Origin of the sequence: Flagellimonas halotolerans (genome assembly GCF_035818535.1) — a bacterium.
In the GTDB taxonomy this organism is placed as follows: Bacteria; Bacteroidota; Bacteroidia; order Flavobacteriales; family Flavobacteriaceae; genus Flagellimonas; species Flagellimonas halotolerans.
The window spans coordinates 173,015-230,685 of record NZ_JAYKYV010000004.1 but is presented as its reverse complement, the minus strand read 5'-3'; the positions used below and the strand labels follow the sequence as shown (position 1 = coordinate 230,685).

General features: G+C 42.5%; 51 protein-coding genes and 2 tRNA genes (2 of these 53 running past the window's edge). 24 read left to right on the top strand and 29 right to left on the bottom strand.

The window, feature by feature from the left end; genetic code table 11:
* On the top strand, positions 1-310 hold the 3' portion of the coding sequence (locus tag VM932_RS07060; protein WP_326278087.1) for a DUF1801 domain-containing protein. The gene continues 59 nt to the left of window position 1, outside the view; the window shows 310 of its 369 coding nt (coding positions 60-369); its start codon lies beyond the left edge, outside the window; it ends in the stop codon at positions 308-310.
* Here VM932_RS07060 and VM932_RS07055 read toward each other — a convergent pair.
* The 6 genes from VM932_RS07055 to kdsA all read right to left on the bottom strand — a co-directional run bounded on the left by VM932_RS07055 (position 307) and on the right by kdsA (position 6,692).
* Positions 307-1,878, bottom strand: a complete 1,572-nt coding sequence (locus tag VM932_RS07055; protein ID WP_326278086.1) for a PepSY-associated TM helix domain-containing protein — start codon at positions 1,876-1,878, stop codon at positions 307-309. The genes VM932_RS07060 and VM932_RS07055 overlap by 4 nt on opposite strands.
* A gap of 4 nt (positions 1,879-1,882) precedes the next feature.
* Complete coding sequence (locus tag VM932_RS07050) at positions 1,883-2,182, bottom strand: hypothetical protein (protein ID WP_326278085.1); 300 nt, start codon at positions 2,180-2,182, stop codon at positions 1,883-1,885.
* Between the two features lie 3 nt (positions 2,183-2,185).
* Entirely contained in the window at positions 2,186-2,518 is a 333-nt protein-coding gene (locus VM932_RS07045; protein WP_326278084.1) for a hypothetical protein, read from the bottom strand.
* 3 nt (positions 2,519-2,521) lie between these two features.
* Positions 2,522-3,238, bottom strand: a complete 717-nt coding sequence (locus VM932_RS07040) for a DUF4198 domain-containing protein (RefSeq protein WP_326278083.1) — start codon at positions 3,236-3,238, stop codon at positions 2,522-2,524.
* A 9-nt stretch (positions 3,239-3,247) separates the two neighbouring features.
* On the bottom strand, positions 3,248-5,710 hold the full coding sequence (locus VM932_RS07035; protein ID WP_326278082.1) for a TonB-dependent receptor: 2,463 nt from the start codon (positions 5,708-5,710) through the stop codon (positions 3,248-3,250).
* A 163-nt stretch (positions 5,711-5,873) separates the two neighbouring features.
* Positions 5,874-6,692: a 3-deoxy-8-phosphooctulonate synthase gene (gene kdsA / locus VM932_RS07030; RefSeq protein WP_326278081.1), complete on the bottom strand. Its 819-nt coding sequence runs from the start codon at positions 6,690-6,692 to the stop codon at positions 5,874-5,876.
* 73 nt (positions 6,693-6,765) lie between these two features.
* Here kdsA and VM932_RS07025 point away from each other — a divergent pair, with 73 nt between their 5' ends.
* From VM932_RS07025 to typA, 4 genes are all read left to right on the top strand, one after another.
* Entirely contained in the window at positions 6,766-7,023 is a 258-nt protein-coding gene (locus VM932_RS07025; protein WP_326278080.1) for a hypothetical protein, read from the top strand.
* A complete protein-coding gene (locus VM932_RS07020; RefSeq protein WP_326278079.1) occupies positions 6,987-7,352 on the top strand; it encodes a hypothetical protein in 366 nt (121 codons plus the stop codon). The genes VM932_RS07025 and VM932_RS07020 overlap by 37 nt, the downstream gene beginning before the upstream one ends.
* Before the next feature lie 65 nt (positions 7,353-7,417).
* Entirely contained in the window at positions 7,418-7,975 is a 558-nt protein-coding gene (locus VM932_RS07015) for a hypothetical protein (RefSeq protein WP_326278078.1), read from the top strand.
* Positions 7,976-8,072: 97 nt separating this feature from the next.
* A complete protein-coding gene (typA, locus tag VM932_RS07010) occupies positions 8,073-9,872 on the top strand; it encodes a translational GTPase TypA (RefSeq protein WP_326278077.1) in 1,800 nt (599 codons plus the stop codon).
* A 376-nt stretch (positions 9,873-10,248) separates the two neighbouring features.
* Here the strand turns inward: typA and ppgK are convergent, their stop codons facing one another.
* From ppgK to VM932_RS16740, 4 genes are all read right to left on the bottom strand, one after another.
* Positions 10,249-11,007 (bottom strand): polyphosphate--glucose phosphotransferase, encoded by a 759-nt coding sequence (gene ppgK / locus VM932_RS07005; protein ID WP_326278076.1) that lies wholly within the window; start codon positions 11,005-11,007, stop codon positions 10,249-10,251.
* A 97-nt stretch (positions 11,008-11,104) separates the two neighbouring features.
* Positions 11,105-11,788: a cell division ATP-binding protein FtsE gene (locus VM932_RS07000; protein WP_326278075.1), complete on the bottom strand. Its 684-nt coding sequence runs from the start codon at positions 11,786-11,788 to the stop codon at positions 11,105-11,107.
* A gap of 95 nt (positions 11,789-11,883) precedes the next feature.
* Positions 11,884-12,234 (bottom strand): hypothetical protein, encoded by a 351-nt coding sequence (locus tag VM932_RS06995; protein ID WP_326278074.1) that lies wholly within the window; start codon positions 12,232-12,234, stop codon positions 11,884-11,886.
* Between the two features lie 9 nt (positions 12,235-12,243).
* Positions 12,244-12,297: a hypothetical protein gene (locus VM932_RS16740; protein ID WP_428979723.1), complete on the bottom strand. Its 54-nt coding sequence runs from the start codon at positions 12,295-12,297 to the stop codon at positions 12,244-12,246.
* A gap of 479 nt (positions 12,298-12,776) precedes the next feature.
* Between VM932_RS16740 and VM932_RS06990 the strand changes: the two genes are divergently transcribed.
* From VM932_RS06990 to VM932_RS06980, 3 genes are all read left to right on the top strand, one after another.
* A complete protein-coding gene (locus VM932_RS06990; protein ID WP_326278073.1) occupies positions 12,777-15,800 on the top strand; it encodes a tetratricopeptide repeat protein in 3,024 nt (1,007 codons plus the stop codon).
* 12 nt (positions 15,801-15,812) lie between these two features.
* Positions 15,813-17,567 carry a TonB-dependent receptor gene (locus tag VM932_RS06985; RefSeq protein ID WP_326278072.1) on the top strand — a complete coding sequence of 585 codons (1,755 nt, stop codon included), beginning with the start codon at positions 15,813-15,815 and terminating at the stop codon, positions 17,565-17,567.
* Between the two features lie 81 nt (positions 17,568-17,648).
* Positions 17,649-19,268 (top strand): amidohydrolase, encoded by a 1,620-nt coding sequence (locus VM932_RS06980; RefSeq protein WP_326278071.1) that lies wholly within the window; start codon positions 17,649-17,651, stop codon positions 19,266-19,268.
* Between the two features lie 151 nt (positions 19,269-19,419).
* Here the strand turns inward: VM932_RS06980 and VM932_RS06975 are convergent, their stop codons facing one another.
* Complete coding sequence (locus tag VM932_RS06975; RefSeq protein ID WP_326278070.1) at positions 19,420-19,953, bottom strand: DUF2911 domain-containing protein; 534 nt, start codon at positions 19,951-19,953, stop codon at positions 19,420-19,422.
* A 239-nt stretch (positions 19,954-20,192) separates the two neighbouring features.
* On the opposite strand from VM932_RS06975, the gene asnB reads away from it, so the two are divergent.
* From asnB to VM932_RS06960, 3 genes are all read left to right on the top strand, one after another.
* Positions 20,193-21,863, top strand: coding sequence for an asparagine synthase B (gene asnB / locus VM932_RS06970; protein WP_326278069.1), 1,671 nt, complete (start codon positions 20,193-20,195; stop codon positions 21,861-21,863).
* 257 nt (positions 21,864-22,120) lie between these two features.
* Positions 22,121-24,061, top strand: a complete 1,941-nt coding sequence (gene gyrB / locus VM932_RS06965) for a DNA topoisomerase (ATP-hydrolyzing) subunit B (RefSeq protein WP_326278068.1) — start codon at positions 22,121-22,123, stop codon at positions 24,059-24,061.
* A gap of 73 nt (positions 24,062-24,134) precedes the next feature.
* Complete coding sequence (locus VM932_RS06960; protein ID WP_326278067.1) at positions 24,135-25,145, top strand: DUF6588 family protein; 1,011 nt, start codon at positions 24,135-24,137, stop codon at positions 25,143-25,145.
* A gap of 76 nt (positions 25,146-25,221) precedes the next feature.
* On the opposite strand, the gene VM932_RS06955 is transcribed toward VM932_RS06960, so the two are convergent.
* On the bottom strand, positions 25,222-25,593 hold the full coding sequence (locus VM932_RS06955) for a hypothetical protein (RefSeq protein ID WP_326278066.1): 372 nt from the start codon (positions 25,591-25,593) through the stop codon (positions 25,222-25,224).
* A gap of 246 nt (positions 25,594-25,839) precedes the next feature.
* Here VM932_RS06955 and mdh point away from each other — a divergent pair, with 246 nt between their 5' ends.
* Complete coding sequence (mdh, locus tag VM932_RS06950) at positions 25,840-26,766, top strand: malate dehydrogenase (RefSeq protein ID WP_326278065.1); 927 nt, start codon at positions 25,840-25,842, stop codon at positions 26,764-26,766.
* Between the two features lie 226 nt (positions 26,767-26,992).
* Positions 26,993-29,959 (top strand): protein translocase subunit SecDF, encoded by a 2,967-nt coding sequence (gene secDF / locus VM932_RS06945; RefSeq protein ID WP_326278064.1) that lies wholly within the window; start codon positions 26,993-26,995, stop codon positions 29,957-29,959.
* 87 nt (positions 29,960-30,046) lie between these two features.
* Here secDF and VM932_RS06940 read toward each other — a convergent pair whose 3' ends face one another.
* From VM932_RS06940 to folE, 8 genes are all read right to left on the bottom strand, one after another.
* On the bottom strand, positions 30,047-31,510 hold the full coding sequence (locus VM932_RS06940; protein WP_326278063.1) for a glycosyltransferase: 1,464 nt from the start codon (positions 31,508-31,510) through the stop codon (positions 30,047-30,049).
* A gap of 131 nt (positions 31,511-31,641) precedes the next feature.
* A complete protein-coding gene (locus VM932_RS06935) occupies positions 31,642-32,892 on the bottom strand; it encodes an ATP-binding cassette domain-containing protein (protein ID WP_326278062.1) in 1,251 nt (416 codons plus the stop codon).
* A gap of 31 nt (positions 32,893-32,923) precedes the next feature.
* On the bottom strand, positions 32,924-33,448 hold the full coding sequence (locus VM932_RS06930) for a GNAT family N-acetyltransferase (RefSeq protein ID WP_326278061.1): 525 nt from the start codon (positions 33,446-33,448) through the stop codon (positions 32,924-32,926).
* Positions 33,449-33,937, bottom strand: coding sequence for a DUF192 domain-containing protein (locus VM932_RS06925; RefSeq protein WP_326278060.1), 489 nt, complete (start codon positions 33,935-33,937; stop codon positions 33,449-33,451). It lies immediately after the preceding gene.
* Position 33,938: 1 nt separating this feature from the next.
* Positions 33,939-34,901, bottom strand: a complete 963-nt coding sequence (lgt, locus tag VM932_RS06920; RefSeq protein ID WP_326278059.1) for a prolipoprotein diacylglyceryl transferase — start codon at positions 34,899-34,901, stop codon at positions 33,939-33,941.
* A gap of 402 nt (positions 34,902-35,303) precedes the next feature.
* Positions 35,304-35,525 carry a membrane protein insertion efficiency factor YidD gene (yidD, locus tag VM932_RS06915; protein WP_293168977.1) on the bottom strand — a complete coding sequence of 74 codons (222 nt, stop codon included), beginning with the start codon at positions 35,523-35,525 and terminating at the stop codon, positions 35,304-35,306.
* 53 nt (positions 35,526-35,578) lie between these two features.
* Complete coding sequence (gene cysS, locus VM932_RS06910; protein ID WP_326278058.1) at positions 35,579-37,060, bottom strand: cysteine--tRNA ligase; 1,482 nt, start codon at positions 37,058-37,060, stop codon at positions 35,579-35,581.
* A gap of 15 nt (positions 37,061-37,075) precedes the next feature.
* A complete protein-coding gene (folE, locus tag VM932_RS06905; protein ID WP_326278057.1) occupies positions 37,076-37,756 on the bottom strand; it encodes a GTP cyclohydrolase I FolE in 681 nt (226 codons plus the stop codon).
* Between the two features lie 133 nt (positions 37,757-37,889).
* Between folE and VM932_RS06900 the strand changes: the two genes are divergently transcribed.
* Together VM932_RS06900 and VM932_RS06895 are read left to right on the top strand one after the other, a co-directional pair.
* Complete coding sequence (locus VM932_RS06900) at positions 37,890-39,692, top strand: T9SS type B sorting domain-containing protein (protein WP_326278056.1); 1,803 nt, start codon at positions 37,890-37,892, stop codon at positions 39,690-39,692.
* Between the two features lie 113 nt (positions 39,693-39,805).
* Positions 39,806-41,248 (top strand): T9SS type B sorting domain-containing protein, encoded by a 1,443-nt coding sequence (locus tag VM932_RS06895; RefSeq protein WP_326278055.1) that lies wholly within the window; start codon positions 39,806-39,808, stop codon positions 41,246-41,248.
* A 53-nt stretch (positions 41,249-41,301) separates the two neighbouring features.
* Here the strand turns inward: VM932_RS06895 and VM932_RS06890 are convergent, their stop codons facing one another.
* Positions 41,302-42,804 (bottom strand): OmpP1/FadL family transporter, encoded by a 1,503-nt coding sequence (locus VM932_RS06890; protein WP_326278054.1) that lies wholly within the window; start codon positions 42,802-42,804, stop codon positions 41,302-41,304.
* A 36-nt stretch (positions 42,805-42,840) separates the two neighbouring features.
* On the bottom strand, positions 42,841-44,142 hold the full coding sequence (locus VM932_RS06885; RefSeq protein WP_326278053.1) for a hypothetical protein: 1,302 nt from the start codon (positions 44,140-44,142) through the stop codon (positions 42,841-42,843).
* A gap of 94 nt (positions 44,143-44,236) precedes the next feature.
* Between VM932_RS06885 and proS the strand changes: the two genes are divergently transcribed.
* The 4 genes from proS (at position 44,237) to rpsT (ending at position 46,297) form a co-directional block, all read left to right on the top strand.
* Positions 44,237-45,712 (top strand): proline--tRNA ligase, encoded by a 1,476-nt coding sequence (gene proS, locus VM932_RS06880; RefSeq protein ID WP_326278052.1) that lies wholly within the window; start codon positions 44,237-44,239, stop codon positions 45,710-45,712.
* An 80-nt stretch (positions 45,713-45,792) separates the two neighbouring features.
* Positions 45,793-45,864, top strand: a tRNA-Glu gene (locus VM932_RS06875).
* A gap of 74 nt (positions 45,865-45,938) precedes the next feature.
* Positions 45,939-46,010 (top strand) — tRNA-Glu (locus VM932_RS06870).
* 35 nt (positions 46,011-46,045) lie between these two features.
* Complete coding sequence (gene rpsT / locus VM932_RS06865; protein ID WP_326278051.1) at positions 46,046-46,297, top strand: 30S ribosomal protein S20; 252 nt, start codon at positions 46,046-46,048, stop codon at positions 46,295-46,297.
* Between the two features lie 63 nt (positions 46,298-46,360).
* Here rpsT and VM932_RS06860 read toward each other — a convergent pair whose 3' ends face one another.
* The 4 genes from VM932_RS06860 to rho form a co-directional block, all read right to left on the bottom strand.
* Positions 46,361-47,047, bottom strand: a complete 687-nt coding sequence (locus VM932_RS06860; RefSeq protein ID WP_326278050.1) for a hypothetical protein — start codon at positions 47,045-47,047, stop codon at positions 46,361-46,363.
* A gap of 101 nt (positions 47,048-47,148) precedes the next feature.
* Positions 47,149-47,715, bottom strand: coding sequence for a hypothetical protein (locus tag VM932_RS06855; RefSeq protein ID WP_326278049.1), 567 nt, complete (start codon positions 47,713-47,715; stop codon positions 47,149-47,151).
* 134 nt (positions 47,716-47,849) lie between these two features.
* On the bottom strand, positions 47,850-48,491 hold the full coding sequence (locus VM932_RS06850; protein ID WP_326278048.1) for a hypothetical protein: 642 nt from the start codon (positions 48,489-48,491) through the stop codon (positions 47,850-47,852).
* A gap of 133 nt (positions 48,492-48,624) precedes the next feature.
* Positions 48,625-50,250, bottom strand: coding sequence for a transcription termination factor Rho (gene rho, locus VM932_RS06845; RefSeq protein WP_326278047.1), 1,626 nt, complete (start codon positions 50,248-50,250; stop codon positions 48,625-48,627).
* Between the two features lie 191 nt (positions 50,251-50,441).
* Here rho and VM932_RS06840 point away from each other — a divergent pair, with 191 nt between their 5' ends.
* The gene (locus tag VM932_RS06840) at positions 50,442-50,852 is read left to right on the top strand and encodes a DUF4293 domain-containing protein (protein WP_163625981.1); all 411 of its coding nucleotides are present in this window, start codon (positions 50,442-50,444) and stop codon (positions 50,850-50,852) included.
* 66 nt (positions 50,853-50,918) lie between these two features.
* On the opposite strand, the gene VM932_RS06835 is transcribed toward VM932_RS06840, so the two are convergent.
* On the bottom strand, positions 50,919-51,413 hold the full coding sequence (locus tag VM932_RS06835) for a metallophosphoesterase family protein (RefSeq protein ID WP_326278046.1): 495 nt from the start codon (positions 51,411-51,413) through the stop codon (positions 50,919-50,921).
* 88 nt (positions 51,414-51,501) lie between these two features.
* On the opposite strand from VM932_RS06835, the gene truA reads away from it, so the two are divergent.
* Positions 51,502-52,257: a tRNA pseudouridine(38-40) synthase TruA gene (gene truA / locus VM932_RS06830; protein WP_326278045.1), complete on the top strand. Its 756-nt coding sequence runs from the start codon at positions 51,502-51,504 to the stop codon at positions 52,255-52,257.
* Positions 52,241-54,013: an ABC transporter ATP-binding protein gene (locus tag VM932_RS06825; protein WP_326278044.1), complete on the top strand. Its 1,773-nt coding sequence runs from the start codon at positions 52,241-52,243 to the stop codon at positions 54,011-54,013. Before truA ends, VM932_RS06825 begins: the two co-directional genes overlap by 17 nt.
* 8 nt (positions 54,014-54,021) lie before the next feature.
* Here the strand turns inward: VM932_RS06825 and cdaA are convergent, their stop codons facing one another.
* Together cdaA and folP are read right to left on the bottom strand one after the other, a co-directional pair.
* Positions 54,022-54,810 carry a diadenylate cyclase CdaA gene (gene cdaA / locus VM932_RS06820; protein WP_326278043.1) on the bottom strand — a complete coding sequence of 263 codons (789 nt, stop codon included), beginning with the start codon at positions 54,808-54,810 and terminating at the stop codon, positions 54,022-54,024.
* A 44-nt stretch (positions 54,811-54,854) separates the two neighbouring features.
* The gene (gene folP / locus VM932_RS06815) at positions 54,855-55,688 is read right to left on the bottom strand and encodes a dihydropteroate synthase (RefSeq protein WP_326278042.1); all 834 of its coding nucleotides are present in this window, start codon (positions 55,686-55,688) and stop codon (positions 54,855-54,857) included.
* A gap of 95 nt (positions 55,689-55,783) precedes the next feature.
* On the opposite strand from folP, the gene VM932_RS06810 reads away from it, so the two are divergent.
* Positions 55,784-56,350 (top strand): DUF1599 domain-containing protein, encoded by a 567-nt coding sequence (locus VM932_RS06810; protein WP_326278041.1) that lies wholly within the window; start codon positions 55,784-55,786, stop codon positions 56,348-56,350.
* Between the two features lie 182 nt (positions 56,351-56,532).
* On the top strand, positions 56,533-57,671 hold the 5' portion of the coding sequence (locus tag VM932_RS06805) for a BT_3928 family protein (protein ID WP_326278040.1). 1 nt of this gene lie beyond the right edge of the window; only the first 1,139 of its 1,140 coding nucleotides appear in the window; the start codon lies at positions 56,533-56,535; the stop codon is cut by the window's right edge — 2 of its three bases fall inside, at positions 57,670-57,671.

The following is a 57,671-nucleotide window of genomic DNA, read 5'->3' as shown; positions in this document are numbered from 1 at the left end:
CCAATTACAAGTGTTGGTGGAAACCACAGTGCCCGAGCTAAGGCTGGACTTCAAATATAGGTTGCCATTCTATTACTTGAACGATAGACCCTTCTGTTACTTCAATGCCTCCCGCAAAAAAGGCCATGTGGATATGTGCCTTTGGAATTCGGCACACCTTACCGTCCATTTGGATAAATTGGTGACCGATGGCAGAAAAGTAATGAAGTCCCTACGGTATTTTAATATGGACGAAATTGACGGCAAGATTGTTGTTGAACTATTACGGGAAGCCAAATCCGTTAACCACAAAGGATTTTACAAGAGCTAGCTTTTGCTCGGAACCAGTCCGGACCTTTTGGTTGTCAGTTTGAAGAAGGCAATCCAAAGGGAAACAATACCTAAAAGCAACCATAGCAGATCCACCAAAAGAATTTGCTGATGTCCATTTTGATAGGCTGTCCATAACCAATTTCCCGTGGCAATTCCGTTAGCGATCGGAACCAATAAACCCAAAGTTCCTCCTGAAATCAATGTCCATTTGTTGGTGAAGGCGATATCCTTTTTAAGGATAAAGAACACCGTGGCCACCAACCAGATGGGGAAATACGTTTGGTAGAGGAAGCCCATGTTCACTTCTGGGGCAAACTTTACAATAATGAATTCCAAAGCGGTAACGGGAAGCAAGCTAAGGCAAATCGCCATATACCAATTGGCAACTTGCCTATTGAACTTACGACGCTTTTCCGGGATGTTCTTTTTGTCCCGTGCCACTAACCATATCATAATTCCTGAGAGTATAACAAAGCACGAGACCAACCCAAGGATAAAAGAAATTACACGTAACCCATAACCGGCGTAATCGCCAAAATGTAGGCGGAACATCATGTTTTTTACCCCATCCAAGTACGAATTGTTGGTGGTGGGTACCTTTTCTTGGGCAATAGAGCCATCTGCTACTTTATAAATACGATATCCCAAACCATTCAGTTTGGTTTTGTAACCAAGATATCCGCTGATGGCGGCATGCATATTTTTGTCTCCGTAGTTAAAAATGTGGGTTTCCGTCACTCTAAAATCGCCCCAATCTGCCTTCATTTCATCCACATATTGGTCTAAATTGATGGTGTTGGCCAATTTTTCGTTCTGAAATTCGTAAACTGGATGGTTGTATTCCAGGTCTTCGTACAATTTGTTCTGGTCTCCATCATATAGTCCCATCACAACCGGAAGAATCAAAATACCTTTGAGCAAAAAGAAAGCTCCGGTAACCGCATATACGAACTGGAACGGGAACCCTATCACTCCCAAGGCCGTATGGGCATCGGTCCACATGGTTTTGAGCTTGGCCCAAGGCCGGAAGGTGTAAAAGTTGGAAACGATCTTGTTCCAATGCACCAAGATTCCTGTTATAATGGCAAATAGAAAGAAGAATGCCACCAATCCCGCCAAATATCTCCCGTAGGGGTAGGGAATTTGGTCTAAAAAGTGCAGTCGGTAAAGGAATTCCCCCAAATGATAGTTGTCTGCATAGGTTTCCGTTTTGGTTTTGGCAACGGGATCCAAATAAAAGAATACAGGAGCCCGATCATCTTCCGAAGCCAGCGAATCTTTGGATGCACCTAGATTAACTGAAATACTTCTATCGTTGTAATAATGCCGCAGTTCCACATCACGACCATACAGGTTATATGCTTCGGAAAGATCGTTAAGGTGACCGTCGATGTCACTGGGCAGGGCATCTTCTTGGCTAACGGTGTGCCCACGTTGCCAATTGGCGATCTCGTCCCTAAAAAAGGAAAAAGAACCTGTAAAGAAAATTACATAAAGAGCAACGCTGATTACAATACCGCTTACAGTATGGGTATGGAACAGAATGTTGTAGATACGGTTTCCCATAGTTTTATATGATCGGGTTGGTTTGGTTTCCGAAATAGCATGCGACGCCGAGCACTATACTGGCCAAAAGATAAATGCCCCAAACTTTCCAGCCATTTTTGCCCATAAAGGCAACTACCATTAAAACCGCCCATAAAACAAAGGCCGAAAATGTACTGGTAATGATCACGGCTACATGGTCGAACCAACTGGCCAAGGCCATGTGAAACATAATCGCAACAATAAATCCACCGAATATGGCGGCGGATATTTTGGCAAATCGTTGCCATGGTGATGGGGTCAGGTATTTTTTATTGGCGGGCATAGTTTAAAACAATAGCGTTTCGAAAATAAGGGAGCAAGCAAATATCAAGGTTAAAAAGGTGTAGTTCAACAATCGCAATGGCGCTAGCAGTATCACCAAACTGGCAACCGTCATCAAAACAATAAAAAAGGTAAATGTTCCAGAGCCAATGCCCCAATAAAAACAGCTAAGCCCCAATGATAAGATCATTAGGGCCAAACTGGCATATTGAGATGCTCTTTTATGCGTACCAGTCCATTTCCCCAAACCTAGTGTATCTACGGCAGCCATTTTTTGGGATGTACGGTACAGCAGATAAAAAGCTAGAAAAGTGAGAAAGGTAATCCCGGTGGCCATAGGTTATCGTTTTATACAATAGGTGGCGCAGTGCCAAATAAATTCGTAGTCATCACCATTATATGTGCCTGGAATTTCTTCCTTGGTCGTGGTCTCCACAATGTATTTGGTGTTCCATGGCAGGGCAAAGGAAACCTCTCCATTGTCGTCGGTGTACAATGTTTTGGACCAAAGGTCGGAAACATAGACCTTAAGTTCGTTTTTGGCCAATGGCTTTCCTTTGTACACTACTTGAAGCTTGATTTCCTCCCCATCATTTTCCAATTGCTTCACTACAATTCCTTCAGGATTTACGGTTTTTGTGTCACCATCTGTTCCTACTAGAACCTTGGCCGTTGAATGATAGTGTGTCTTGAAAATGCCGAAGTCGTATTCGGTATAATCAATCACATCAATCTCATTGTTGTTCAAGGCGATGGTGTACACGCCGTTTTTTGATGGTGTAAAGCTGGCAAGGTAATGGTCTTCCTTGGCTTCCGTACTCAATTCAGTTTTTGTGCCATCCGGAGCAATGACCCATAATGTGAATTTTGAAACCAAGGGAAAAGCCTCTCCCTTCACTTTTTCAATAACACCATAGGTGTATTCGCCATAATGGACGCGGATTTCTTGTTTTTGACCAAGTTTTCCGTTGCCGTTGGTCTCAATCCACAGGTAATGTGCGGAGGCAGACAATACGGGCAAAGTGATGAGTAATAGGGTTACGATTAGTTTTTTCATCTTGTTTTATTAAAATTTATAAGTGAAGTTGGCAGAAACACTTCTCAAGTTTTGCGGACTGATGGTGGACCAACCTTTGTAATAGTCCTTGTTGGCTATGTTGTCCAACTTCAAAGTGATTCTGAAATCCCTTGCATCGTAAAAGGTTGATGCATTTAGAATGGTGTACCCATCAATGGCGAACGTACCATTGGTTCTATTGAAGATTTTGTTCTCACTGGCGTAGTTACCTCCAAATCCAAGGCCAAAGTTTTCCAATGTGCCTTGTGTAAATCGGTAGCTGGCCCAAACATTGGCCAAGTTCATGGGGCCTGCGCTTTCTGGTCTAAAACCTGTAAAACTGGCATTTCCTTCCACCAATTTGCTGTCGTTGTAGCTGTATCCGGCCACAATGTTCAATCCATCAATGGGAGAGGCAGTTATGCTGGCCTCAAAACCTTTACTGGTCTGTTCTCCATCTTGAGTATAGAAATAGTTGTCGGCATCGGTATCGATTCGTTGTGCCATATCACTCACGCTAATATCGTAGTAGCTGAAAGTTGCGGAAAGCCTATCGTTGAACAAGTTCAACTTGGTACCCATCTCAAACTGGTTGGCGTGCTCTGGGTTCAAAGCTCTCACGGATGTATTTCCATTTGATAATTCAGTAACAGGGGCCACGTTGCTGAACCCGTTCATATAATTCGCAAAAAGGGACACTTTGTTTAAAATAGGCTGATAAACCAATCCGAACTTTGGTGAAAAGGCGGTCTGATTGAACCCGTCATTGGAAAAACGGTCCACACGCAAACTGGCCATTGCGGACAATTCTGGCAATAGATTGATCACGTTGGAGGCATAGGCACTGAAAATTTCCTGTTCAGCCTCGCTAAATTGTGCTCCCGGATTGGCCAAAGTTGCTATCCCTGCGTCGGCACCTGCCTGTGTCAACACACCGGAATCGTACAAACCTGTTCCCATGGGAGTGCCAAAAGCATTGTGAAGAGCTGGAACCACCGCTTGGAATTCATCTACATTTCTTCCTACGTAGACAAAACCTTGGTTCCCATAGCCCGTACTGTTGTTGATGGTTCTGGTTTTAAGGTAATCCAATCCTACGACCAAACGGTTGCGCATGGTTCCGATAGTAAAATCTCCGATAAAGTTTTGTTGGATGTCGGTTCCCAACGTCTCGGAATTTTGGTTGCTTGTGTAGCGTGCCAAAATAATACCATCGGAAATAGGGTTTTCTGAAAGACCTTCTGCCGTTGTGGTTACTTCGTACAAGTAAGAGTAGTATCCGTCTGACTTTGCATTGGATCTTGAGATTACCGTCTGGGAGGTCCAGGAATCACTCAAAATATAGTTCATCTGGCCTTGCAGACTATACGTTGGTGTATCGATATACAAGTCGTTGCTGGTGTAGGAACGTTTAAAATCATAACCCAATTCATCCAAGTTGGTCACACGTAGTGGCGAACCACGATCTAGGAACAACATGGTTTGATTGGTGCTCCTACCATTGTAAAATTCAGTGTTTATGTTGAACGAAAGTCTGTCACTTGCCTGAAATGCCAATGATGGTGCAAAAAAGAAGGACTTTCTAAATCCGGCATCCTGGTAGCTGTTTTGGGTATGGTAAGCAGTATTAACGCGTAGTGCAATATTGTTTTGGTCGCCCAAAGTGGTGTTTACATCTGCACTCACTCGGTTCAATCCGTAGCTACCTGAAGTGTATGAGATATTTCCTCCAAAACCGTAGAATGGTTTTTTGGTGTTGATGTTGATCAAACCTCCGTAAGAAATAAGGCTGCTACCGTACAAAGTTCCGGAAGGACCTTTGATTACCTCGATGGATTCAATATTTGCTGGATCTGGGCTGCCGTTGGTCAAACCGGGCAAGCCGTTGATCATTGTGGGCTGCACCGCAAAACCACGCAATGAAAAATAACCAGCGCCGTCGCTTCCTCTTCCCGTAGATTCCCAAAGCTTATCGATCCCAGGTGCATTTTTAAGGGCGTCATCAAAATTGGTAACGACCTGATCTTGCAATAATTCAGTTGAGATGGAATTGTAAACCTGAGGGTTTTCGATGTCCTTGAGGGGCATTTTTGACACATAGACACTTGCTTTGCGCGAGAATTTGTTGGTTTGATTCCCCTCGACTACAACCTCATTGAGCTGTTCTTGCCTTTCCACCAAATTGATGGTCTGTATGTTGGTGGTTTGGTTAGCGTAAACGGTTACGGTTTTGTTCTGTGTGCCAAAACCTACCATCGAAAACGTTAAGGTGTAGGAGCCAGGGGCAAGGTTTGAAATTTCGTATTCCCCGGAATAGTCCGTATTTGTACCTAAACTGGTGTTGGACACCGCAATATTGACATTGCCAAGTGGGTTGTTTCTTTGATCGGTTACCTTTCCTTTTAAATTTCCAGTTTGTGCCTGAGAAGTGAAAAAAGCAGCGAAACTAAGAATGAGTAATATATGTTTCATTTTATTTGTAATTGGTCTAAATAAGTTTGAGCTGCAAATGTATGTTCCACTGCTAAATCAAGCAAAAAATATTTAGACTAATTATAAATAAAGTTTTTGTAAATGATTTAAATTGTTGATTTACAGAGTTGTGAAATCAAAATTTTAACAATTTAAAGCGTAGTTATAGTGAATTGATGGTCTTTCGGATGGCTGTTAAGTCCGTCAATAATTTTTCCAATAAACTTAAATCCAGCATATTGGCGCCATCACTTTTGGCGTTTGAGGGGTCAAAATGCGTCTCCATAAAAATACCGTCAACACCAGCGGCAATTCCTGCTCGTGCCATAGTTCCGATCAACGCAGGTCTACCGCCTGTAACTCCCGAAGATTGGTTGGGTTGTTGTAAGGAATGTGTAACGTCCAGTACCACCGGGGCATATTGTTTCATGGTGGGCACACCACGAAAATCCACGATCATGTCTTGATATCCGAACATGGTTCCGCGATCGGTGATCCAAACCTGTTCATTGCCGGAATCGGTTACTTTTTTTACGGCGTGTTGCATGCTTTCAGGGCTCATAAACTGACCCTTTTTCAAGTTGACCACTTTGCCTGTTTCGGCAGCAGCTACCACTAAATCCGTTTGTCTCACCAAAAAGGCAGGGATTTGGAGTACATCCACATATTCTGCGGCCATTGTGGCATCGGAAATTTCATGGATGTCTGTGATCGTAGGAACTTTGAACGTTTCGGAAACCTTTCTCAAGATCTTAAGTGCCTTTTCATCGCCAATTCCAGTAAAAGAATCAATCCGGCTTCGGTTCGCCTTTTTAAAACTCCCTTTAAAAACATACGGAATGTTCAGTTTGTCCGTAATACCGACCACTTTTTCGGCAATTTGCATGGCCATATCTTCTCCCTCAATGGCGCAGGGGCCTGCCAGCAAGAAAAAATTATCGCTGTCCGTGTGTTTTATCTGTGGAATTTTGGTGATGTCCATTTCTTAAAGTTTGCACAAATATACTATTAAACGATGGTATCCTTTTTAGATTTATCCACATAAACCATCAACCATGAAGTTTAAATTCGTTTTTATTGCCCTGTGTTTTATTTCTTCTTTTTCCCATGCCCAATGGCAGGAAAGGGGCAGTACTTTTGATTTGGAACATCTGGAGCGCCATCAATTTAAGGTCGATTTGCTGAGCCCGGGATTTACCTATGAATTGGGTCTTTTTAAAGACCAGGGTATTTCCACCAACTTGGGTTTGGCCACCGCCCACGTACGAAGAGGGTTATGTTTTTGGGCTGGCATCCAACAACCGCTCCTATAGGTATTACCATAATTTTTAATAGGAGGGAGCGGCTCAACAAAAACACCACTGGCAATTCGGGAAACTATATCGCCGCGGCTCAGGCCATTTTCTTTTCGCAACTACGAATTTCCAAGGATGTAGAAGGCCCGGACGATTTTAATCTCGGTTTTTACGGAATGGCCTACGGTGTTCAGCGTACCTGCCCAAAAGGCTTTAATTTTAATCTGGAACTTGGCGCAGGATATTACAAAGGAGATGGTGTGCCCGATGGCTATGGACCCCTAATCAACGTTACTTTTGGGTGGGTAGCTACCAAAAGAAAGAAAAAAGATCCATACTTTGATTAAATTAAGCCATGTAAACATACTATTTTGACAAAGTTGGGGTTATACTATTACCAAATTAACCTACAATGCGTCGCTTACTACTTTTGGCATTTCTGTCCGCAGGATGTTTTGTACGTGCCCAATACGGTACAAACTGCGAAATCCGTCAGTTTAAGCTCAATGCCATTAATCCGGGTATCGAGTACGAAATGGCTTTGGGCGTAAACAGCACCTTGGATATTCGAGTGGCCTACCAAGCGGCATTGGAGCCTGCCAGCTCACAACCGTTGGAAGATTTCGATTTTTTCCCCGCCATGACCGTTCAGAACAGATATTATCACAACCTAAATAGTAGAGAAAGGCGCAGAAGATCCATTTATGGAAATTCGGGAAATTACATAGCACCAACTGCGGCCATCTTTTCTCCAGGAGACCGTTTGGTGGAGGGGCAAATAGTGGATGGTATTCACGGCTACGGCGGATTGGTTTACGGGGTTCAGCGTAGTTATGATTCGGGTTTTAGTTTCTCTATAGATGGGGGTGCGGGCTATTATATGGGGCCGTTCAAAGGATCCGTTCAACCCGTGGTGAACCTGAGTATTGGTTGGATTATAAGCGAAAAACGCTGGTGTGTGGGTCTGTAGATTCGGAACTCCCACTAAATCAATAAGATAAAAATAACATTTAGGTGTGTTGCACAACAAAAAATAGCAGTATCTTTGCAGGCTTAAAATTTAGGTTATGTCCAAAATCAAAAACATTGCTATCATTGCGCACGTAGACCACGGTAAGACTACCTTGGTCGATAAAATTATGTACCATTGCCAGTTGTTCCGAGATAACGAGAACAAAGGCGACCTGATATTGGACAACAACGACCTGGAACGGGAACGCGGCATTACCATCGTTTCCAAGAACGTTTCCGTTGTTTACAAAGACACTAAGATCAATATTATAGATACCCCTGGTCACGCCGATTTCGGTGGTGAGGTGGAGCGTGTTTTGAACATGGCTGATGGGGTATTGTTGCTGGTGGATGCCTTCGAAGGCCCAATGCCACAGACCCGTTTTGTGCTTCAAAAAGCGATTGACCTTGGTCTGAAGCCTTGCGTGGTAATCAACAAAGTTGATAAGGAAAACTGTACCCCAGAGGAAGTGCACGAAAAAGTGTTCGACCTTATGTTTGAATTGGGTGCGGAAGAATGGCAATTGGATTTCCCTACCGTTTATGGTTCCGCCAAGAACAACTGGATGGGCGAGGATTGGAAAGAGCCCACCGAAAACATTGAGCCCTTACTGGATATGGTCATTGAACATGTTCCGGAATTTAAGCCACAAGAAGGTACAACCCAAATGTTGATCACTTCGTTGGACTTTTCTTCATTTACCGGAAGAATTGCCATTGGTAGATTGCAAAGAGGTAAACTTCGTGAGGGACAACAGGTTTCTTTGGTAAAAAGAGATGGTTCGATTGTGAAAACCAGAATCAAAGAACTTTATACGTTCGAAGGTCTTGGTCGCTTAAAAGTAGAGGAAGTAGCTGCAGGGGATATTTGTGCCATTGTGGGAATGGAGGGATTTGAGATCGGTGATACCGTTGCGGATCTTGAGAATCCTGAAAAACTAAAGACAATCGCTATTGATGAGCCTACCATGAGTATGCTTTTCACGATCAACGATAGTCCGTTTTTTGGTAAGGATGGAAAGTTTGTTACTTCCAGGCACATTAAAGAACGTCTGGAAAAGGAATTGGAGAAAAACTTGGCGCTTCGCGTTCAGGAAACTGACAGCGCCGACAAGTTTTTGGTGTACGGACGTGGTGTATTGCACCTTTCCGTTTTGATAGAGACTATGCGTCGCGAAGGCTACGAACTGCAAATTGGTCAGCCACAGGTAATCATCAAGGAGATTGATGGCGTAAAATGTGAGCCAGTGGAAAACTTGACCATCGATTTACCGGAAGAAGTATCTGGTAAAGCTGTGGAAATGGTGTCTATCCGTAAAGGGGAAATGACCAGTATGGAAGCCAGAGGTTCCCGAATGGTTTGTGAATTTATCATACCTTCCAGAGGAATCATCGGTCTTAGAAACCAATTGTTGACAGCTACAGCAGGTGAGGCCATTATGGCGCACCGATTTTTGGAGTATCAACCCTTAAAAGGTGATATTCCACAACGATTGAATGGTTCTTTGGTGTCTATGGAAAACGGAACGGCCATTCCTTATTCCATTGACAAACTTCAGGATAGAGGTAAATTCTTTGTAGATCCAGGAGAAGATATTTATGAAGGTCAGGTAATCGGTGAGAACTCTCGTCAAGATGATATGACAGTGAACGTTACAAAGACCAAAAAACTATCCAATGTCCGTTCTTCCGGGGCCGATGATAAGGCCAAGATTGTGCCAGCCATCAAATTTTCCTTGGAAGAAGCTTTGGAATACATCCAAAAGGATGAATACGTTGAGGTAACGCCAAACCACTTGAGGATTAGAAAAATATACCTAAAAGAGGTGGACAGAAAAAGAAACAAAGTAGTGTAATCAAGAACAACTTTAAAATTTAGTAAAGCGGGTGAGGAAACCAGTTCTTCATTCGCTTTTTTTTATTTAAAGATGAGGTCTCTGTCATTCCGTGCTTCGACACGGAATCCGTTTTTGTTGAACATAGAAATCAGATTCTTGAGATTATTCACTAGGTCCGGAATAACAAAAGGCTGAGTGATTTTTAGCCAACCCCGGTGCCGGACGGGCAGGTTGAAAAGAGTTTAAATGAGTTCATTGTCAGGAGCGAGGAATGTAATAATATGAATTAAAATTCCTTGACCAAATAGATTATTGGTGAAACTCGTGCAAAACATTGGTTCTGCACCGAAAAACAGTGGAAACCTTGACCCCTAAAATCCTGAATCCTAAAAAATTAATGCAAGTGTCCATGGTGCTGCTCACGTAAACAAGATACGGCAGCTCCAATAATTCCGGCGTGGTTCATAAGTTCGGCCTTTACCACATTGGTCTCAATTTTGATGTGATGACTGAATTCCTCCCATTTTTTGGAGGTCCCGCCCCCAACGATTATAAGATCTGGACAAACAATGAGTTCCACCAATTTTAAAAACTTATTGAAGCGTTTGCCCCATTTTTTAAAACTGAGATCTTCTTTTTCTTTGGCAGACGCAGCCGCCCATTTTTCAATCTTCTTAAATTTCTTGTAAGGAATCTGGCCCAATTCAAAATTGGGGATAAGTATGCCGTTGTAAAAAGCGCCGCTGCCCAGTCCGGTCCCAATGGTGATCATAACCACCAATCCATCTTTTCCTTTGCCTACCCCATAGTTCATAGAGGCATATCCGGCAGCATCGGCATCATTCAAAACAGTAAATTCATTACCGGTGTATTCGGTAAAAAGTTCATCAATATTCACGCCGACCCAACTTGGGTCCAAGTTTCCCGGAGATTTGCATATCCCTTTTTTGACGATGGAGGGAAAACCACAGCCCACAGGGCCTTTATAATTAAAGTGGTCCACAATTTCGGCCACCACTTTGGCCATGTCTTTTGGTTTTTTTGATTTTGGGGTCGGAATTCGAAAACGTTCGGTCAACATTTCACCGGTTTCAGCGTTTACCAAGGCACCTTTTATGCCCGATCCGCCTATATCTATACCAAGAATTTCCATATATAGGAAGCAATATTAGTTTGGACAAAGTAACAAAAACTTTTGGTGATCAGGTAATTGCATTGAAAATCAATGAGCTACATGTATATTTTGATGATCATATCGCTTTTTGGATGACTTCAAAAACTTTACTGCCATCACATTTCAGGGTTTTGTGCGGATATTTTAGGATAAGGGCATAATCGTGCGTGGCCATGATGATGGTGCGCCCGTTTTGGTTGATACCCTGTAATACTTTCATTACCTCTACACTGGTCTGTGGGTCTAAATTCCCGGTGGGCTCATCGGCCAAAATAAGTTCTGGGTCGTTCAAAAGGGCACGGGCAATGGCAATACGTTGTTGCTCCCCACCGGAAAGTTCGTGCGGAAACTTAAAACCTTTGGTTTTCATGCCTACTTTGTTCAGCACCTCCTCTATTTTTTCGTCCATTTTGGAAGCATCCGTCCATCCGGTCGCCTTCAGTACAAAGCGGAGATTGTTGTTCACGTTTCGGTCTGGCAGTAACTTGAAATCCTGAAAAACAATACCCAGTTTTCTACGTAAAAAGGGAATGTCTTTTTCTTTGAGTGTTTTTAGGTCAAAATCCACAACTTCCCCTGAACCTTGTTTCAACGGGAGATCCGCATAAAGCGTTTTCATAAAACTACTTTTCCCGCTACCGGTTTTTCCTATCACATAAACAAATTCCCCTTTTTTAACCTCAAGGTCAATATTGTTGAGAACCAAGTTCTCGTTTTGGAATACGGCTACGTCCTTTAATTTAACAATGGTCTCGGGCATAATTTCAATTCAAAAGCTACACAAAAGTATTTGAAATTAAGCGATCAACATCAAAATTTATGGTTAAAGCTTATTTTTTGTAAAAATAAAAGGCATCACTTCGTCCAAATCTTAGTGTTCAGGTTGAGGTCTTCCATAATGTCTATTTTCCGGAAAAGCACTCCTTGGTTCATGTTATAGAACTGTTTCCTTGACTTGTCCTTAACAAAAGGGTTGTGCCTTGCCGGCAATTCGCTGTTTGCGATATTCCGGGCATCAATCTGTTTGTTTGCATCAAAATGGAATGTGGGAACAATTTTTTCCAAAAGAGACTCCGGAATTTCTTTCTCAACAGCCAGGCACTTTATTTTTTGGGAGCTGGCCATGGCATATACGGCATGGAACGCACCAATGAACAAAAGCATCGGCATTTGCAGGGATGTGAGCCATATTTCATTTTGGTGCATACCCCCGAACTATTCGATCAGGAGTTGCTTTTCGTGTTTCATGTAGCCTTTTACGGCATTCACGAACTGCGGAATCAGGTCGTTCTTTTCCTGTGCACTACATCAATGCTGCTGTAGGCCTCTTCGGTCTTGTTCTTTTTGCTGACCAGATTGTTATATATAAATATAAAGAGCAACAAAAAGACCGGCACAATAATAATTAAGTAGTCACCATTAAATTTACATTGAACACTTGGAACAATCCCAGGATTGTCCTTTTTTCAAAGCTGAATGGATTAATGCTTTAATTCTAAATGTTGAGGTTTGAACTTGTTGTTTTAAAAACAGATTCCATCTCCTTGGACAAAAGGCGGATTGTATTTAAATGTGTGTTTTGAAACGATTGGCCAGTGGGGTTGTCTGGCAACTTGGTGGTAAAAGTAACAATAAATGGATTTTGTATAAGCAGATATCCGTAAATTTCGGCAAATGACATTTTAAATATACTTTGGCTTTAATTTTGACGTTATGAGTAAAGTCTATCGAGAACAGCGTAGAACACTATGAATCGAAAAAACCTCTTTATTTTTCCCATTTTAATGGGAAGCTTTTTTGTGCTCTCAGCACAGGAAACCAAGATCTATACACACGAAAACAAAGCCTATCAAGATGCTTTGGCGCTCTATAATAATGAGCAGTACCAAGCCGCGCAAAACATTTTTGAGTCCGTAAAGGCCAATACCAAAGATGGTGAGACCGAAGCCAATAGCGCATATTATGCCGCTAATGCCGCGATTCGACTGAACCAGCGTGGAGCCGATAAAATGATGGAAGATTTTGTGGAGCGTTATCCTACATCCACAAAGCGAAACTCTGCATTTCTTGACGTGGCCGATTACTATTTTGAGACAGGAAAATATCCTTACGCTTTAAAATGGTACAAAAAAGTGGACGAAAACTCCATGCCATATTCTGAGCGCGACCGTTTTAATTTTAACAACGGATACGCTTTGTACGCATCTAAACGTCCAAAGGAGGCCGAACGCTATTTGAACAAGGTCACCACCTCCCAAAAATATGGTTCGCAGGCCAAATATTACTTGGGGTATATTGCCTATGAGCAGGACGACTATAATTCTGCAAGCGCCCGGTTCGACCAAATTCAGGACCCCGAATTGCTCGATGAAAAGCTGTCCTACTATCAAGCCGACCTTAATTTTAAACTTGGCAAGTTTGAAGAGGCCATCGCCGTGGCCAAAAAACAATTGCCAAAATCCAACCGTCAAGAAGTTTCGGAACTCAACAAGATCATTGGTGAGAGTTACTTCAATTTGGAACAATATGCCGAGGCCATTCCCTATTTGGAAGCATACAAGGGCAAGCGTGGCAAATGGAACAATACCGATTACTATCTGTTGGGTTACAGCCATTACAAGTTGGGCGATTATCAAAAAGCCATCCAGCAATTCAATAAAATTGTAGGCGGAAGCAATGCGGTTTCCCAAAATGCATACTATCACTTGGCGGAGTGCTATTTGAAGTTGGATAAAAAGTCAGAAGCCTTGAACGCGTTTCGAAATGCTTCCCAAATGGAGTTCAGCCCAGAAATCCAAAAAGATGCTTGGTTGAACTATGCCCGTTTGAGCTACGAAATAGGTAATGCTTACGAACCCGTTCCACAGGTGTTGACAACCTATCTGGAAACTTATCCAAAGGATGGGCATCAATCGGAGATTCAAGAACTTTTGGTGGACTCCTACATTACCTCCCGAAATTTTGAAGGTGCTATGCAGCTTTTAGAAGAAAATCAAAATTACGCGAGCAAAGAAACCTATCAAAAAGTGGCCTACTATCGTGGAGTTGAACTTTTTATAGATGGTGATTATGAAGAAGCTTGGGAACGGTTGGATAAATCCTTGGAAAGTGCGGAGAACCCCAATTTTGAAGCTCGTGCCCTGTATTGGAGGGCGGAATCTGCCTACAGGTTAAACCGTTTCGAGGAGGCCTTGGTCGATTTTGTCAAGTTTCAAAATTCACCCGTGGCAAAATCGCTTCCGGAATATGATCAATTGGATTACAATTTGGGATATTCCTATTTCAAATTGAAAGATTACAATAATGCCATATCCTATTTTAAAAATGTGGTCAACTCCAATGCTATTGACGGCCAAAGAAAGAATGACGGATATCTGCGCTTGGGGGACAGCTATTTTGTGACCAGCAAATACCAATTGGCGCAGAAGGCTTACGATGCTTCATCAAAAATGAACGGCCCCGAACGGGATTATGCCGCATTCCAGAAAACACTATGTGATGGATTTTTGGGCAATAATTCAGCAAAAATCGATGGATTGAATGAATTTTTGACGATGTACCCAAGCTCATCATTGCGCGATGATGTCTTGTTTGAATTGGGGAATTCCTATATCAACAACAACCAAGAAAGTCTAGGACTTCAAACCTATGACCGTATTGTGGATGAATTTTCGGGCAGCAAGTTTGCGCCACGCGGATTGCTGCGGTCTGGATTGGTCTATTACAATTCCAGTCGAAACGAGCAAGCGTTGGACAAGCTAAAAGAGGTGGTTCAAAAATACCCCAACACCCAAGAAGCCAAACAAGCCGTTGCTACAGCCAAATTGGTTTATGTGGACGAAGGTCGGGTAAGCGAATATGCCGCTTGGGCGCGGAACTTGGATTTTGTTGAGGTAACGGATAGGGAACTTGACAATGCCAGTTTTGAATCTGCTGAAAGAAAACAAATCGAAGGTAAAACTCCTGCCGCCATTCGCGGCTACGAGGATTATTTGAAAGAGTTCCCCAACGGATTGCACGCCCAGAACGCCAATTTTGCTTTGGCACAACTTTATTTTGCAAACGGCGAAAAAGAAAAGGCGCTGCCAAAATACAAAGCCGTTGCCGATGGGGGCAATGGGGAGTATACCGAACAGGCCTTGACCCGTGTTTGTGAAATTTATGTGGAAAAACAAGATTACAACAGTGCTATTCCGTATTTGAAAAGATTGGAAAACACGGCAGATATTTCTGAAAACAAAACCTTTGCCCAATCCAATTTGATGAAAGGTTTTTATGGTCAAAAAGAGTATTCGCAGGCCATAGCCTATGCCGAGGAAGTGTTGAACGCCCCTAAAATCGATGACCGCATCAAGAGTGATGCGCAGATTATGATAGCTCGTTCTGCCATTGCCACCGATAATGAAAGTTTGGCAAAAACGGCTTACCAAGATGTGAAGAAGATAGCTTCTGGAGAACTCGCTGCCGAAGCTTGGTACTACGATGCCTATTTTAAAAATAAGGAACAGGCCTATGAGGCTTCCAATGAGTCCGTTCAAAAATTGGCCAAGGATTATGCGGCCTACAAAGAGTGGGCAGGAAAGGGGTTGGTGATCATGGCCAAGAATTTTTACAACTTGGGAGATGCCTTTCAGGCCACCTATATTCTGGAAAGCGTAATTACCAACTTTTCGGAATTTGATGAAATCGTTTCGGATGCACAAACTGAACTGGCCACGATCAAAGCCAAAGAAGCCGAAAGCAATTCATCCGTAGACCCCAACGAAAACTAAACGAGACACAGCATGCGAAAGAGAACCTATATATTTTCATTACTTTTTTTGAGCCTTTGCGGAGCCGTTATCGCCCAAGAAGAAGATAGCATTGGTACGGAAACGGTAACGGTGGTAAAGCCGTATTCCCCTACCGTTTCGGATGCCTTTAAGATTAAATCGTCTCCATCCTTGAACGATTCCATTGTGCTTCAAAAAAAGAAGATCAATTACAGCATATTTTCCGTTCCAGTGGCATCAACATTTACCCCTGCGAAGGGCAAGGCCTCGGGCGTGGAAAAAACACCATCGCCCACCTTGTACAATTCGTATGCATCGGTTGGTTTGGGCAATTACAACAATGCTTTGGTGGATTTTTATACCAGTAGGGATTTTAACAGGGGAGAGGATCTGTTGGACTTTGGTCTTTCCCACAACTCATCACGTGGCGATTTGGACTCTACACCCTTGGAAACCGATTTTTACGACACCAAATTGAATGCTTCCTATACCAAAAAGGACCGTTATATGGATTGGGGTGCGGCCATTGGGCTACAGCACCAGCTTTACAATTGGTATGGAATTCAGAGTGATTTGTTCAGTGAGGATGAGATCAATGCCATGGACGAGCAGCAAAATTATTTCAATGCGGAGGCCAAGGCACACTTCAACATGGAAGATTCCTATTTTAAGAGTGGAAATATATTGTTGAGACGATTTTGGGACGCTACCGAGTCCGCAGAGAACCGTGCGGTGATCAACCCCACTTTTGAACTGCCCATTACTGAGGAATTGATTACGATTTCCGCGAAGGTGGATTATGTAGGGGGCAGTTTTCAAAATGGTTCCATTACAGAAGGGGCAAACGATGGAGAAAAAAAATATAGCAATCTACAGGCAGGGGTAACTCCAAGTCTTTTGATTTTGCGTGATGACCTTACCATCAACTTGGGAGCCAACCTTGTCTACGGACTGGATATGGAAAACAGCGAGAACAACTTTTATATCTACCCGGCAGTGAACGCATCCTATCGTGTTATGGACGAAAATGTAATTGCCTACGGGGGAATCGAAGGAGAGTTGAAGCAAAACTCCTATCACGATTTTGTAGATGACAACCCTTATGTGTCTCCGACTTTGGATATTGTTCCGACCGACCAGCAGTATGAGGGATATTTGGGGTTAAAGGGCCAGTTAACCTCCAATTTGGGGTATAACATCAAAGGTTCCTATATGGCAGAAAACAGAAAACCTTTATACTTTCACAATACCGTAAATACATCCAGAATGGATGAAAAAAGCTATTACTATGGCAACTCCTTTCAGGTTTTTTATGATGATGTAAAAACCTTGGGCGTTTTCGGGGAAATCAATGTGGATGTTAACCGTAACTTTTCGTTGGGCGTAAATGGAGAATTCTATGATTACGATACCGAAACGGATAACCCCGCTTGGAACTTGCCTTCCATTAAAGCATCTGTTTTTATGGATTATCAAATAAACGATCAATGGTATATGGGGGCCAACTTGTTCTATGTGGGAGAAAGGGATGATTTATTGTCAACAATCAGTCCGATAAACATGGCAAATCCGCCTGTAGTGTACACGCCGGTCACTTTGGACGGCTTTTTTGATGCCAATGCCCATGTAGGGTATCGATTTAACGGACAATTGTCCATTTTTGTAAAAGCATCCAATATTGCGAACAACAATTACCAGCGTTGGGCCAATTTTAGGGTGCAAGGTTTCCAGGCATTGGCGGGTGTATCGTATAAGTTTGATTTTTAAACAGTATTCGGACAAATTTTATTCGGGTAAACACGATAGCATTATCCCTGTATTTTCTATTTTTGGTAGAAACCATCAAAAATGAAAAAGTTCTTTTTTCTTATCAGCGTCGCCTTAGTTTTTTCTTGTACTACTAAAGAGGAGGTCGACCTTATTGTCTATAACGCAAATATCTACACGGTGGACGATGCTTTTTCCAAAGCGTCCAGCATAGCCATAAAAGATGGAAAATTTGTGGCCGTTGGCGATACGGAAGAAATCTCCAAAAAATATAAAGCCCAAAAGCAATTGGATGCCGAGGGCAAGACGATTGTTCCAGGGCTCATTGATGCCCATTGTCACTTTTATGGGTTGGGACAGAATCAACAAGTAGTGGATTTGGTAGGTACCCAAAGTTTTGATGAAGTTGTGGACAGGGTGGTGGCCTTTCAAGAGGAGCGTCCATCAAGCTTCATTCTAGGTAGGGGATGGGATCAGAACGATTGGGAAGTCAAGAAATTTCCCACCAAGGATAAACTGGATGAAATTTTTCCTGATACCCCAGTGGCTTTGGAGCGTATCGATGGCCACGCCTATCTCGTGAACCAAAAGGCATTGGATATGGCGGGCATAACTGCTGATACCGAAACCGAGGGCGGTGAAATCGTAAAGGAAGACGGTGAACTTACCGGGGTTTTGGTTGATAACCCCATGGGTTCGATCAACAAGGTGATACCGCCAGCCAGTTTGGAGCAAAAAATACAAGCACTTAAAGATGCAGAGCAGATTTCCTTGGATTATGGATTGACCACGGTAAACGATGCCGGTTTGTCCAGAGATATCATCGAATTGATTGATAGCCTACAGCAGGCCGGCGAGTTATCTATTCGGGTATATGCCATGGTTTCCAACTACCCGGAGAACCTGGATTATTTTTTGGACAAGGGCATCATCAAAACAGAGGGATTGAATGTTCGCTCCGTAAAAGTATATGGCGATGGTGCCTTGGGTTCAAGAGGGGCAGCATTGAGGGCACCCTATTCCGATAAACCCGGACATTTTGGTGCCATGGTGACCCCGGTGGACCAAATTGAAGCCTTGGCGCAGCGAATAGCTGCCACCGACTACCAAATGAATACCCATGCCATTGGGGATTCTGCCAATATTGTGGTGTTAAGGGCATATGAAAAGGCTTTGGACGGTAAAACCGACCGCAGATGGAAAGTGGAGCACGCTCAGGTAATCTCGCAATCCGATTTCGATTATTTTGAAAATGGCATCATTCCATCCGTGCAGCCTACCCATGCTACCAGCGATATGTACTGGGCAGAAGATAGATTGGGTGAAGAGCGTGTCAAGGGTGCCTACGCCTATAAAGATTTGTTGGACAAGGCTGGATTGGTGGCTTTGGGAACCGATTTCCCCGTTGAGCAGGTGAGTCCGTTTTTAACGTTTTACGCAGCGGTAGCCCGTCAGGATGTGGAGCAATATCCCGAAGGCGGTTTTCAAATGGAAAATGCCTTAAGCAGGGAAGAAACCTTGAAGGGTATGACCATTTGGGCGGCCTATTCCAATTTTGAGGAGGATGAAAAAGGGAGCATCGAGCCGGGTAAGTTCGCTGATTTTGTGATATTTAGCGATGATATTATGACCATACCTGCGGAAGAGATTCCCAATGTAACGGCAGAGCGGGTGTTCTTGGGCGGTGTTCGGAAAAAATAATACTGTTTGTCATCCTGAACTGTCGCCCTGAGCATTCGAAGGGGATGGTAAAGAATCTATTAACCCCCCCTTTTTGTTGAAACATTATGCGATGAAAGAGCAATAAAAAAAGCCCCATTTCGGGGCTTTTATACTTTAAAACTAAAACTTTCTAGTAGCTGATAGGCAAGGTAACCCGCATAGTTCCCCATCCCATAACCATATTTCCGTCATCATCAAAAGCAATACCAAATGCTTCCAGTTCCTCACTGTCATTCGAAACAGCGGCAGTAGCTCGAACCACATCGGCGTCACTATCGTACGAATAAGCACCCCATTGGTGTAGGTTGCTGTTCAAGATAAGGGTCCACTCATCTTCACCAGGAATGGTAAATAGGGCGTAGGACCCAGCTTTAACAGTTTTTCCACCAACATTGGCGTCCTTGTAAAACGTAATTTCTGTTGCTTCGTTTGCACCGGTTCTCCAGACTTTCCCAACAGGGGCAAGTTCTGCCAAGCTACGCCCTTTTAGCTGCGGGCGGCTATAAATAACACGGGCAGCTTTATTGGTTTCCCTTGAGCTGGCAGGGTAGTAGGCAATGTCTGCCGGACTTTTGTCAAGTCCACTAAACTTCTGGGCCGTAGCGTCAGTAGTAAATACCAAACTGGTGCAAAGCACTAAAAGTAGTAATGTAAATTTCTTCATGATTGCGATTTAAGTTCCTTGTAAAACTAGTTAATTAAATGTTGTTTCAATATACAGACGAAAAATTTAAATAGGCCTTACAAAGCGTTCGGGTTTAAACAATAAATTTCAATATAAATTACAATCACGTTTCTTTTTATTAAATAAAGTTATTAATTGTTACCTAAATTAGAATAATGATTTTGTTTAATAGTATTTAATATCATTTTTGTTTCAAAATTGTTACTAAAGTTAATTTTATGTGTGGTATTGTTTGCGCATTTGATGTAAAAGAAAGTACAGAAGTACTAAGGCCCCAATTGTTGGAGATGTCGAAGAAAGTAAGGCACCGTGGGCCAGATTGGAGTGGTATTTACTCCGATGACAAAGCCATTTTGGCCCATGAAAGGCTGGCCATTGTGGATCCTGCTTCAGGAAAGCAGCCATTGTTAAGTGCGGATGGGAAATTGGTTCTGGCTGCCAATGGTGAAATATATAATCATCAAGAGTTAAGAAAACAGTTTGATGGAAAATACGATTTCCAGACAAAATCCGACTGTGAAGTTATTTTGGCACTTTATCAAGAAAAGGGCCCTGATTTTGTGGATGAAATGAACGGAATCTTCGGTTTTGCCATCTATGATTCAGAAAAAGATGAATATTTCATTGCCCGTGACCACATGGGTATCATTCCATTGTACATTGGCTGGGACAAGAACGGAACTTTTTACGTGGCTTCAGAGCTGAAGGCCTTGGAAGGGACTTGTTCAAAAATCCAACTGTTTCCTCCCGGACACTACATGCATAGCTCCGATGGGGAGTTTGTAAAATGGTACAAACGGGACTGGATGGAGTATGATGCCGTTAAGGAGAACGAAACCAGTATAGCAAAAATAAAAGAGGCTTTGGAGGCAGCGGTGCACCGTCAGTTAATGTCCGATGTGCCGTACGGTGTGCTGTTGTCCGGAGGATTGGATTCTTCCGTAACATCGGCCATTGCAAAAAAATATTCTCAAAAAAGAATAGAGTCCGGTGATACCGCCGACGCTTGGTGGCCACAGTTGCACTCTTTCTCCGTAGGATTGGAGGGTTCACCTGACTTGGCAGCCGCTCAAAAGGTGGCGGATCATATCGGAACAGTGCACCACGAAATAAAATTTACCATTCAAGAAGGGTTGGATGCGATAAAAGATGTTGTATATAATCTGGAAACTTACGATATTACAACCATAAGAGCTTCGACTCCAATGTATTTAATGGCAAGGGTGATTAAATCCATGGGGATAAAAATGGTGCTTTCGGGTGAAGGGGCAGATGAACTTTTCGGAGGATACCTGTACTTTCACAAGGCACCAAGCCCAAAGGATTTTCATGAGGAGACCGTAAGAAAACTGGATAAACTCCACATGTACGATTGCCTTAGGGCCAATAAATCGTTGGCGGCTTGGGGCATAGAAGGACGAGTGCCTTTTTTGGACAAGGAATTTATGGATGTGGCAATGAGCATTAACCCAAAAGATAAGATGATCAACGGAGAGCGCATGGAGAAATGGGTGGTGCGCAAAGCTTTTGAGGATTATTTACCCGATAGTGTGGTTTGGAGACAGAAAGAACAATTTTCAGATGGCGTGGGATACAGTTGGATAGATACTCTAAAAGCCCTGGTGGAAGAAGAGATTACCGATGAGCAGTTGGAAAATGCCCATTTCAAGTTTCCTATCCAAACACCGGCATCCAAAGAAGAATATTATTATCGTTCCATTTTTGAAAGTCATTTCCCGTCAGATGCAGCGGCATTGAGCGTTCCACAAGAACCTTCCGTGGCCTGTAGTACCAAGATCGCCTTGGAGTGGGACGAGGCGTTCAAAAACATGAACGACCCATCGGGTAGGGCCGTGGCTAAGGTCCATACCGATGCGTATGTGAAATAACCCCCGTTTAAACCAACCAAACGTAATGAAGCAGTAAACTTTAAATGTTTCATTTTTTAATTAGTCCGAAAAGCCCCTTATCCAAGGGGCTTTTTAGTTGGTTCGCATGGTGTGCTTGCATACTTTTGAAAATAGGTCGTTTTTCCACAGGATTTGTTGATAACTTAAGCTGTTCAACAGGCTCTTAGAGACCATTTGCATGGGGTATTGATTATATTTGTAGGATTTGAAAAATTGAGGCAAATACTTAAAAATATATGAGCGAAGAAGCTAATAAGAAACAATACTCGGCGGATAGTATCCAGGCCCTTGAGGGAATGGAGCACGTGCGTATGAGACCTTCCATGTATATTGGAGATGTAGGGGTCAGAGGTTTGCACCACTTGGTGTACGAAGTAGTGGACAACTCTATTGATGAGGCTATGGCAGGCCATTGCGACCGGATAGACGTAATCATCAATGAAGATAACTCAATTACCACACAGGATAACGGTAGGGGTATCCCTGTAGACCTCCACAAGAAAGAAGGGGTTTCGGCCTTGGAGGTGGTTATGACCAAAATTGGTGCCGGTGGTAAATTCGATAAAGATTCCTATAAAGTTTCCGGTGGGCTCCACGGTGTTGGGGTATCCGTTGTCAACGCCCTTTCAGTACATCTAAAGGCCACGGTTTATAGAGATGGAAAAATTTGGGAACAGGAATATGAAAGAGGCAAGACCCTCTATCCCGTAAAAAGTGTTGGCGAAAGTGATGAGACGGGTACCATAGTCACTTTTGTTCCGGACAATACGATTTTTACCCAGACCACAGAATATAGTTATGAAACCCTTTGCAATAGGATGCGCGAGCTTGCTTATTTGAACAAGGGGGTTACCATAACAATTACCGACAAACGAAATAAGGACGAAAAAGGGGAATATATAGCCGAGACATTCTATTCTGAAGAAGGGCTAAAGGAATTTATCAAGTTTTTGGACGGTACCCGTGAGCCGCTGATCCAGAATGTAATCTCCATGGAAGGGGAAAAGAACGGCATTCCTGTGGAAGTGGCCATGGTCTACAATACGGGCTATACCGAGAACCTTCACTCCTATGTGAATAATATTAACACCCACGAAGGGGGTACCCACTTATCTGGTTTTAGACGAGGATTAACATCCACGCTAAAGAAATATGCCGATAATTCGGGAATGCTGGACAAATTGAAATTCGAAATATCAGGAGACGATTTTCGTGAAGGATTGACCGCAATCGTTTCCGTAAAAGTTGCGGAGCCACAATTTGAAGGGCAGACCAAAACCAAATTGGGTAACCGTGAGGTGACCAGTGCGGTGAGTCAGGCCGTATCCGAAATGTTGACCATTTACTTGGAGGAGCACCCTGATGATGCCAAGCAAATTGTGGAGAAGGTAAAACTTGCTGCACAGGCTAGGCACGCTGCTGCAAAAGCCCGTGAGATGGTTCAGCGTAAGAACCCAATGAGTGTGGGGGGATTGCCTGGAAAGCTTTCCGACTGTTCCGAACAAGACCCTACGCTATGTGAGGTGTTTTTGGTTGAGGGGGACTCCGCAGGCGGAACGGCCAAACAAGGAAGAAACAGGCACTTTCAGGCCATTCTTCCATTACGTGGTAAAATCCTTAACGTGGAAAAAGCCATGCAGCACAAGGTTTTCGAAAACGAAGAAATCAAAAATATCTATACAGCTCTTGGGGTAACTATTGGAACCGAAGAGGATAGTAAGGCATTGAACCTCGAAAAGCTTCGTTACCATAAAGTAGTGATCATGTGTGATGCGGATGTTGATGGTAGCCACATTGAAACCTTGATTTTGACCTTCTTCTTCCGCTACATGAGGGAGTTGATAGAAGGCGGCCATGTTTATATCGCCACTCCACCTTTGTATTTGTTAAAAAAGGGATCCAAAAAACGATATGCTTGGAACGATAAGGAACGTGATGCAATCAATGCGGAAATGAACGGCGGGGCAAGTATCCAGCGGTACAAAGGTCTTGGGGAAATGAACGCCGAGCAGCTTTGGGATACCACTATGAATCCAGAATTTAGAAAATTACGTCAGGTGCAGATTGACAATGCTACGGAATCTGATCGAATATTTTCCATGTTAATGGGTGATGAAGTACCGCCAAGACGTGAATTTATAGAGAAAAATGCCGTCTATGCGAATATAGATGCATAGATAATAGCCATTTCACAACAAAAACTCGCCCCTCAAAGGCGAGTTTTTTAGTTTTGGGTAAAATTTCAACATCATGAAAAGAATAATTTTAGTATTAGCGCTAGTTTCCGTAACCATGGGAAAAGCCCAGGACTTGAACGATATTTTTGTCGCAGGTGTGGCAGATGCCGAACGATTTGCCAATGCATATCTGTCCCCTGTGTCAGAAGCATCCATCTACAGTATTTCCAATGGATGGTACAATACCGCCGAAGCCAAACCTTTGGGGGGATTTGAAATTTCCATAATCGGAAACATGACCGGGTTCAAGAATAAAGACGATAAAAAGGCATTCTTGTTAGACCCTGCCGATTATGAAAACTTGGACTTTGTGAATAACCCCGGTCAGGCGAGAATGGTGGCCACGGGCTTGGGAGATATCGAAGGCGTGGAGGTTTTTGTTGAAGATGAAAGCGGAGTTTTTCGCGAGGAGTTTGGGCTTCCAACAGGTCTTTCGGCTGAAAACCTCAATTTTATCCCATCAGGGTACCTTCAAGGAAGCGTTGGTTTGATTAAAGGTTTGGAAGTCAAAGCACGCTTTTTGCCCAAGATCAAGTTTGATGACGATGCAAAAATTGGCCTCTTTGGTGCAGGATTGCAATATGACTTTACCAAAATGTTACCGGCAGACAAGATGTTGCCAGTGGCCATCTCGGCGGTAATCGGCTATACCAACTTGAACGGAGAATACGATTTTACGGATTCTAATTTTATCGAAGGTGAGAACCAACGTATTGATGCATCCTTCAAAACATGGAATTTCAGCGCTGTGGTTTCCACAAAAAATATCCCCGTAATCAATTTTTATGGGGGATTGGGGTACATTACAGGTAAGTCGGACATTGATTTATTGGGTACGTACCAGGCCAACGGGCCTTTCTTTTCGGAGACAGTGGAAAATCCGTTCTCCGTTTCCAAAAATGCAAGCGGAGTTTCGGCCAACTTGGGTACAAGATTAAAGCTGGGCTTCTTTAGGCTCAATGCAGAATACAATATTTCTGAATTCAGTACTTTCACCTTTGGTGTTAATTTTGGATTCAGATAGAAAAAACCAAATCAACCAACCAATAAAGAAGGCCCCGGAAACGGGGCCTCCTATTTTCATATATGTAGTCTTCACGTTATTCCCTGGTGGCGAAGACCGAGCCATTGTCCAAGGTCAATACTTCAGGTTCTTTGGCTTTTTCCAAGCTTACCGTAATATCGGTCACTTGGGGGTCGCCATATATAATAGAATAGGTCCCATTGTCTTCGGACCATTTAAAGTCAGTATAAAAAATCAATTCGGAATCGGAATATCTCTGGTACCGGCCCAGGTATACATCGTTAAAAATCCATTCTTCACGAACGGTGCCGGCGCTTTTGCCTTCAATACTGGATAACTCTGTTTTGGCCCAGATGCCCAAAATAGGGTCGTGGTTTTCTGGTACTCGGGTACAGTTGCTTATGGCAACTATGCCAACAATGCACAACAATGAAAAGAGCTTTTTCATGGTTCAAGTAGGTTAAATTGAAATTGGGACTATTAGAACGTAAGTTTGTAGGAAACTATTGCATAAAAAAGATAAAATATTTGCATTTCTTGTGTTCTTGGGGATTAATGAATCTTCTTCCCCCTATTTTAATCGAACATCAGCTTTGTACGTTTTGAATGCTTGAACTGGCTAAAACTGGTAAAAGTCAGCATTTTTCTGAGCCAAATGCCTTATTTTTGAAGACTAAAATTTAAATCTATACAAATGAAAGTTACCGTAGTTGGAGCAGGCGCAGTTGGAGCAAGCTGTGCTGAGTACATAGCAATGAAAAATTTTGCATCAGAAGTAGTTTTATTGGATATCAAAGAAGGATATGCCGAAGGAAAGGCCATGGATTTGATGCAAACCGCCTCCCTTAACGGTTTTGATACCAAAATCACGGGAAGCACCAACGATTATGGCAAAACAGCGGATAGCGACATCGCAGTGATTACCTCGGGTATACCACGTAAGCCCGGAATGACGCGCGAAGAGCTTATCGGAATCAATGCAGGTATTGTAAAAACGGTAGCAACCAGCCTTTTGGAGCACTCTCCAAACGTAACCATTATAGTTGTGAGCAACCCAATGGACACCATGACCTATTTGGTGCACAAGGCCACTGGATTGCCAAAGAACAGGATTATTGGTATGGGCGGTGCATTGGACAGTGCCCGATTCAAATATAGATTGGCCCAAGCTTTGGAAGCACCGATATCTGATGTAGACGGTATGGTGATAGGAGGACACAGCGATACTGGAATGGTACCTTTGGTCGGGCATGCTACCAGAAACAGTGTAAAGGTTTCCGAATTCCTATCGGAAGAAAAAATGGACTGGGTAGTGGAAGAAACCAAAGTAGGAGGAGCCACATTGACCAAATTATTGGGCACCAGCGCATGGTACGCCCCAGGTGCAGCGGTTTCTGGATTGGTCCAGGCCATTGCTTGCGACCAAAAGAAGATGTTCCCATGTTCCACCCTTTTGGAGGGCGAGTACGATTTGGACGATATTTGCATCGGGGTACCGGTGATCTTAGGCAAAAACGGAATCGAAAAAATCGTGGAAATTGAACTATCCGATGCCGAAAAGGCCAAAATGCAGGAAAGTGCGGCTGGCGTTAAAAAAACCAACGGACTGCTAGAGGTTTAAACGCGATCATAATAACAACCAACTAAATTGTCATTTTGGACATTGCCGTAATGAAATTGCCCATCGATTGAGGTGGTGGTTTCTGGGGTTGTCCGGAATGACAATTTCATTTTTAGGGCATAACCGTCAACTGTAATTGCAATTACATCAATTTCTATTGTCAAATCTTATCGGAAATGATATATTTGCACGCTGTTTAAGAAAACTTCTAAAAAATTAACAATCAATGCAGAATAAAGGAATTATAAGGCTTTTCGCGATCCTTTTTGGCTTGGTGAGCATCTATCAGTTATCCTATACTTTCATTACAAGTAAGTTGGAGAAGGATGCTGAAGCATACGCAGTTAGCCAAATTTCGGAAGCTGAGGAAGATTATGTTGCAAAGCGTGAAGCTTTAGAGGCATCGTATTTGGATTCCATCAGTGACAACACTGTTTTGGGCTTTACGAGCTATGAGGAGGCCAAGACAAAAGAGTTGAACAAGGGATTGGACCTCAAGGGAGGTATCAATGTAACCTTGCAGATTTCCGTAAAGGATATTTTGAAAGGATTGGCCAACAATACCAAAAACCCGGTTTTCAACAAAGCATTGGCCGATGCCGATGAAGCATCGACCAATAGTGATGACACCTATTTGGAGCTGTTCTTTGATGCCTTTGACAAAATCAAAGGGGATACCAAATTGGCATCACCCGATATTTTTGCCAATAAAGGTCTTAGCGATGAAGTCAATTTTCAAATGACGGATGATGAGGTAAAGCCCATTATCAGAAGAAAGATTGATGAATCCATTGTTTCTGCATTTGAGGTACTACGTGAACGTATCGATGGATTTGGGGTAACCCAGCCCAACATTCAAAGAGAAGGAAACTCAGGAAGAATTTTGGTAGAACTTCCAGGTGCAAAGGATATTGCCCGTGCCCAAGAATTGTTGTCCAGTACAGCACAATTGGAATTCTGGGAAACCTACCCGCAGAGCAACCAAAGCATAGGAAACTTTTTGGTAAATGCCAACGAGCGTTTGAAAGATATCTTGGAGCCTGAAACTACGGAAGAAGAGGTTTCAAAACCTGAATCAGAAATTGATTCATTGCTCTCTGATGTATCCCAAGACTCCTTGGACATGACCCAAGAGGCCAATCCATTATTGGGTAAACTACTTCCTGCCAATCCAGGTAGTCATGCCATCGCACGTGCCATGGTTTCCGACACAGCCGAGCTTGGTGCGTACTTAAGGATGCCGGAAATTAAAAGATTGTTGCCCAACGACATCCAGTTCACCAGGTTTCTTTGGGAGCGTCCGGCAAAAGATTCCGAAGTAGCTGATCTGTATGCGTTGAAATCCAACAGGGAAGGTACTCCAAGAATAAGCGGAGACGTAGTTTCTGATGCACAGGATACCTTTGACCAGTTCAACAAACCTGCCGTTAGCATGACCATGAACACACGTGGCGCCAAGGAATGGGAAGAGTTGACGGGAGATGCCTATAACAACCAAACAGGTATAGCCATTGTTTTGGACAATAAAGTATACACCGCACCAGGTGTTTCCTCAGGGCCTATTTCTGGAGGACGTTCCGAAATTACGGGTACCTTTACCGTAAACGAAACCAAAGATATTGCCAACGTATTGCGCGCAGGTAAACTTCCTGCTTCGGCCGATATTATTCAATCGGAAGTTGTAGGTCCGTCCTTGGGACAAGAAGCCATTGATAGTGGTTTTATGTCCTTCATCATTGCCATGGTCTTTGTATTGGTCTGGATGATATTCTACTACGGAAGGGCTGGGGTTTTTGCCGATATTGCTTTGATATTCAATATTTTATTGATTTTTGGGGTGTTGACCAGTTTGGGGGCAGTATTGACCTTGCCGGGTATTGCAGGTATTGTTTTGACCATAGGTATGTCGGTGGATGCCAACGTACTTATTTTTGAAAGGGTAAAAGAAGAATTGGCCCGCGGAAAAGGAAAGGCCCAAGCCATTGCAGATGGTTTTGGAAACGCTTTGTCCTCCATTTTGGATGCCAATATTACTACTGGATTGACCGCGATCATCCTGTTTATTTTTGGTTCAGGACCCATTAAAGGTTTTGCCACTACTTTGATGATCGGTATTGTTACTTCCTTGTTTACAGCGATATTTGTGACCAGATTGATGATCGAGGCCTATACCAACAAGAAAGGACGCAGGCTGGATTTCAATACAGGAATCACCAAAAACCTGTTCACCAAAATAAATATTGACTTTTTGTCCAAGCGTAAGATTGCCTATGTTGTTTCCGGAATCTTACTTGCCGTGAGCACCTTTTCATTGCTTACAAATGGACTGAATCAAGGGGTTGATTTTATCGGGGGACGTTCTTATCAAATTCGTTTTGAAAAAGCGGTCAACCCATCAGAAATTGCTTCTGAACTAAATACGGTTTTCGGTAGTGGAACCAATGTGAAGACTTTTGGAGATGCCAACCAGATAAAAGTTACTACGCCCTACAAAGTAGATGAAGAAGGAGTTGAGGTGGACACCGAAATTCAAAATATGCTTTATACCACGCTGCAAAATTATTTGCCAGACGGCACTTCTTTTGAAGATTTTACAGTGGGCGCTTCCGAAAAATCAATAGGTATCCTGCAATCCGTTAAAGTAGGACCGACCATCGCGGATGATATCAAGAAAAATGCCTTTTTGGCCATTATTGGATCATTGGCGGTAGTTTTCCTTTACATTCTATTGCGATTCAGAAAATGGCAATTCTCATTGGGTGCCGTTGTTGCGGTATTCCACGATGTAATGATCGTATTGGGCATCTTCTCCCTAACTGGAAGCATTATGCCTTTCAATATGGAAATTGACCAAGCTTTTATAGCGGCCATTCTTACGGTAATCGGTTATTCCCTGAACGATACGGTGGTAGTATTCGACCGTATCCGTGAAATCACTCTTATTAAAGGGTTTAAGGGGGGTGAAAATATCAACGAAGCCTTAAACAGTACATTGAGCCGAACGTTGAATACATCCCTTACCACATTGATCGTGCTATTGGCCATCTTTACTTTTGGAGGTGAAAGCTTACGAGGATTTATGTTTGCAATGATTATAGGTGTAATTGTAGGTACGTACTCCTCTGTGTTTATTGCAACACCTGTAATGTTCGATTCATTAAAGAAGAAAATTGCTGCTGCTACAGGAGCATAGTTTTTCGTTTTTTATATTACACTTTATAACAAAGGGCCTTAAAAGGCCCTTTGTTTATTTATGATCACGCTTTGTTCGTGTATTGGGTTATGCTTTATTTTTGGATAATGTTTCCAACCATGACAATAATTGACTGAACAGGGTAAAGTTCTGAATTACCCGTAACTGTCCATTAAAACCCCATTTGTCACGCTCTTTTGGATGGTTGAGCATATAGGCCATGGTTTTGGACAAACTTTCTATATCGGTTGGGTCTGGATTAATTTGCCCTGTTTTATTGTGAACTACCTGATATTTCAGTCCGGCCGCATTGGATACCAAAACAGGTTTCCTTTTCCACATGGCTTCCGTTGCGGTAAGTCCAAACCCTTCTTGGATGGAATTTTGGACGATAAAACTAGAGGTTCGTTGAAGGGCGTTTACGATCAAGGCATTTTCTTTTGGATTGTCCAACGGAAGCAGCAAAATGGCAATGTCGTTTTGCATGTTGCTGTCCACATCCTTATAAGTTTCGGTAAGCTCTTGCAAGACTTCTTTGCCTTCGGGGTCATCGGACACAAAAGCAGGGTCGGGGCCACCCATTACCAGAAGCGTCATTTCAATCCGTTTGTATTCAAGGCTCTTTGGGTCGCCATTTTTACGGTTGTCCAGTTTCATTTTAATAAAGGCTTCCATTAACTCTTTAAAACCTTTGAGTCTATCCCATCGAGATATTTCGGTAATAATCGGGCGATAGATTAAATCCAGATTCTTATCCGCATCCAAAAAATCAAAAGAGCCATCGGGCATCACTTTTCTTACCAAATGTTTGTAACGGTGATAAAGAATCGCCTTGTGGTCATCCAAAATTCCGGATTGATACAAAATGCCGATACATTTGTGTAACTGAAGCTCCCGATTCTTATGGCTCAATGGGTCGATCGCTGGAGGAATAATGGATGTTCTTTTTTGTAACGACTTAGGCGCATATGACGGTAAACTGAACACGAAATGGTCATAATCGTTGGTGTAGGGCTCTAAAAATTTCCATACCGCATCCGTTACCTCAGTATCTTCTTCCAAACCAATATGGCACCGCCAAATAATGGAAACGTTCTTTTTCTTTTTTATCATGGCGGCCAATGGCATAGGTTGTGGGTCGTGTACCACGACAATATCGCCATCCTTGATCAGTTCCAACGCTTTGGAAAGATTGTTTTGATTGACTTCTTCATAAATTTTTCGGTCTTCCTCAGTGAAAATCCCGTTGCCACTGCCATGAATAGCATTGTGGATACGTTTGGTCAAATCGAAAAATGCATCTTTTTCGGCTTCGATGACCAGCCACTCGATAGATACACCAAGTTCGCGGAGTATCCGCATTTGACTAGGTAGCATTTCGGCCACACCACCACCGATGGCAGTGGAATTTATCATCCAAATGGTTCGTCCCCTAAGGGATTCAATAGGCTCCTTGGCCTGTTCCATAAAATCCAGCACAGAAGAATAAAGGGATCCGTACGCCTTATAATCTGCAAGTTTGGCACCTGGCTTAACATTGATTTTTTGCATGTGAGGGAATAGTTAACGTTTGAATTCCCAATAAGATAGCAAAAAAACGGTTGAGTTGACTAAGTTGTTGTTTATAAGTAAATTAAGGTTGTCCCGTTGTGTATTTTGTTGGCTTCATAATACACAACAGCTTAAGATGGTGTTTTGATGCCTGTTGAGCCTTTTTCCGAAGGAAGGAGCTCAAAAATATATTCTGGATGTAATTGAGGTTCTTTTCTGTGTGAAACAAAAACGATGGCCGTGTCGCTTTCTTTGGCAATTTTATTCACTAGGGCAACAAAAAGATTGGCGCTGGCATCGTCCAGCCCCGCCGTAGGCTCATCCAGAATAAGAAGCGGAGGGTGCTTTACCATGGCTCTTGCGACCATTACCAACCGCTTTTCCCCAGTGGTCAAATCTCGGAAGTGGTCTTCTTTTCTGCCCTTTAGGTTTAAAAGGTTTAACCATTGGTTGGCCAAATGTTTTTCGCTATCCGTAGGTTGCACGTAGAGCCCAATGGAATCGTGAAGGCCGGATATGATCATATTTTCCAGACTGTGATAGCCTCCAAACGTATTGGTGATGGCAGGGGTGTAATAGCCGATTTTTTGTTTAAGGTCCCAAACACTTTCGCCACTCCCTTTTTTTTGCCCGAAAATCGTCAAATCTTGGCCGTAGCCCTTATGGCTGTCACCTGTAATCATGGATAGAAGGGTGGATTTTCCGCTGCCATTAGGGCCGATCAATTGCCAAAACTCGCCTTTTTGGATAGTCCAATCGATTTGGTCCAGTACTTGGCGCCCATCAAAACTAACGGATACTTTTTTAAAACTGACCAATTCCGTGCCCTCGACTTTAACCGGGGATAAGGGTGATGGAATTGCACCGCTAAAGCTGATGGGTTCGTTTTTGTTTTCGTTCCAAAAAGCTTCGGGCGAATCGTATTGATGAAGATTACCTCCATCAAGCTTAAAAAAGTTGGAAGTGTTGGGCAATATATCATCCAATCGACTCACCAATTGAACCAGGATTTTGTTGGAAGCAATATCCAAAAGCTGTTTTTTCAACTTGGTCTGTGTGGCCATATCCAAATTATCAAAAGGATTCACCAAAACCATAAAATCAGGATCTTGTTGCAGTAAATGGTTGAGCAAGGCCTTTTTTTGTTCGCCGCTGCTCATGGTTTTTAATGCTTGGTCACTTTTCTGGGTCAAAATTTTGATATCATGGCGTTCTTCTTCATCCATGTAGCGATTGATTTCTGACCGTGAAAAAAGCAGCCCGTTCAATGGTTGTAGTTCCTTTAAACCATCAATAGGTTGGTTGCGGAGCAGGTTATGCACCAATTGCTGCGTATTGGAATTGTTTTGTGTTAGGACGGCGTAGCTTTTGGGTAGCTTCATGTGGTAAAATGGTATTGTCCCAAAAATACGATTATCCTCGATTCACCCTAAAAATATGGACTGGATTATCCTTGTAGGTCCTGGTTTTGTCCAAGCACATGCCATTTTTCTTGGCAACTTTTTGGGATGGTACATTGTCCACATGAACAATGGAGATCAAAGAGTCCGAAAAGTTATTGTCAAAGGCATATTTCTTACATTTTTGGGCAGCTTCTATAGCGTAGCCCCGCAACCAATGCTTTGGTAGTATGGAATAACCGATTTCCAATTCTTGTACATTATCCACGGTTTGTACAAGCAGGCCACAGATTCCTACCAATTCTCCCGATTCTTTTGAAATTAGGGCATTCATCCCGCCCAAATCGTTCTCATAACGTTCAAAAACCCGATTGAACTGTTCTCGACAAGCTTTAACGGGGTCTGTGGGGAGCCCTTCCCAAAATTGCGTAGATTTTGGATTGTGATAAAAGGGCAGCCAATCATCAAAATCCGATGCTTTCAATTTTCGAAAGATCAATCGCTCCGAAGCTTGGTTTTCTAGTAAATATTTGGGCATTTAATTACGTGAAAAGCTAATACTGTCACCCACTTGCAACCCTAGTTGATCTGAAAGCCCCGCATTTATTTCCAGTACATATTTTGCAGGTGCATTGGAGGGCAGGGTGTTTTCATCAAACGGTCTTGCATTTTTTTGAAAGCTGACTATTTTTTGGGCCTGACTAATGTAGATGATATCCAAAGGGATTTCCGTGTTCTTCATATAAAAGTATTGCAAGGATTCGGTAGGCTGTATAAACAGCATTCCTTGCTTCTTTTCCATGGATTTTCTATACATGAGCCCTGTTTTGGTCTCATAATCCGTTTCTGCAATCTCTATATCAAAACTTGCCTTTATGGAATCAGTTTCCGCAGCTATCACGGCGAGATCCCCTTCCTTGGTAAAGGATATGGATTCTGTTTTAAGTGCTTGTTTGGATTCCGTTTTGCACGATGCCAGAACAAGGACTAAAACAAAAAAGACTATTTTTTCAAATTTGTATATCATATTAAAGTTCTACAGGAGGCGGTTTAAGCATAAAATAGATGCCAATAAATATCATTGGAATACTGAGCCATTGTCCTGTGGAGAGCATTCCCAAAGTATCTTCAAAGCCACCTTGACTTTTCTTGTAGAACTCCACAAAGAATCGAACTACAAACAATAGCACCATGAACAAACCAAAGAGAAAGCCAGGTTTATTCTTCCGATCTGTCTTCCAATATAAAAGGTATAAGGCTATAAACACGAAAATGTAGCAAACCGCTTCGTACAATTGGGCAGGATGGCGATAGGGTATGGATTGTAAAATCTCCGAGAATTCCGGGTTATGTTGAATGGCTTTGTAAGCGGCATTAGGGCTTTGTTCCTTGGTGAGTGCCATAGCTTGATAAGCCGGCATATCATCCGAATCTCGGATAAACCTTGTGGCCAAAAAATAAGATTTGTCCACTACTTTTCCGTTGATCTCGGAATTGAAGAAATTACCGAATCTTACAAAAGCGGCTCCAATGGCTGATGGGACAACCAACCTGTCCAACAACCAAAGCATTTTAATGTCCTTCCATTTGCGGGTGTACAGCCAAATGCCGATAATGGCAGCTATGGTTGCTCCATGACTGGCCAATCCTGTAAATCCGGTAAACTCATAACCATTGATGATGCCAAAGAGGGAACTGTCCGCACTTTCGCGAATGGGCAAAAGAATTTCTGCCAAATGGTCCTTGTAATAGTCCCAATCATAAAAAAACACATGTCCCAAACGTGCTCCCAACATTATGGAAACCACGGTATAAATGAAAAGAGAATCCAGTTTTTCCATGGATTTCTTTTCGTTCAGGAAGATTTTTTTCATAATGAACCAGCCAAGGATAAAGGCTGCGATCCATAGTAGATTGTAATATTTTATCTGTAAAAAACCCAGTTTAAAAAGGGTTCCTTCGGGGTTCCAGTCAAATCCTAGAAAGTACATTTAAATAAATTTTGGGACTAATATAACTACTTTGGGCGTTTGGGCAGTTGGTTTGTGGGATTTTTGGTCACTATTAACTTTTTAAGCCTCCTTTTTACTCCATGACATATATGTTGTACTTTGTATGAAGGCTAAGTTTTTTAACTGCCATTTACCGTTCTTGGTTTCAGGTTGCTGGGTTATTCGGTTATTTGACTTTTGGAATTTGGTGATTGATGCCCGAAGTCCGAAGCGGGAGGTTTGCACTTGCACTTGATACTTGAGTCAATTCGTGTCAAAACAGAAAAATTAGGGCTTGGAATATAAAAACCAACCTCAAGGAACACTCCTAAGGTCCCTCTTTCAGGTTGTTGAGTTATTGGAATTTGGTACTTGATGCTTGGACTTGATTTTTGAACCTCATCAAGGTACAGGATCATAACCACTCCCACCCCAAGGGTTACAGCTCACTATACGTTTGATGGAAAGCCATCCGCCTTTGAAGAGGCCGTGTTTTTTTAAAGCTTCCAAGGTATATTGTGAGCAGGTGGGGGAGTAACGACAGCTTGATGGAAACATAGGGGAGATAAAATATTGATAAAACTTGACCAATAGTACAAATGGTGCTATCAATATTTTTTTCATGTTTCAGTATGTTAAAGCTCCACAAGAGAAATTTCTTGATGGGAACGATTGTATTAATTTACGCTAAACGTAGTGCCGTCCTTGCCATCTTTTATTTGAATGCCCAAGGCAACCAATTGGTCCCTTATTTTGTCGGAAGTGGCAAAATCCTTTTTGGCACGCGCCTCATTTCTAATATCGATCAATAATTCCATAACACCGCTCAAAGTATTGGAATCATCTTTGGTCATGGATTGGTTTTCAATGCCAAGTACATCGTAAACAAAGCTTTTTAGTGTGCTGTCCAAAATATCCTTGTCTTCCGCAGAAATAGTTTCCTTGTCTTCTTTGATTTGGTTGATGTGCTTTACGGCCTCGAACAATTGTGCAATTAAAATGGGTGTATTGAAGTCGTCGTTCATGGCATCGTAGCATTTCTGCTTCCAGACAGCTACATCAAAATCGGACTTGTCACCGGTTTTGAGGCTGTCAATGCTGTCCAGGGCATCCATTAAACGGTTGTATCCTTTCTCGGAGGCTTGCAAAGCTTCATCACTAAGATCCAAGATGCTGGTATAGTGGGCCTGCATCATAAAAAATCGGACTACGGAAGGTGAGTAGGGTTTGCTCAGTATGTTATTGTCACCACTAAAAATCTCAGCAGGATAAATGTTGTTGTCCGTGGATTTGGACATTTTTCTACCGTTCAAGGTCAGCATATTGGCGTGCATCCAGTAGTTTACGGGAGATTTTCCTGTGCTGGCTTCTGCTTGTGCTATTTCACACTCGTGGTGGGGGAATTTAAGGTCCATTCCGCCTCCGTGAATATCAAAAGTTTCACCCAAATATTTGGTGCTCATGGCCGTACATTCCAAATGCCATCCCGGGAAGCCGTCTCCCCACGGGGAAGGCCAGCGCATAATATGTTGGGGTTCTGCTTTTTTCCAAAGGGCAAAATCCTGTGGGTTTCTTTTTTCATCTTGTGCGGTAAGTTCGCGGGTGTTGGTAATCATATCTTCCAACTTCCTACCGCTCAACTTACCGTAATCGTGGTTTTCGTTGAACTTGACCACATCAAAATAAACGGAACCGTTTACCTCATAGGCGAATCCCTTTTCAAGAATCTCCTTAATGATTTCTATTTGCTCTATGATATGGCCGGTGGCCGTGGGCTCAATGCTTGGAGGCAAAAGATTGAATTGCTGTAGGGTATTATGGAAGTCCACGGTGTAGCGCTGAACCACTTCCATGGGTTCAATTTGCTCCAACTTGGCCTTTTTGGCTATTTTGTCCTCACCTTCGTCTGCATCGTTTTCCAAGTGTCCTGCATCGGTAATGTTACGGACATAGCGTACTTTGTACCCCAAGTGCTTAAAGTAGCGAAATATCATGTCGAAAGACATAAATGTACGGCAGTTGCCCAAATGTACGTTGCTATAAACGGTGGGGCCGCATACGTACATGCCCACATGGCCTTCGTTTATAGGTTTGAATACATCTTTTTTTCCAGTAAGTGAATTATGGATTCGTAAGGATTGGTCTTTGTACAATTGCATTTAAACGGTCGGTGTTTAAAATTCGGTATCCAGATTGATGTAGTCCAAAAATTCCCTTCTTGTGGCCTCGTCTTTAAACTTACCACCATATTCAGCGGTTACGGTGCTACTGTCAATATCCCGTATGCCCCTGGAATTTACACAAAGGTGCTTGGCATCGATGACACAGGCAACATCCTTGGTGCCCAATACTTTTTGGAGTTCCTTTACAATTTGGATATTCATGCGTTCCTGTACCTGTGGTCGCTTTGCAAAATAATCCACAATACGGTTCATTTTGGAAAGGCCTACTACGGTTCCGTTGGAAATATAGGCAATGTGCGCCCGTCCAACAATGGGTAACAAATGGTGCTCGCAGGTAGAGTAAACCACAATGTTTTTTTCCACCAACATTTCGCCGTATTTGTACTTATTGTCAAAGGTGGACGATTTTGGTTTTCTGTCAGGATGCAATCCGCCAAAAATTTCTTGTACGTACATTTTGGCCACCCGTTTAGGTGTGCCTTTTAAACTGTCGTCATCCAAATCGAGGCCCAGGGTAAGCATAATTTCCCTTACGCTTTTTTGTATTCTTTCGATTTTTTCTTCATCGCTCAATACAAAAGCATCGTCTCTTAAAGGTGTGTCCGATGAGGAGCCTACGTGGTCGTTTCCTCTTTCTTCATATTGTTCTTCCAATGCCTGCTCTAGTTTCATAGCTATTGCTTAAGGAGAGCAAAGATATACATTAATGATTGATTTAACATCTGGTATCGGGGCTTTGACAACATAAATTATTGTTAAGGCAGGCACCACGGTACTTTTATAATATCCAAACTTACAGTCTTTTATGATTAAAGCTTTTGCCAAGACCTTACTGATGCTGCTTTTTTGGCAAACTGCGCAAGCGCAGGTGGCCCAAGATTGTATTGATGCCGTTCCTATATGCAGCAATACGCCCATAAATGGTGGAACAAATGGTTTTGGGACCGACGACTTTAATGGTGCGGCTTCCAGTGGATGTCTGGAGCAGACCACTACGGGTGTAATTGAATCCAATTCGGCTTGGTATCGTTTTCGAACCGCTGAATCTGGTCAGTTGGGATTTAATATTGGTCATAGTGCTAACGAAGATTGGGATTTTGCCCTTTACCGTGCTAGCGATTGTAGTGATTTGGGGGAGCCTATCCGTTGTAATTTTTTTGATAATAGCGAAAATACCAGTTTTATTGGAGTAGGGGAAGACCCTACGGGCGACGAGGATTCGGTGCATTATGGGGATTGGCTTCAAGTGGAAGCAGGAGAGGACTACTATCTTTTCATCAATAATTTTAGCAATATCAATTCTGGATTCTCCATTCAGTTCACGGGAAATATTTGGGCAAACTACCCCAATACTGCCTTGGATTGTTCCATTGTAAGCAATTTGTTGGGACCGCCCATTGCTGCTTGCCAGGGAGATAATGTGGTTTTGGATGCCTCTACCTCCGGGGCCACGAATTACGAATGGTATATGGACTCAGGAAGTGGTTATCAATTAATCGCAGGGGCCAATGGGGCAACACATACTGTTCAACATTCTGGTCGGTACCGTGTTGTGGTAGCTACATCCGCAGAAAGCATGGTGAGCGATGTGCAGGTTGGTTTTAACGATGTTCCGATTACAGGAACAGTTTCGGATGAAACTCTTTGTTACGAAGCGGATATGACCTTTGATTTGAACAGTAAAAATCCTGAAGCATTGGGCGGTATGGATCAAGATGACTTTGTGGTCAGCTACCATAACTCACAGGCCGATGCCGAAGCAGCGATAAATCCATTGGAAAAGCACTATATATTGACAGGCGTTTCTGATACGATTTACGTCCGGACCACCTCCTTGGCGAACCCGGATTGTTATGATGCATCCCAAAGCTTTGCTTTGAATGCCATAGAGGCACCTGTGTTGAGTTTTGATGAGAAAGTGGTCATTTGCGAGGCCGTTGGAGGTTTGGAAATCGGGGAAACGCAACCGAATGCCAATTATAGCTATCAATGGGGCACGGGTGAGCAAACACCATCCATTATGGTCTCGGAAGCTGGAGAGTATAAGGTAACGGTTACCAATCAATCCAATGGAATTGTTTGTGAAGCGAGTAGGACGGTGTCCGTAGAAATTTCAACCATGCCACAGATTTCAAGTATTGATATTGACGATATGAGCGCCAACAATACAGTAACCATCAATACGGAAAACAATGGTGCGTATGAGTTCAGTATGGATGGGGGCGAATACCAGGGCAGCAATGTGTTTGAAGGTGTTTTACCAGGTGTGCATACCGTGAGTATGCGCGACCCTTATGGGTGTGACGTGGTGGAGGAGGATATTGTTGTAGTAGGATATTTGGCTGTTTTTTCGCCCAATGGGGATGTGCTGAACGAAACTTGGCAAATTGAAGGACTTTCCACCTTGAACTCGCCGATTGTTACGATTTATGACCGCTACGGTAAGCTCATCAAGCAGATGACCGAGTTCGATACGGGCTGGGACGGAAGCTTTCAAGGCAAGCCATTGCCATCTACCGATTATTGGTTTAAGCTATCTTATGTGGATGATGATGGCAACCGAACCTATGCCAAGTATTTACAAAGCCATTTTTCCCTTCGTCGATAACAAGCTGCCCCTTTATTCATCAGCATCAAATTTTATTGCATAAATACATACTAAAAGGATTATTAATAGAGTTATATGGGGTGTAAGTAGCGTAACCACTAGCCCCATATTCTATGAGAGCTCTATTTAGTGCTATCTGTTGTTTCTTTCTATTTCAAGTAGTTAGCGCCCAAAACTCACCAGATTGTAGAACAGCCATACCCGTTTGCGCCGATGCACCCATTTTGGGAACTACTGATGGTGGCGGGGATATTGATGATTTTGACCCAGAGGAAATCACCCAAACAGGCTGTTTGGAAAAAGGAAGTGTGAGCTCGGCCAATATTGAGAACAATACAGAATGGTATGTATTTCGAGCAGGCGTCGATGGACAAATTGGTTTTGATATTGAAGCATTGCCCGTCAACCCCGGCAGCCCAATTACCGCAGAGTGGGATTTTGCGCTGTACGGCCCTTTTGATGAAACTTCCAATGAAAATTTTTGTACCATAATCGGCGATGGAAGCGCGCAGCCCATCCGATGCAACTATGAGTACAACGATACCGGCTTTACCGGAATTGGGATAAACCCCGCAGATGGGCGGGAAGGAGCACCCTTTGTAAAGGGGAGTCAGAACACTTATGATGAATGGTTGAATGTTAGGGAAGGGGAAATCTATTACCTCTACATTAATAACTACAACACAAATTTTGATGAAGAACCGGAATCTTTTGAGCTGACCTTTACCGGAACTTCAGTGGATGAGGATCAAGATAGTGCCTTGGATTGTACACTTAGGGATGAATTTTTAGGGTTTGATATTGTTGCTTGTGAAGGCGATCCGGATATTATCTTGTCTGCATTAAATTCACCCGCAGGTCCAAACATTGCCAATGTCACCTGGACTGTGGATTGGGATGATGATGGTACTATAGATCAAGTTCTTGCCAATGGTCCCAATGAAACCGAGTACGCGGTGTCCAGTCCAGATTCTGGGCGCTATTTTGTTTCTATTGAAAATAATCAGGGTCAGATTAGTTCAGATGATGTTTTGATTACCTTTTATGGCATTCCCGAACTGGATGAAGTTAGGGTAATCGACGATTTTTTGAATAGTGACCGGACCGATCCGTACAATGTGGAGATTGTTCCTGTTGGGGATGGCAACTATGAATATGCCATTAATGGCGGTGAATTTCAGGATGACCCTATTTTTAGGGATGTTCCTCCTGGGTTAAGCACTGTGGTGATAAACGATAAGAATGGCTGTGGAACATCCGAGCCCGAAGCATTTTTAGTGGTGGGTTATCCAAAATTCTTTACGCCCAATAGTGATGGATTTCACGACAGTTGGACTGTTTACGGGGTAGAGGAGTTGACGAACCCTGTGGTCTACATTTTTGATCGCTATGGCAAGCTTTTAAAACAAATTAATGTGAACGTAGGGTGGGATGGAACCTATAATGGCAGGGATATGCCTTCCTCCGACTACTGGTTCCGTTTGGAGTATGAGCGTGATGACGAGGGCATTTTAGTGGCCAAATCTGTTCGACGGCACTTTTCTTTGGTTCGATAAAAAAAGCCGGAATTTCTTCCAGCCCCTTGCATTATATTTTCTGTTTCTGTGCTTTAGAATTTTAAAGTATACCCTAGAGAGATATTGGTGTTTATTCTGCTTATGAGGGCAGCACTATCAATCCCTCCATCAAAAAAATAGGAATTCACATCTTGCTCGGTTCTACTGTAGGCCAAATCCAAGCGACTTGCCCCAAAATTGTAACCAATACCTGCGGAAAAACCATTTAGGTCGCCCACAAAATCACTGTCGGCATAAGGGCTTTCTTCAAATCGGTAACCTGCCCTAAGGCTAACTTGGTCTATCCTATATTCACCTCCTAAACGGTAGGAGTTGACCGCACCCAAAGTACCTGCAATAAAATCGTTCTCTGCGGCAAAACTAGGGTCGGAAGTGGGTCTAAGCTCTGCTTTGGACATATCTTGATAGGAGTAATCCAAACTAATGAGACCATCTTGACCAAAAACCAATGCCACGCTACCGGTAAACTTTTCAGGTGTTTTTATCCTGTATTCATCATAAAGGTTTACAATACCAAAGTTGATAAAGTCGATATCCGATACCGCCAAATTGGAATTGATGCGCTGCGAAGTATCATCCGTTAAGGTGTACCATGTTGGTGATTGGTAACTACCGCCCACCCGAATGGATTGGTTTACTTTGGCAATGGCTCCCAAGCTAAAGGAGAAACCGTAACCTTCCGTATGCAATAAATTGTCGAAAGAGGTGTATTGGATGGCCGATTCCGCATCATATCCTTCCTCGTCCAAATACGTGGTTCTATCATACAATACATTGTGGAAATTTACAGATGCACCTAAATACAAATCTTCTTTGTATTGGCTGGCAAAATTCAAAGTGAACTTGCTGTTGTAGCCGGATGTATTCTGTAAATATCGTTGATTGACATTGCTGTATTGCGCATTGGAAAAATAGGAAGTGTTTTGATCGTCATCTTCAACAGGTTCTATAATTCCCGCCTGAAAACCAAGAAATGCCTGTTGGGCCGAGTAGCCGAGATTGGCACCAATATCCAAATAGGCATCTTCAATAAATTCCCCCTCTTGTGTGCGTAGCGGCCCCAAAGGTTCACCTTGTGCAAAGTTGAGAAAGTAGTTGTCGATACCCGCGGATGTTGTTCCGGATGCAATAAACTCATTGTCAAAATTTTGTACCATATCATAATTAAAGGCCAATGCAATTTTTTTCCAAGGGCTATCGGTGGATGAATTGAACACGAACACCCCGCCCACTTGGTTAAAATCCAAAGAGTTGGCAGTAGTGTTGCTTAGGGTGTTGCCATAAAGGGCATCGTTGTTTCTATGGTAGTTGGAACCGGTAAAGGCCATCTCGCTAAAATTAAAGACCGCGGAACCGGCCGGATTGACATTTAATGCGGATAAATCACCGCCCAAGGCTCCAAATGCACCGCCCATAGCCTGAAACCTTGCGGTTCCTTGAATGTTTTCCGTGCTGTAGCGCAAAACATCATCAATGGTCTGTGCACTTGCAAAAGTGCATGCCAATACCATTATGAAAGTTGAGATTCTTTTCATTTCTTATGATTTAGATTAATCAAAATAGTTTGTGGATTATGGTCTGCCACCTCTACCACCTCTACCTCCGGAAGAACGTGATGCACCTCCTGAGGACCTACTTACGCCTGAGCTTCTAGAGCTACTTCCCGAGCTTCGGTAGGTGCCACTGGACCTGCTGCTTCTTGAAGAGCCACTGCTGCGGTAACTTCTGGAGCTTGACCCACTGGAGGAACGATTGTAATTTCTACTTGGCGTAGCGCTTCTGGATTGATAGCTCCTAGTGGTTCGTCCAGAATTATAGCTTCTGGATGAGGGAGAACTGCTTCTATTGTAGCTTCGGCTGCTTCTTGAAGGAGTTGTCCCATAGGAACGACGTGAGCTTGTTGAACTTCTATTGTAACTTGGGGAAGTTCTTGTGCTTCTACTTGTTCTGTAGTTTCTATTTCTGGCAACGGCGTCTGCGCTTACCGACCTTCTAACGTTGGACCTGTTACTGTAGCCATTGGAACTTCTTCTGTTGGCCAAGCCGTTGTTTCTGGAAACTGTTCCATTGGAACGTCCACTGTTGTTTCTGAACCTAGAGGAATATCCGCTTGATCTAGATGTTAGTGTAGTTCCTGGAATACGGGAAGCATAGCCTCTCCGTCCTGACATGTAGGCGTAGTTTCTGCCATAGTATCCTCCGTTGTAGTATGGGCGGTTCCAATAACCACCATAATAGCCACCCCAGCCATAGTATCCACCCCATCCGAAGCCAGCACCAGCCCAGCCCCATCCGTTGTAAGGGTATCCCCAGCCGTAATATCCGGCCCAGCCCCAACGGTTATATCTCCATGGGTTGTTCCATCCCCAGCCAAGGCCTCCCAAGCCCCAGCCGGCATTCCATCCCCATCCGTTCCATAGCCATGGGTCGTTCCAACCATAATAGCCGCCCCAGCCCCAACTGTTGTCGTAAACGTTGATGGAAAGACTTGTGGGATTGTCACCCCAACCAGGGTTTCCGTTATAGTTGTTGTTATAGGCAATGTAATCGGTTTGTTCTCCGTAAGGAATGGTGTCGTTTTGGGCCTGACTCGAATAACTGTCTATATCGGTGAAAACTTCACTGTCCAAAATTTCACCGTATTCGTTTGCTTTGTCGCCAAAATAATCGCCGTAAATGTTGTTCTCCTGTTCTTCAATTCTTACTGCTTCGGCATTTTTCTTTTCAACCCCGACAACACGGTTGTTGGTGGAATAGATGCCATCATCATAATAAGAAGCTTGCTGATAAGAACCACAAGATGCCATAAAGATGGCACTGACCATCAAAATGGACGGGATTCGTAATTTTTTATGGAGTAAAGTCTTTAACATGGCGCAATTTTTATTGTTGAACATACTAAAAATAATTAGTTTTACCCAATCATTTTATTAATAAAGTCGCAAGTTTTGTGCCAAACTACAATAGATGGGTAAAAAGTTAACGAGTAGAGCGGAAGATTATTCCAAATGGTATAATGAACTGGTCGTAAAGTCAGATTTGGCTGAAAACTCGGGAGTTAGAGGATGTATGGTGATAAAACCCTATGGATATGCCATATGGGAAAAAATGCAGGGGCAGTTGGACAAGATGTTCAAGGAGACAGGTCATGAGAATGCCTATTTTCCGTTGTTCATACCAAAATCGTACTTGAGTAAGGAGGCCAGTCATGTAGAGGGTTTTGCCAAGGAATGTGCTGTTGTTACCCATTACCGATTGAAGAATGCCGAGGATGGAAGTGGCATTGTGGTGGATGAAGATGCAAGATTGGAAGAAGAGCTGATTGTTCGCCCCACGTCCGAAACCATTATTTGGGATACATACAGAAGGTGGATTCAATCTTACCGAGACCTTCCCTTGAAGATCAACCAATGGGCCAATGTGGTACGTTGGGAAATGAGGACAAGGCTTTTTTTGAGGACTGCTGAGTTTTTATGGCAAGAAGGGCATACCGCACATGCCACTCGTGAAGAAGCTTTGGAAGAAGCGGAGCTTATGATGGATATATATGCCGAATTCGCTGAAAAATATATGGGGGTTCCCGTGATAAAGGGGACCAAAACAGAGAGCGAACGTTTTGCGGGTGCGGAAGAAACCTATTGTATAGAAGCATTGATGCAGGACGGAAAGGCCCTGCAAGCCGGTACCTCTCACTTTTTGGGTCAGAATTTTGCAAAAGCTTTTGATGTGAAGTTTGCCAACAAAGAAGGTGGGCAAGAGTATGTTTGGGCCACGTCGTGGGGTGTTTCCACAAGATTGATGGGAGCTTTGGTAATGACCCACAGCGATGACAATGGTCTGGTATTGCCGCCACAGTTGGCGCCAATTCAAGTTGTAATTGTCCCTATATATAAAGGATTGGATCAATTGGACGCTATTTCGGAGAAAGTGGAGCCATTGGTAAAAGAATTGCGTGATAGGGGCATAACAGTTAAGTATGATACCCGAGATACACACAAGCCCGGATTTAAGTTCAATGAATATGAATTAAAAGGTGTTCCTGTGCGTTTGGCAGTAGGTCAGCGCGATTTGGCCAATGGAACTTTTGAAGTGGCTCGCAGGGATACCCTGTCCAAGGAAATTGTAAAGGCCGATGAAGTTGTGGACAAGGTGGTTTCCCTGATGGATGAAATCCAAGATAACATCTTTAACAAGGCGTTGGATTATAGAAAAAACCATATCACCAAGGTGGATTCCTATGATGAGTTCAAAAAAATTATTGAGGACAAGGGTGGCTTTGTTTCGGCTCATTGGGATGGAACAACGGAGACAGAGGATAGAATAAAAGAGGAGACCAAAGCCACTATTCGCTGTATTCCACTGCATGCAGAAAAGGAGGAAGGAAAGTGTATTGTAACAGGAAAACCATCTGTTCAGCGGGTGTTGTTTGCAAAGGCCTATTAGGTAGGTTGCAAAAAATAATAATTACTGTTGCAAGACTTAAAAATAGTTGTATTTTTGCATCCGCAATTACGCAACCAAATGGCCCGTTCGTCTAGGGGTTAGGACGCCAGGTTTTCATCCTGGTAACAGGGGTTCGATTCCCCTACGGGCTACGAAGAAAAGTTTTAGGCTAAAAAGCTGCTTATTTTTTTAACTTTGTAGCTTAAAATTTTGAAATTGAAATAATGGCCCGTTCGTCTAGGGGTTAGGACGCCAGGTTTTCATCCTGGTAACAGGGGTTCGATTCCCCTACGGGCTACAACAAAAGGATTTAGAAAGAATTAAATTTAAGCAATGGCAAACCATAAGTCAGCATTAAAGAGAATCAGAAGAAACGAAGCAGTACGTTTGCGTAACAGGTACCAGCACAAAACTGTGCGTAACGCCATCAAAAAATTGCGTAACGAGGAAGATAAAAAAGCTGCTGAGGCTTTGTTGCCTACCGTAGTTGGTATGATTGATAAATTGGCCAAGAAAAATATCATTCATAACAACAAGGCCGCAAACCTAAAGAGTAAATTGATGACTCTAGTTGCAGCAATGTAATTTTAGTTTGACCACAATATTCTGAACGCCTCCAAATTGGGGGCGTTTTTGTTTTTAACAATCTTATCTGAAAGCCTTTCTTTTATGAATAAGTACGCCCAACAGAAAAGTGCCGTACATGATAAGGATCAATATTCTTAATATGCTCCGAAAGTGATAATCTACCCAAATTTTTGGGGCTTCATATCCAACCCAAAACAAAAATGGAAAAACGGAATGAAAGATTATCAATCCCAAACTCATCCAATACATGAGGTTGTATTTCTTGGGGTAGGGTGTAGGTTCGTTCTTTTTTTCTTTTAAATAAAGCCATATACTAAAAAGTAAAATAAAGGAAGCGATCATGTCGGCATAGTAAAGGTTGCTGTACAAAGGATTTTGAAAAAATAGACTTATTACATAACCGGAAATACTTGTCAAGACCCCAATTTGTATCCACTTTTTGTGTTTTTTGTTTTGAACCATTTTCCAGTAGATATAGTAGAAAAACAAAAATGAAATCACGGAATAGATGTTGAATATAATGACGTTGTACCAACTATACTTTTCAACATTCACTACTTGGAATTCGTTATAGTGTTTAATGAAATACCCCAATAGCTCCGTAAGGAAAGTGTACATCAAATAAATGGGATAGTACTTTAGTGGGGTGTCAAAATACGATCGGTAACAGGCCACGGACACAATCCAGACGATAAGATAGAAGGGAAGAATGTATTGTTCGGTAATAAAGTTGTAAAATCCTTCCATTATTGGTCGCTGTCCGGTTCTCAAAGCTTTTAAAGGTAAATCAAGGTAAGAAATAAAAGCCTCCGAGGTTGGAGGCTTTTATTTTTACTTGGAAGGCTTTTTTACCTAAATGCTTTTCTTTTTCCTATGAGCAGGCCCAAAATGATAAGTCCATACATTAAGGTTATGGATGTTAACAATAATGGTCTAAAATAAATTTGGACGCCTATATTAAAATCTAACAGGTAGATTACAGAAATTATGGGAAACAATGTGTAAAAAACCATCAAACCCGAGCTGATCCAAAACATTAGATTGAATTTTAATGGTTGCGTCTTTTCTTCTTGTATTTTTTCCTTGAAATATTGAATAATGACATAGACCATCATGAGAGAGCCTATGATATGGCCATAGGTCATTTGATTGTGCAGGGGGTTGTAGATTATTGCATTGGCAATATAGGATAGCACGCAAAGAATACTTAAGTAGCGAATCTGTTTTTTGATTGATTTATTCCGGGCCACTTTTCGATATACCTCGAAGAAAAAGAGAAAGAAAATTATTTGATAAATATTAAAAATAATAACATTGTGCCATGCATATCTTGAATCAGAAAAAAATAGGAACTCATTACTATATTTAATAAAATAACCCAATAACTCAGTAAAAAAAGTATAGATGATTAGCATGGGTAAGTATTTTAAAGGTGTGTCATAAAACCTTTTATACCTAATCACCGATATTAACCAAGTCAAAAAATATATTGGTATATAAAAATGATCCTTAAAAATTCTGATAAAATCTTCTGGCATAGAGCCTAATATTAGAAATCTGTGTACGGTGGAGGGCCAGAAGTTCCATGATTGAGGTTCAAACTCTTAATGTCATCCTGAAAGAGTGATGGGGCAAAACCCGCTTGGGATGTGTTTGGTCCATCTTTTTCACCTGTTTCCGAGTTGCCCACAACACCTTTTATTGGTTTTGCCTTTCCGTCTGCACCAATATAGAATCCGAGTTCTTTGCCATCAATAATTGTTGTGGGGACTAAAAAAATAGAATTCTGCCTTGGATGTACAACTTTTTTTCCGTCGGGAAACCTTTCTTTATCCGGATAATTGGCAAAATATAGACGTAGTGATGCAACTTCAACGCCAGCTTCTTTGGCCTCTTGTTCTACGTAGGCCATATAGTCTTTTATGTCTGCATAGCTAAAGGATGTAAAGCGAGCGGGAATATGCTTTCTGTCAGGATATCGCTCCATTTCATATTCCTCGATTACACCTACCCTGTTCTTGGTGTAATTATCGTAGAGTGATTTGGATTCCTCTAAAGAAATAATGCCTTCGGGCGGTAAAACTTCTTCTGGTTCGGTTGGTTCATCTTTCTTGGGCCCTTGTTGGCAAGCTCCAAATAAAAGTAATGTGGCCCCAAAAAATGCAATTACGGCCTTTTGGTTGTTTTTCATAGTTAAGTATTTAATGTTCAGTTTTTGAGGAAACCGGACTAAAGATATGCCTTTTCTATAAATTGGCTCAACAAAAAGCCCTTCAAAAAACTTGAAGGGCCTGTAACATTATGATATGGAGTGTTGTGTGGTTTTACTCGTTCATGGTGAGTAAAAACTCCTCGTTGTTCTTGGTTTGCTTTATACGTTGCTCCATAAACTCCATTGCTTCAATAGGGTTCATGTCTGCAAGATATTTGCGCATGATCCACATACGTTGAATGGTGTTTTCATCCAACAACAGATCATCTCTTCGTGTTGAGGAAGAAATAAGGTCGATGGCAGGGAAGATTCTTCTGTTGGAGATTCTTCTGTCCAACTGAAGCTCCATGTTACCTGTACCCTTGAATTCCTCAAAGATAACTTCGTCCATTTTGGAACCGGTTTCGGTCAAGGCCGTTGCAATAATGGATAATGACCCACCATTTTCAATGTTACGGGCCGCACCAAAGAAACGTTTTGGTTTATGTAGTGCGTTTGCGTCCACACCACCACTCAATACTTTACCAGATGCTGGTTGTACGGTGTTATAGGCTCGGGCCAAACGCGTAATGGAGTCCAAAAGGATCACTACGTCATGACCACATTCCACCAATCGTTTTGCTTTTTCCAATACAATGTTGGCTACTCTTACGTGCTCGGTGGCTTCCTTGTCAAAGGTAGAGGCAACTACTTCACCACGTACGTTGCGTTGCATGTCGGTAACCTCCTCGGGGCGCTCATCGATCAATAGAATGATTTGATATACCTCGGGGTGGTTAGCTGCAATGGCGTTGGCAATATCCTTAAGTAACATGGTTTTACCCGTTTTGGGCTGGGAAACGATCATTCCCCTTTGTCCTTTCCCGATAGGGGAGAACAGGTCCATAATTCTTGTGGAAATAGTGCTTTGTTTTTCCGCCAACTTGAACTTTTCCTTAGGGAACAATGGGGTAAGGTGCTCAAAAGCCACTCTGTCACGAACCACTTGTGGGTCCAATCCGTTGATTTTGTTCACTTTGATCAGCGGGAAATATTTTTCACCCTCTTTTGGAGGTCTAATGTTTCCTAAAATTGTATCCCCGGACTTAAGTCCGAACAATCTTATCTGTGATTGGGAAACATAAATATCGTCGGGAGAAGACAGGTAATTGTAATCGGAGGACCGTAGGAATCCGTAACCATCCTGCATAATGTCCAGCACACCTTCGCTCTCAATAATGCTATCAAACTCAAATTCAGGCTCTTTGTACCTGTTCTTTAAATCCTTGTCAAAATTGCTGTTCTTTTTATCGTGGTGTGGTTTGTTATGTTGGTTGTTTCTCCTGTTGTTTTGGTTCTTTTGGGAGTTGCTGCTGCCGTGGGCTTTATTGTCTTGAGACTTGTTGTCCTGTGGCTTGTTGTCCTTTTTCTGAGGTTTTCCTTGAGGTTTGGAGTCCTCTTTTTTGCTCCTGGGCTCTCTTTTTTGAGGTGCTTTTTTTGGAGCGTCACCTTCCGTGCTTTTCGTCTCCGAAGCTTTAGGGCGAGGAGCTCTGGGCTTTTTAGGTTTTGGCACTGGCTTTTCGTCTGCGCTTGCTGTAACAGTTTCTGCAACAGCTTTAGGGTTGGATGCTTGGACGTCCAGTATTTGATATACTAGATCCAATTTTTTCAATGATTTGAATTTGGGAACATTAAGACCCTTTGCAATTTCTTGCAACTCAGGAAGCTTTTTAGCTTTTAGATCTGAAATCTCGAACATTAAGTAATGGAATAAGTTAAACTTGTGTTATTCTAAAATTTGAAGTAAAGTTATCTTTGGATACTACTGGAGTAAGAATTCCGAGGTAGGTGCTTTATAATAACGTGACAATATTACAAATAATTTTTCAAGAATAAGGCCTTATTTATCAAAAAGACGCCTATTTTTGGCATTCGAAATCAATTTGCACAATGATTCAGCGGATACAAACGTTATTTTTACTGATAGTAGGGCTTATATCGGGCATACTTCCGTTTTTTCTGAATTTATGGGTGGAAGTAGGCGGAAGGGAAGTATTTGCCCAAGATCAAGTTATTGTAAGCTTGGTTTTTTATGTGGTAACCGTCTTGGCCGTAGTTTCGATTGTAATGTACAAGAAAAGACAAAATCAATTTGTGGTAAACAGATTGAATATGATATTGAACCTTTTTTTACTAGGATTTTTCGTTTATCGATCGCTAAGCTTATCCGGAGAAACTGTAGTTTCTGAGAAGGGTATTGGGATGCTGATTCCTGTATTTTCTATCGTTTTTCTGGTTCTGGCCAACAGAGCTATCAAAAAGGATGAAGATCTTGTAAAATCTGTTGATCGCTTACGTTGAACCTAACATCTTAGTAGTATTAGTGCGAAAAAACCCTGGCTTAGGCCGGGGTTTTTATGTTTTGGGCTATCGTTTTCCAAGTTCCACCACTTCCAAGTCCGATATTTTATCCCCATCGATTACAAAGCGCAACATCGTCCGCACTTGGTGGAATCCATAGTTGCCGCACGCACCCGGGTTCATGTGCAAAAGCCCCAGTTTTTTGTCGTTCATCACTTTTAAAATATGGGAGTGGCCACAAATAAAAAGTTTGGGTGGATTATTTCTAATTTCTTCCCGTACCCGAACATCGTATCGATCGGGATAACCCCCAATGTGGGTAATCCACACATCTACTCCCTCGCACATAAACCGGTTGTTTTCTGGAAACTCTTTTTGGATCACATGGTCATCAATGTTCCCATGTACCCCTCGAACAGGTTTAAGAGCTTCTAGTTGGTCGGTTACGGATATGCTTCCAATATCGCCAGCATGCCATATTTCATCGGCCTGTGCGGCATATTTTAAAATGGTGTTGTCCATGTGGCCATGGGTGTCGGAAAGCAATAAAATTTTCGTCATTTCGCTAAAAATATGCTAAAACCTTAAGGTTGAATTTGTGTTGGAAAGGATTGAATTATCTTTATGGGCTTAAAAGTAAGGGATCACATTGAGATATTTTATCCAATTTTCTTATTTCGGTAAGGCATACCACGGATGGCAGAATCAACCGAACGCCATAACCGTGCAGGAGGTTTTGGAAAAGGCACTGTCCACACTTTTACGTAAAAAGGTGGAAGTGGTGGGAGCCGGTAGAACCGATGCCGGTGTACATGCAAGGCAGATGTTTGGCCATTTTGACTTTGAGCCCATCTCCGATACAGATGACTTAATATATCGGTTGAATGCTTTTTTACCAGATGATATCGCGGTGCAAAGAATCCATCAAGTTGCTATTGAAGCCCATGCCCGGTTTGATGCCGTGCAACGTACCTACGAATATTGGTTGGTGAAAGAAAAAGATCCATTTCTTTTCGATCATGCCCATTTTGTAAAACATTCGTTGGATATAGAAGCCATGAACAAGGCAGCTAAAATATTGTTGGAATACACCGACTTTGAATGTTTTTCCAAATCCAATACCGATGTAAAAACGTTCAATTGCGATGTTCGCGAAGCTCACTGGAAAATTGATGATGATAAGTGGGTGTTCACCATTACGGCCGACCGTTTTTTACGGAATATGGTACGTGCCGTTGTAGGCACTTTGCTTGATGTGGGCATGGGGAAAATGTCCCCTGAAGAGATCCATCAAATTGTTGCAAGTAAAGATAGGGGAGAGGCAGGCGTCTCTGTCCCGGCAAAAGGATTATATTTGACCAAGGTTTTATATCCAAAAGAAATTTTTGATGAGCAAAAAGGATGATGTAGGAAAAGCGTTTGATTTTCGATTGTTCAAACGGGTTTTTTCACGGACCAGACCCTACAGGGGCATTTTTTGGTTGGTGGCCATTGTGGCCATCCTGTCCGCAGCTTTCGCTATTGGGGTTCCGTTGTTGGTCAAAACCATCATAAATCAATCTTTGGAAAATAAGGACTCGGGTCAGCTGCTTCAGAACGTCTTGTACATGTTGGCCTTTTTGTTGGGTCAGGTAACCACACAATTGTTGTTCAACTATTACGCGAACTTACTCGGAGAGTCTGTAATACGCGATATCCGAATCAATCTTTTTGAGAAGATGACCAGCTTTAAAATGACCTATTTCGACAATTCTTCCATCGGCGTTTTGGTCACAAGGGCGGTGGCGGATATGCAGCGAATAGGGGAAATATTCAGTCAGGGATTTTTTATGATTGTGGCCGATGCCCTTAAAATGTTGTCGGCAGCCATCATTATGGTGGTCATTAATTGGAAACTGGCCTTGATTGTTTTTGCAATTATGCCCATTATTTTGATTGCCACCCGTCTCTTTCAACAAGCCATGAAGGTAGCTTTTGTGGAAGTGCGCGCCCAAGTGTCCAACCTTAATTCCTTTGTGCAAGAGCGCATCGCAGGAATGAAAATCGTGCAACTCTTCAACCGTGAGGAAATTGAAAAGGAAAAGTTCCGGGCCATCAACGAAAAGCATCAAAACGCTTGGTTGAAAACGGTATGGTACAACTCCATATTTTTTCCGATAGCGGAAATTTCCAACTCCATTGGTATTGGATTGGTGGTGTATTTCGGTGTGATTCAGAATATAGAAAATGTGGGGATGGACAACAAAGGGGCCATTGTCGCTTTCTTTTTCTTGATGGATCTGTTGTTCCGACCACTTCGTCAGATTGCGGATAAGTTCAACACCCTGCAAATGGGGATGGTAGCTGCCAACCGTGTGTTCAAGATTTTGGATACCGACAGCCATATTGATGATAAGGGAACCGTTGAGAAAGAAGATGTAAAAGGCGATATTGAATTTAAAGATGTCCGTTTTGGTTATGTGCCCGATGAAGAAGTACTTCACGGAATTTCCTTTAAAGTGAAAGCAGGGGAAACGGTGGCCATAGTTGGTGCAACGGGTGCGGGTAAATCTACCATCATCAATCTGCTCAATCGATTCTATGAAATCAGTTCCGGAAAAATTTTGGTGGATGATGTGTGTTTGGACGACTACACCTTAAAATCACTACGTTCCCACATTGCGATTGTACTGCAAGATGTTTTTCTGTTTGCCGATACCATTGCAAACAACATTTCGCTTCGCGATGAGTCCATTACCACGGAACAGATTGAAGCCGCGGCCAAGCAAATTGGCGTACACGAGTTTATTTCAAGTTTGCCGGGAGGTTACCAATATAATGTAAAGGAACGCGGCACCATGCTCTCCAGTGGTCAACGTCAGCTTATTGCCTTTTTGCGCGCTTATGTGAGCAACCCAAGTATTTTGATTTTGGACGAGGCCACATCTTCCGTAGATACCTATTCCGAGCAATTAATACAACGCGCTACGGATAAGATTACCGAGGGAAGGACTTCCATTATCATTGCACACCGTTTGGCGACCATCAAAAAAGCGAATAAGATCATAGTGATGGATGCGGGGGAGATTGTCGAAATCGGCACCCACAAAGAACTTCTTGAAAAAGGCGGTTACTACAACGATTTGTACACTGCACAATTTTTGGCCGAGGAGGTGGCTTAATCTGGATTTTATTGCTCCAAATCCTTTTTAATACGATGTATCAATTCCTCTCTTCCTTTAAATGGAACAAACTCCCCATTTTTAATGTAGGATATGGAACCTGTTTCCTCGCTCACTACCAAGCACAGTGCATCGGTTTTTTCCGTGATTCCCACGGCAGCCCTATGTCGCAATCCGAAACGGAGGGGAATGTTTCGGTCGTTGGAAACCGGTAGAATCACTCTTGTAGCGGTAATAAAGTTATCTTGGATCACAATGGCCCCATCGTGCAACGGGCTGTTTTTAAAGAAAATGCTTTCCAATATAGGTTGGGTCACCTTTATGTTCATGGCATCCCCCGTAGATTTAACAAAATCCATGGAATTGTTGCGTTCAATTACGATCAGTGCCCCCGTTTTGGAGCTGCCCATGCGTTCGCAGGCACCAATTATGGCATCCACATCGGTATTGGTGGCAATGGCCTCTTGCTTTAGGAATTTAAAATGTTTAAAAATATTGCGTTTGGAGGCGAAGTTGGTGGAGCCGATCATCAGCAAAAACTTTCGAATCTCTTGCTGAAACACAATGATCAAGGCAATCAAGCCAATGTTCATAAAGCCGCCGACCATGCTACTGATCATTCTCATTTGCAGCAATTCGGTTAGTTTCCACAGCGCCCAAACAATCACTATCCCAATAAAAATATTGATGGCGACCGTACCCTTGACCAATTTGTAAATGTAATACAGGAGTGCGGCCACGAGGACTATGTCGATAATATCCGTAATCTTGAACTCGAGAAAATTTAAAAAATCCAACCGCAGTGTTTTTGTAAAATTAGCAAAAATAGGAGAACCTCAAATCAGAGTGCGTTCTCTTTTAAGGCTTCCACAAGTTTAACACATTCCGTAGCTTCTTTTACATCGTGGGCCCGAATAATGTTTGCACCCCTTAAAAGGGCAATGGTGTGCAGGGCCGTGGTGCCGTTCAATGCCTCTTGTGGGGATGATTCCAACACTTTGTAGATCATGGATTTTCTGCTCAACCCAATCAAAATAGGCAAACCAAAGGTTTGGAACATATCCAAATGGTTTAAAAGCGTATAATTTTGTTCCGTTGTCTTGGCAAAGCCAAAGCCTGGGTCTATAATAAGATCATTTATTTTTTGGGATGTGGCCTTCTGGACTTTTTCTGAAAAATAAATCCTGAGGTCGTTGATCAAGTTATGGTAGGTAGCTTCTTTTTGCATGGATTGCGGGGTGCCTTTCATGTGCATCATAATATACGGAACTTGGTACTTTGCGATGGTTCCAAACATTTCATCATCCAAATTTCCGGCAGCAATGTCGTTAATAATGGCCGCACCATGCTCAATACTTTCTGCAGCCACCTTGCTTCTGAAGGTATCCACAGAAATCAAAGTATCGGGAAACCTTTTTAGGATAAGGTCGATAACGGGAACCATTCTGCGCAATTCCTCATCCTCTGGAACATGTTCGGCACCAGGTCGCGAACTGTAGGCGCCCATATCAATAAAAGTGGCACCATGGTCGAGCATATATTCAACTTGGGTGAGTATGGAACCTTCATTCTTGTAATTTCCACCATCAAAAAAAGAATCTGGTGTAAGGTTGAGGATGCCCATTACTTTGGGCCTTTTTAGGTCTACAAGTTCACCTTTGCAGTTTATGGTCATAAAAAATATCTGCTTTGTTGGGTTTCATTATCTTTGGCAAAGTGCTTTTGGGCACAAGCAAGTTGGACGAAATTTACGCAAATTAGCAACAATACATGCAGCATACTTCCCAACAATACGATGAGGTGATACAAACCTGCCGGGAATTGTTTTTGAAAAAGGCCAAGGATTACGGCACAGCTTGGCGAATCCTACGGTTACCGTCATTAACAGATCAGATTTTTATAAAGGCCCAGCGCATTCGAAGCCTTCAACAGAACAAGGTGCGTAAAGTGGATGAGGATGAGCGTTCGGAGTTTATCGGAATTATCAATTATTCCATTATGGCGCTTATTCAAATTAAAAAAGGTGTGGTGGAACAACCGGACCTAACGGCTGATGAAGCCATTGCACTTTATGATGAGGAAGTCACCATCACCAAAAAATTGATGGAAGACAAAAATCACGACTATGGTGAAGCTTGGAGGGATATGCGGGTAAGCTCACTTACGGATTTAATTTTGCAAAAGTTGTTGCGCGTAAAACAGATTGAGGACAATCAAGGGGCTACCTTGGTGAGTGAAGGTGTGGATGCCAACTATCAGGATATGGTTAATTATGCAGTTTTTGCGCTCATACACTTGAGCGAAAATTCCAAAATCCAAGCACCAAAATCCAAATAACAGCGCATGACAGAGCAATGTGGATATAGGGGAAAAGAGACAAGAACAAAGACAAAAGAAGATAGTTGGGTTTATCATCAATCACATATTGTGTCTATGGCTTCCTATACTTTGTTGAAAATTGGTGGGATCCGCGTCAGGTCGGCGTTTTTTGTTTCGTGAAAAAATTATTTTGATAGTATATGAAATATTTAGTTTGGATATCAAGAATTATAGTGGGGGTGCTGTTCATTATCAGCGGGCTTATAAAGTTGAACGACCCCATGGGGTTTTCCTTTAAACTGGAAGAATACTTTAGCCCAGGTGTGTTGGACTTACCTTTTTTAACCCCCTTGGCATTGGGAATCTCCATTTTTGTAGTGATTGTTGAGGTGATTCTTGGAGTTTTGCTCCTAATCGGGTTTAAACCCAAATTCACGGTTTGGAGTCTTTTACTCATGATTGTCTTCTTCACCTTTCTTACCTTTTACTCGGCCTATTTCAATAAAGTAACCGATTGTGGATGTTTTGGGGACGCCATCAAACTAACCCCGTGGGAATCCTTCACCAAGGATGTGGTTCTGCTGATATTTATTCTGATACTGTTTTTCGGCAGAAAATATATCAAACCCTTGTTCAGTCCCAAAACCAATTGGATTGTTGGGGGAGTGGCATTGTTGGCCTGTATTTTGTTCGCCAACCATGTTTTGGCCCATTTACCTACGGTAGATTTTAGGCCTTATAAAATTGGGGCAAATATCCAAGAAGGAATGTCCGTCCCCGATAATGCTCCACAACCTATTTACGAGTATGCATGGCGTTTTATGGTAAACGGAGAAGAGCAAATTTATATTACTGAGGGAGATTACCCAACGGTGGATGGCGAATTTATTGATGTGGAAACTACCGAAATCCAAGCAGGGTACGAACCACCCATCCACGATTTTACCATAGAACAAGAAGGTCAGGATTATGCAGCGGAACTTTTGGAAGAAGATAAATTGGTGATGGTGATAGCCTATGATTTAAGAAAAACAGGTGGTTTGACCACAGGTGCAACCAATGAAGAAATTGAGGCCGCACAAAATGAAATTTATCCTGAGCTCAAGAAAACAGTCGATAGAGCAAAACAAAAAGGATACAAAGTCATTGGGATGTCCGCTTCGAGCAGCGATATGGCCAATAAGTTGATAGATACCTACGGACTGGACTTTGAGTTTTATTTTACCGATGAGACCACATTGAAGACCATTGTGCGTTCCAATCCAGCTATTTTGGTGCTCAGCAAGGGAACCATTCAGCAAAAAGTACACTACAACGATTTTGATGAACTTACTTTCTG

What these genes read in the sequence shown, in the direction of transcription:
- folP (WP_326278042.1), bottom strand. Translation starts at nt 55,688, where the DNA reads ATGACCATAAACTGCAAAGGTGAACTTGTAGACCTAAAAAGGCCCAAA.
- VM932_RS06885 (WP_326278053.1), bottom strand. Translation starts at nt 44,142, where the DNA reads ATGTTAAAGACTTTACTCCATAAAAAATTACGAATCCCGTCCATTTTG.
- typA (WP_326278077.1), top strand. Translation starts at nt 8,073, where the DNA reads ATGTCCAAAATCAAAAACATTGCTATCATTGCGCACGTAGACCACGGT.
- VM932_RS06855 (WP_326278049.1), bottom strand. Translation starts at nt 47,715, where the DNA reads ATGCTAATCATCTATACTTTTTTTACTGAGTTATTGGGTTATTTTATT.
- VM932_RS06955 (WP_326278066.1), bottom strand. Translation starts at nt 25,593, where the DNA reads ATGAAAAAGCTCTTTTCATTGTTGTGCATTGTTGGCATAGTTGCCATA.
- asnB (WP_326278069.1), top strand. Translation starts at nt 20,193, where the DNA reads ATGTGTGGTATTGTTTGCGCATTTGATGTAAAAGAAAGTACAGAAGTA.
- VM932_RS06895 (WP_326278055.1), top strand. Translation starts at nt 39,806, where the DNA reads ATGAGAGCTCTATTTAGTGCTATCTGTTGTTTCTTTCTATTTCAAGTA.
- VM932_RS07035 (WP_326278082.1), bottom strand. Translation starts at nt 5,710, where the DNA reads ATGAAACATATATTACTCATTCTTAGTTTCGCTGCTTTTTTCACTTCT.
- VM932_RS06825 (WP_326278044.1), top strand. Translation starts at nt 52,241, where the DNA reads ATGAGCAAAAAGGATGATGTAGGAAAAGCGTTTGATTTTCGATTGTTC.
- VM932_RS06935 (WP_326278062.1), bottom strand. Translation starts at nt 32,892, where the DNA reads ATGAAGCTACCCAAAAGCTACGCCGTCCTAACACAAAACAATTCCAAT.
- VM932_RS07045 (WP_326278084.1), bottom strand. Translation starts at nt 2,518, where the DNA reads ATGGCCACCGGGATTACCTTTCTCACTTTTCTAGCTTTTTATCTGCTG.
- proS (WP_326278052.1), top strand. Translation starts at nt 44,237, where the DNA reads ATGGGTAAAAAGTTAACGAGTAGAGCGGAAGATTATTCCAAATGGTAT.
- lgt (WP_326278059.1), bottom strand. Translation starts at nt 34,901, where the DNA reads ATGTACTTTCTAGGATTTGACTGGAACCCCGAAGGAACCCTTTTTAAA.
- gyrB (WP_326278068.1), top strand. Translation starts at nt 22,121, where the DNA reads ATGAGCGAAGAAGCTAATAAGAAACAATACTCGGCGGATAGTATCCAG.
- VM932_RS06940 (WP_326278063.1), bottom strand. Translation starts at nt 31,510, where the DNA reads ATGCAAAAAATCAATGTTAAGCCAGGTGCCAAACTTGCAGATTATAAG.
- VM932_RS06890 (WP_326278054.1), bottom strand. Translation starts at nt 42,804, where the DNA reads ATGAAAAGAATCTCAACTTTCATAATGGTATTGGCATGCACTTTTGCA.
- VM932_RS06975 (WP_326278070.1), bottom strand. Translation starts at nt 19,953, where the DNA reads ATGAAGAAATTTACATTACTACTTTTAGTGCTTTGCACCAGTTTGGTA.
- VM932_RS06810 (WP_326278041.1), top strand. Translation starts at nt 55,784, where the DNA reads ATGCAGCATACTTCCCAACAATACGATGAGGTGATACAAACCTGCCGG.
- VM932_RS07050 (WP_326278085.1), bottom strand. Translation starts at nt 2,182, where the DNA reads ATGCCCGCCAATAAAAAATACCTGACCCCATCACCATGGCAACGATTT.
- VM932_RS07000 (WP_326278075.1), bottom strand. Translation starts at nt 11,788, where the DNA reads ATGCCCGAGACCATTGTTAAATTAAAGGACGTAGCCGTATTCCAAAAC.
- VM932_RS06960 (WP_326278067.1), top strand. Translation starts at nt 24,135, where the DNA reads ATGAAAAGAATAATTTTAGTATTAGCGCTAGTTTCCGTAACCATGGGA.
- kdsA (WP_326278081.1), bottom strand. Translation starts at nt 6,692, where the DNA reads ATGGACATCACCAAAATTCCACAGATAAAACACACGGACAGCGATAAT.
- rpsT (WP_326278051.1), top strand. Translation starts at nt 46,046, where the DNA reads ATGGCAAACCATAAGTCAGCATTAAAGAGAATCAGAAGAAACGAAGCA.
- VM932_RS06835 (WP_326278046.1), bottom strand. Translation starts at nt 51,413, where the DNA reads ATGACGAAAATTTTATTGCTTTCCGACACCCATGGCCACATGGACAAC.
- mdh (WP_326278065.1), top strand. Translation starts at nt 25,840, where the DNA reads ATGAAAGTTACCGTAGTTGGAGCAGGCGCAGTTGGAGCAAGCTGTGCT.
- ppgK (WP_326278076.1), bottom strand. Translation starts at nt 11,007, where the DNA reads ATGGAAATTCTTGGTATAGATATAGGCGGATCGGGCATAAAAGGTGCC.
- VM932_RS07055 (WP_326278086.1), bottom strand. Translation starts at nt 1,878, where the DNA reads ATGGGAAACCGTATCTACAACATTCTGTTCCATACCCATACTGTAAGC.
- VM932_RS06840 (WP_163625981.1), top strand. Translation starts at nt 50,442, where the DNA reads ATGATTCAGCGGATACAAACGTTATTTTTACTGATAGTAGGGCTTATA.
- VM932_RS06930 (WP_326278061.1), bottom strand. Translation starts at nt 33,448, where the DNA reads ATGCCCAAATATTTACTAGAAAACCAAGCTTCGGAGCGATTGATCTTT.
- VM932_RS06925 (WP_326278060.1), bottom strand. Translation starts at nt 33,937, where the DNA reads ATGATATACAAATTTGAAAAAATAGTCTTTTTTGTTTTAGTCCTTGTT.
- cysS (WP_326278058.1), bottom strand. Translation starts at nt 37,060, where the DNA reads ATGCAATTGTACAAAGACCAATCCTTACGAATCCATAATTCACTTACT.
- rho (WP_326278047.1), bottom strand. Translation starts at nt 50,250, where the DNA reads ATGTTCGAGATTTCAGATCTAAAAGCTAAAAAGCTTCCTGAGTTGCAA.
- VM932_RS06990 (WP_326278073.1), top strand. Translation starts at nt 12,777, where the DNA reads ATGAATCGAAAAAACCTCTTTATTTTTCCCATTTTAATGGGAAGCTTT.
- VM932_RS07015 (WP_326278078.1), top strand. Translation starts at nt 7,418, where the DNA reads ATGCGTCGCTTACTACTTTTGGCATTTCTGTCCGCAGGATGTTTTGTA.
- secDF (WP_326278064.1), top strand. Translation starts at nt 26,993, where the DNA reads ATGCAGAATAAAGGAATTATAAGGCTTTTCGCGATCCTTTTTGGCTTG.
- VM932_RS06900 (WP_326278056.1), top strand. Translation starts at nt 37,890, where the DNA reads ATGATTAAAGCTTTTGCCAAGACCTTACTGATGCTGCTTTTTTGGCAA.
- VM932_RS07025 (WP_326278080.1), top strand. Translation starts at nt 6,766, where the DNA reads ATGAAGTTTAAATTCGTTTTTATTGCCCTGTGTTTTATTTCTTCTTTT.
- VM932_RS07040 (WP_326278083.1), bottom strand. Translation starts at nt 3,238, where the DNA reads ATGAAAAAACTAATCGTAACCCTATTACTCATCACTTTGCCCGTATTG.
- yidD (WP_293168977.1), bottom strand. Translation starts at nt 35,525, where the DNA reads ATGAAAAAAATATTGATAGCACCATTTGTACTATTGGTCAAGTTTTAT.
- VM932_RS07020 (WP_326278079.1), top strand. Translation starts at nt 6,987, where the DNA reads ATGTTTTTGGGCTGGCATCCAACAACCGCTCCTATAGGTATTACCATA.
- VM932_RS06850 (WP_326278048.1), bottom strand. Translation starts at nt 48,491, where the DNA reads ATGAAAAACAACCAAAAGGCCGTAATTGCATTTTTTGGGGCCACATTA.
- VM932_RS06980 (WP_326278071.1), top strand. Translation starts at nt 17,649, where the DNA reads ATGAAAAAGTTCTTTTTTCTTATCAGCGTCGCCTTAGTTTTTTCTTGT.
- folE (WP_326278057.1), bottom strand. Translation starts at nt 37,756, where the DNA reads ATGAAACTAGAGCAGGCATTGGAAGAACAATATGAAGAAAGAGGAAAC.
- VM932_RS06985 (WP_326278072.1), top strand. Translation starts at nt 15,813, where the DNA reads ATGCGAAAGAGAACCTATATATTTTCATTACTTTTTTTGAGCCTTTGC.
- VM932_RS06995 (WP_326278074.1), bottom strand. Translation starts at nt 12,234, where the DNA reads ATGCACCAAAATGAAATATGGCTCACATCCCTGCAAATGCCGATGCTT.
- VM932_RS06860 (WP_326278050.1), bottom strand. Translation starts at nt 47,047, where the DNA reads ATGGAAGGATTTTACAACTTTATTACCGAACAATACATTCTTCCCTTC.